The following is a 53,972-nucleotide window of genomic DNA, read 5'->3' on the forward strand; positions in this document are numbered from 1 at the left end:
GCCCGTGCTCTGCGCGGCGATCTGTTGCGAATGGATCGCCGGCGGGGCGCCCAGCTCGATGGCCAGCAGCGCGCAGACCAACGCGGCGGCCACCGCCAGGGCCGGGCGCCAGCGCGGCTTTTTGCGCACCGGCAGCGGCGTTGGTTGGTTCAGTGGTTCGAGTTCGGCCAGCTCGGCCCACAAGCGCTCGAACTCGGCATAGGCCCGGGCATGGGCCGGCTCGCGGGACCAGGCCGCAAAGGCTTCGCGCGTGGCCTGGCTGCGATCGTCGCGATTGTGGGTGAACCAGACGGCCGCCTGGGCGTCGATGCTGTCGATCTCGTCGGTGTCGCTGTGGCGGGTCATTGGGCTTGCTCCTTGCCGTGTTCCTGCTCCAGGCGCTGCTTGCAGTGCAGCAGGGCAAAGGCGACGTGTTTTTCCACCATGCTCAGGGAGATGCCCATGCGTTCGGCGATCTGTGCCTGGCTCAGGCCTTCGAAGCGGTGCAGCATAAGGGCTTCGCGGCGGCGCGGCGAGAGTTCGGCGAGCACGCTCTTCAAGCGCTCCAGGCGTTGCAGGCGCTGGGCCGCGGGCAGAGGCTCGTGGTGTTCATCGGCCAGTGGCTCGGGTTCTGCTGCATGCGGTTCGTGGTGCACCTTGTGCCTGACCTTCTGCCGGCGCCAGTGATCGCGCAGCAGGTTGCGCGCCATCTGGAACAGAAAGGCGCGGGGTTGTTCGACCTTGGCCCGGTCGCGGTAATCGAGCCATTGGGTGAAGACGTCCTGGGTCATGTCCGCCGCATCGCAGGCGTTGTCCGTGCGTTTACGCAGGTAATGCAGGATGTCCGCATAGAACCCGCGGACGGGGTCCGCCGAGGTGGGGTCGGGCTTGAAGCGAGACATGAAAATCCTTCGCAAGTACTGCCGGGCAGAAAGGTCGCGAATGATATCGAGAATTATTACTATTTGTCTGCATGAGTTTCGCGCCATGAACCGGATGCGATTTTTCCTGTCTGATGCTGCGTGCCTCAGCAACACACCCCAAACGCTGGTAAACCGGCAAAGACAAGCTTTAATCCGAAGTGCATTCGCATCTTTGGACACTCAGGAGCAGGACCATGGCTGGATGGTATGAATTGAGCAAAAGCAGTGACGGGCAGTTCCGCTTCGTTCTCAAGGCTGGCAATGCTGAAACCATTTTGACGAGTGAGTTGTATTCCTCCCGCAGCGCCGCCGAAAACGGCATCGCTTCGGTGCAGACCAACAGTCCCAACGAGGCCCGCTACGCCAAGGAAGTCTCCAAGGACGGCAAACCTTATTTCAACCTCAAGGCCGCGAACCACCAGATCATCGGCAATAGCCAGCGCTATTCGTCCGAGGCGGCGCGCGACGCGGGCATTGCCAGCGTGCAGACCAACGGTCCGAGCACGACCATCAAAGACAAGACCGCCTGACGTTTTGCACTGAAACAAAAAAGCCCGACAGGACAACCTGCCGGGCTTTTTGTTGGGCGCTGCTTTTGTAGGCGTCAGACAACGCGTGGTGTCTGATGCGCCGCTATCGCGAGCAAGCTTCGCTCCTACAGAAGCCAGGGCGCGCGGACCTGTAGGAGCCAGGCTTGCCGGCGATGAGGCCCGCAAGCTTGCCCCTACAGCCAGGGCCCGATCAGCGCACTGCGTTCAACATGGCCTGCAACTGATTGCGCCCGGCTTCATTCAGCGGGAACACCGGCAGGCGCGGGTCGCCGACCTGCAGACCGGTCATGTTCAACCCGGCCTTGATGGTGGTCGGCAGGCCGCCCTTGAGGATGAAGTCGAGCACCGGCAACTGGCGGTAGAACAGTTCGCGCGCGCGCTCCAGGTCGTTGTCCAGCACCGCCTGGTACAGGTCCAGGTTGAGCTGCGGGATCAGGTTCGCCGCGGCGGTGCACCAGCCCTTGGCGCCAGCGGCGAAGGCTTCCAGGGCCAGCGGGTTGCAACCGTTGTAGAACGGCACCTGGCCTTCGCCCAGCAGTTGCAGCTTGTGCATGCGCTGGATGTCGCCGGTGCTCTCCTTGACCATGGTCACGTTTTCCACCGCGTGGAAGATCCGCAGGATCAGCTCCACCGACATGTCGGTGCCGCTGGTGGCCGGGTTGTTGTAGAGCATGATCGGCACGCCGACGCTGTCGCCGATGGCGCGGTAGTGGGCGAGGATCTCGGCTTCGCTGAGCTTCCAGTAGGACGTCGGCAGGACCATCACCGCATCGGCGCCCTTGGCCTCGGCAAACCGTGCGCGGCGCACGGCCTTGGCGGTGGTCAGGTCGGAAACGCTGACGATGGTCGGCACGCGCCTGGCGATGTGGCGGATGCTGAACTCGGCGACCTGGTCCCACTCGGCGTCGCTCAGGTAAGCGCCTTCGCCGGTGCTGCCCAGGGGCGCGATGGCCTGCACGCCGCTGTCGATCAGGCGATCGATGGAACGGCCGAGGGTGTCCAGGTCCAGTTGCTCACCGTTGGCGGTGAACGGGGTGATGGTGTAGCCGATGATGCCGTGAATGTTGGCGTTCGACATGGCGACGCTCCTTTAGCGAATGAGGTGGGTTCAGTTCAGGCAATCGGCGTGTTGCTTGAGGTTCTGCCGAGCGTAGTAGTTGAAGGCGGCTGCGTGACGCTTGGGCTTGGAGATCCAGTCATGGGCCTCGCGGCCGAGCTCCGGCTGGATTGGCTTGATGGTGCCGGCGGCCATGGCCAGCAATTGCAGCTTGGCGGCGCGCTCGATCAGTTGGGCGATCACGCAGGCTTCCTCGATGCTGGCGCCGGTGGACAGCTGGCCGTGGTGCGAGAGCAGGATGGCGCGCTTGTCGCCCAGGGCCGCGGAGATGATCTCGCCTTCTTCGTTACCCACCGGCACCCCTGGCCAGGCCTTGAGAAAGGCGCAGTCGTCATACAGCGGGCACAGGTCCATGTGGGAAATTTCCAGCGGCACTTCGATCATCGACAACGCGGCGATGTGGGTCGGGTGGGTGTGGATGATGCAGTTCACGTCGGGGCGGGCGCGGTACACCCAGCTGTGGAAACGGTTGGCCGGGTTGGGCATGCCGTGGCCTTCGAGCACCTCCAGGTCTTCGTTGACCAGCAGCAGGTTGCCCGCGGTGATCTCGTCGAAACCCAGGCCCAGTTGCTGGGTGTAGTAAGTGCCCGGTTGCGGGCCACGGGCGGTGATCTGCCCGGCAAGACCGGAGTCGTGGCCGTTCTCGAACAGGATGCGGCAGGTCAGGGCCAGCTTTTGCCGGTCGGTCCACGTATTATCCGCCAGGGTGTTTTGCATCTGGGTCAGGGCTTGCCTGACCAGTTGCTCTTTGGGTAGTGCTAATGTCTTGGCCATATCGGTGTCCTTTGGTCGTTGCAATGGACGTCGGATTTGCCAGCCCCCGCTGCTCGCAAGGTCGTTGGGTGAAAGCAAATGACACTAAAGAGGCTATATGACACTTTGTGTCATTGGCAAGGACAAATCGTCGCCTCCTTGATGGGTTAACCGTTCTACATGTCTATCCGTTTGAAATTATTGAGAAAAAAACTTGGCGTGACGCTGGAGGCCCTGGCCGAGAAATCCGGCATGACCAAGAGCTACCTGTCGAAAGTCGAGCGCGGCCTGAACACGCCCTCGATCGCCGCGGCGTTGAAACTGGCCAAGGCGTTGAACGTGAACGTCGAGGAGCTGTTCGCCGAAGACAAGGTCAGCCTCGACAGCTACAGCCTGGTGCGCAGCAACGAACGCCAGTCGCTGGCGGCCAACGACCAGGCGCCGGGTTATGCGGTGCTGGCGCATCAGGTCAGCGAGCGCAGCCTGTTGCCATTCATCATCTACCCGCCCAGGGAGTTCACCGACAAGAGCTTCAAGGAACACCTGGGGGAGGAGTTTCTGTTTGTCCACGAAGGGCAGGTGGAAGTGGATTTCATGAACGAGCGGGTGATCCTCAACCGGGGCGACGCGCTGCACTTCAACGCGCAGAAACCCCACCGCCTGCGCTCGGTGGGCGAGGTGCAGGCGCAGTTGCTGGTGGTGGTGCACAGCAGCGAGGAATAAGGGACACGATGTAGCCGCTGCCGAAGGCTGCGATAAGGCCGAAGGCCTTCAGCGATCTCAACACCGTGCGCCCCCTTCGGGGTCGATCGCAGCCTCGCGGGCTCGGCAGCGGCTACAGAGGTGGCGCTCCGCAGACGCCTGCCCGCGATCTTTCAGCGCTCGACCGGCACCGACAGCGCAGGATCGCCCAGCGCATGGCTCTTCGAATCGAAGAAGCGCAGCGTCACTTCCATCCCCGCGAACAGCTTGGCGTAGCGCCGCTTCTGGTTCTGGATGAAGGCCTTGCTGCGCGGCTGGATCGAGATCGCCAGGGTCCGCACTTTGGACTGGCGGATGGCACTCACCAGGTGGCTGTCCTGGGAGCCGAGGTCGTGGCCGAAGATGCACAGCGCGTCGCTGTGATTCAGCAACTGCTGGTAGCAGAACGACAGGTAGTCGCTGCCGCGAATGGTCTTGAGCTTGTCCGCCACCGGGCCCTCGCTGACAAACAGCGGCACATCGTCGAGGGTCTTGAGGGTGTTGTTGATGGCGAAGTTGCCCAGCAGCGTGCCTTCGGTGGAACCCAGCTTGCGCGCGGTGCCGTCCTGGTTGCGCACCAGATGCAGGCCGCCGTGCAGGTACAGCACGCGGGTCCGTTCGCTGGCGGTCTGGCTGATGTCGAAGCTCGGGTCGGCGCCCTGGAACAGGTCGTCGATGCCCTGGGCATCGTGCTGGATCGCCCAGTAGTTGAGCAGGTCGTAGTTGCTGGTGAACACCGTGCGGTAGCGGCGCAGTTCCTGGTTGATCTGCGACAGCGTCGCCGGCTGTACCAGGCGCCACGGAATGTGCACCGCGTGCACGGTATTGATCAGCGCTTCCTTGATTGCGTAGTAGCGATTGCGCGGCGCCGCGGAGCTGACGGCCAGGGCCTTGTTGACCCGGCTGGTGGTCTTCAGCGCGCCCAGCACCTGTTCGAAACTGCGGGTCTGCTGGGCTTCGAACACGCTCAGCTCGGAGGGGCTCAGGGGCTTTTCTTCGACGGTGCGGGCGTTCTCGAACAGCGAATCGTAGGCGAAGTCTTCCCACACCGCGCGGCTGGCGCCGTTGCCGATCAGCAGGCCGGTGATCGGCGTGCTGGCGCGCAAGGCGTTCCAGTCTTCAAGGTCGGCATCAAATTCCTGGAAATCCATCATCGCGGTTCGTCGTCTCAAGGCAGAAGGTGTACAGGGCGCCGACTTTATCACGACCGACCCTTGAGCCAGATCAACAACGCGCGTGACCGATGGGTCGATCCTGTGCGCATTTGCCGGATCGGCACGGCTGATCCAATCCCAGCCTGGAGGACGCGCCATGAGCAGCACTTTTTTCATTCCCGCCGTGAACATCATGGGTATCGACTGTCTCGACGAGGCCATGGTCGCGATTCGCAACTACGGTTTTCGCAAGGCGCTGATCGTCACCGACGCCGGCCTGGCCAAGGCCGGGGTGGCCGGGATGATTGCCGAGAAACTGGCGATGCAGGACATCGATTCGGTGATCTTCGACGGCGCCAAGCCCAACCCGAGCATCGGCAACGTCGAGAAGGGCCTGGCGCAATTGCAGCAGAGCAGCTGCGACTTCGTGGTCTCCCTCGGCGGCGGTTCGCCCCATGACTGCGCCAAGGGCATCGCCCTGTGCGCCACCAATGGCGGGCATATCCGCGACTACGAGGGCGTCGACCGCTCGGCCAAGCCGCAACTGCCGCTGATCGCGATCAACACCACCGCCGGCACCGCCAGTGAAATGACCCGTTTCTGCATCATCACCGACGAGCAGCGCCACGTGAAAATGGCCATCGTCGACCGTAACGTCACGCCGCTGCTGTCGGTCAACGACCCGGCGCTGATGGTCGCCATGCCCAAGGGCCTGACCGCCGCCACTGGCATGGACGCGCTGACCCACGCAATCGAAGCCTATGTGTCCACCGCGGCCAACCCGATTACCGATGCCTGCGCGCTGAAAGCCATGACCATGATCAGCCAGAACCTGCGCCAGGCGGTGCACGACGGCAGCGACCTGGTCGCCCGGGAAAACATGGCCTACGCCCAGTTCCTCGCCGGCATGGCCTTCAACAATGCGTCGCTGGGTTTCGTGCATGCCATGGCGCACCAGCTGGGCGGTTTCTACGATTTGCCCCACGGTGTGTGCAACGCCGTGCTGCTGCCCCATGTGCAGAGTTTCAATGCCATGGTCTGCGCCGGACGCCTGACCGACGTGGCCCACGCCATGGGCGCGGACATTCGTGGCTTCAGCCCGGAGGAGGGCGCGCAGGCAGCCATCAGCGCCATTCGCAGCTTGGCCCGGGATGTCGAGATCCCCAGCGGCTTGCGTGACCTGGGCGCCAAGCTGACGGACATTCCGGTCCTGGCCGCCAACGCCCTGAAAGACGCCTGCGGCCTGACCAACCCACGCACCGCCGACCAGCGTCAGATCGAGGAAATCTTCCGTAGCGCGTTCTGATACCTACAGATGTTCTATCGCGCGCTCGGGCCCTTGCTGTCCTGGGCGCGCCGCCGCTGGCCCCAATGCACGAGCTATTGGCGGTCGTCTTGCCAACCGGCAGGCGGCAAGCGCCGGGTATGGAAAATCCGCAGTATCTGCAGGCGTCCCTGACGTACACGGTAGGGGATCAGGTAAGGACGATTGGGGACCAGGCGAAGTCGCCTGCCTCTGCTTCAGTCAGGGCTTTCTGGATCTCGTCGATTTGCCAGGCTTCGCGGGCCAGATATTCTCTCAGAGCATCCACAGCGAGGAATGACTTGCTGCGGCCTGTCGCCTTGGCCAAGTGAGCCAGGGAACTGGCAACATCATCGGGCAGGCGCAAGGACATGACGGACAGGGTGATCTCGATGTAGTGGTTTGTGATGCAGCACACTACATCGCCACCCGTGGCTCGCCGTCAGAGCCATTCGTCCAGTGCGAGCGCTGCTTTGATTCAAGACGATTCAGGACCTTCCTCTTACAAGGACTTTGCATGCTGACCGGCCTCAACCATCTGACCCTCGCCGTGACCGACCTGAACCGCAGCCTGGGGTTCTACCACGACCTGCTGGGCCTGCACCTGGACGCCAGTTGGGACAGCGGCGCCTATCTGTCGCTGCCGGGCCTGTGGTTGTGCCTGTCGCTGGACCCGTCGCGCCGCTTGGCCGAAGTGCCGGACTACACCCACTATGCCTTCGGCATCGAGGCGGGGCATTTCCTGGCGTTCGTCCAGCGCCTGCGGGCTGCTGGCGTACGGGAGTGGCGCGACAACCGCAGCGAAGGCGCCTCGTTCTATTTCCTCGACCCCGACGGCCACCAGCTGGAAGCCCATGTCGGCGATCTGGCCTCGCGTTTGCGCGCCTGCCGGCAGCAGCCCTATGCCGGGATGACGATCTTTACCGACGAATGACCGCTCGCCGCCGCTTCAAGACGGCTGGCTGTCGTTATGGCGACCATTATGGGGTGGTGTGGGGGCGCGCAAGCCGGCAGAATCCTGCGATCAAAACCGCGCCACCTTCGGCGCTTCGGAGTGTGGCATGACTTCTTCGCTGTTACTGGCCGTTCTCGCCTCGGGCTTTATCTACGGCATTACTCCCGGGCCGGGCGTGCTGGCGGTCTTCGGTATCGGCGCGGCGCGCGGGCGGCGCGCCGGGGCCGGCTTTCTCTGCGGGCATCTGCTGGGTGACGTGATCTGGTGCAGCACCGCGCTGATCGCCATCGTCGGCGCGAAGGAGATCGGCAGCAGCGCCTTCGATGTGCTCGGCGTGCTCAGCGGCCTTTATCTGTTCTGGCTCGGCCTGCGGGCGATCCGCAGCCAGCGCAGCAACGGGCAGGAACCCCAGGGCCCGGCGCGCCAGCCGTTCTGGCACGGCATCCTGTTCGGCCTGACCAACCCCAAGGCGTACCCGGTGGCCGTGGCGACTTTCACCGCGCTGCTGTCCAGTCGTGCCGAGCTGCTCAACTGGTCGATGCTGCCCTGGCTGATCTTCCTCAGTTTCCTCGGCGGCATCGGCGCATACGCTATTCTGATTGGCATCGTCGGTGCGCGGCGGGTGCGGACCCTGTATCAGCGCCACGAACTGGCGATCACCCGGCTTTGCGGCGTGATGTTCATCGGGTTTGCCATCAACGCCTTGCTGCATGCCGTTCCGGGATTGCTGGCGAACAAGGCATAAAGGCTGTCCGCAAGGTTGCGACAGCCACGGACCAGCAGCGGCCCTGCGCCGCTGCCAGAACCAGGGATTGATACTCGGCGCTTTATCTTCACAGGCAGTGTCGTTCCCTGATGGCAACCAACAACTCCGCGCCCCTGGCCAGTTTCATCGACCTTCTGCTGGACGCCGTCTGTGCGGTGGATGTGGAAGGCCGTTTCGTCTTTGTCAGCGCCGCCTGCGAGCGGATTTTCGGTTATACGCCGGACGAACTGGTCGGCCGGCGCATGATCGAGCTGGTGCACCCCGCGGACCGCCTGCGCACGCTGCAGGCCGCCGAGCGGATCATGGCTGGCGAACCCATGCCCAACTTCGAGAACCGTTACCTGCGCAAGGACGGGCAGGTCGCGCATATCCTCTGGTCGGCGCGCTGGTCCGAGGTCGACCAGCTGCGCATCGCCGTGGCCCGCGACATCACCGAGCGCAAGCAGGCCGAGTCGCGGCAGGCGGCGCTGTATGCGATTTCCGAAGCGGCCCATGCCACCGAGGACCTGCTGGCGTTGTTCCGGCGCGTGCACCGGATCATCGGTGAATGGCTGCCGGCGCTGAATTTCTCCGTCGCGCTGTACGACGAGCAATGCCAGGCGCTGAGCTTTCCCTATCACGTCGACGACCGCGAGCGTTGTCCGGAGCAGCCGGGCACGCTGACCGGCAGCCTGTGCACCGAGGTGATCCGCAGTGGCCAGCCGTTGCTGCTGACTCCCGGCAATTATGGGCCGCTGTCCCCGCTGTCGGATGCCGCCGCCACGTACTCGCCCTGCTGGCTCGGTGTGCCACTCAATTCGCAGAAAGGCACCATCGGCGCGCTGATCGTCAAGAGCGCGCCGGGCGACGAACGATACACCGAGCAGGACAAGGAGCTGCTGCAATACGTCTGCGCCCAGCTCGCCACCGCCATCGAGCGCAAGCAGCTGCATGCGCGCCTGCAGTACATGGCCCAGTACGACCAGCTGACCCAGTTGCCCAACCGCGAATTGCTCCGCGAGCGCCTGCGCAGTGCCCTGGCCCGTGCTCGTCGCGAGTCCGGGCGCATGGCCTTGCTCTACGTCGACCTGGACCGGTTCAAGCAGGTCAACGACACACTTGGCCACGCCGTCGGCGACATGTTGTTGCAGGCGGTGGCCAACCGGCTCAAGGCCTGCGTGCGCGAGAGCGACACCGTGGCGCGGATCGGTGGCGATGAGTTCGTGGTGCTGCTCGGCTGTATCCAGCATGCGGAAGATGCCGGCATCGTCGCCGGAAAGATTCGCCGGGCGCTCGACGAGCCGCTGCGCCTGGATGGCCATCAGTTGAGCATTCTGCCGAGCATCGGCATCGGCCTGTTCCCCGAACACGGCCATGACGAAAAGCAGCTGTTCAAGCACGCCGACGAGGCGATGTACGCGGCCAAACGCGCCCAGCGGAGCCCGTCCCGGGCCTGAAAGAAACGGCCGATCAGGGCGTTTTTTTGCCAACCGTTCGTCGTGGCCGATGCAACTTTTTCAAACCTTCGATGGCCTGAAAACTCTCACTCTGTGCAGGCGCCGTGCGCCGTCAACTGATCAAAGGAGGCCGATACCATGAGCTTCATGGCCACCCATCTGTCCCGCACCTGCCTCGCGCTGCTGCTCGGCCTGAGCGCCAGCGCGGCATTCGCCCAGTCCCCCGCGGAGTTTATCGATGACGCCTCGGCCAAGGGCATGGCCGACATCGAGGCCAGTCGCCTGGCCCACCAGAAGACCTCTTCCAAGGCGGTCAAGGACTACACCATCGTGGTCATCAACGACCGCACCACCGCCAACCAGCACCTGGTTAAAATCGCCAGGAAACTCGACCTGCCCGTGGCGCCCCGGGAAGAAGTGATCAACAAGGCCAAGGCGCTGATCCCCGAGGTTCCGGAAGGCGAAGCCTTCGATGCCGCCTATGCCGAGAGCCAGGTCAAGGCCACCGAAGAAGCCATCGAACAGATCCAGCAACAGGCCGAAATCACCGAGGTCCCCGAACTCAAGGCCTTCGCCGAAGAGACCCTGCCGAAACTGCGCAATCACCTGCAAATGGCCAAGGCCCTCAAGGCTGGCCGGGCCCTGGATCAGTTGGATGGTTGAGCGGCGGTGTGCCGCCTCAGGTATTGACCAGCCAGCGAGCCTGGCGACTGCCGCGCCAGTTGAAGCTGCTCAGTGCCAGCAAGAGTAAGAGTATCGAGTAGATGGCGTAGGTTCCGAGCCTGTCGTAGGCCCAGCCTGCCAACAGAATGCCCACGAGCCCGGCAAAGCGGCTGATGAAGTCTATCGAGCCATACCAGCTACCAATGATTTCCCTGGGCACGGTGAGCTGGATGGCACTGGCAGTGGTACGGAAATACAGTGTGGTACCGAACTGGAATACGAACATGCCGGTGCCCGCGAGCCAGATATTGCCGCGCAGGCATAACGTGATGCAGACCCCCGAGATCATGATCAGGTGCGACAGCAATATCGTGCCCGGCACCCGGGAGGCCTGGCCACTGGCGCGCAAGGCGAGTCCGCCGGCTATGGCACCTGCCGCTCCAACGGAGAACAGGTAGCCGGTCTGCACTTCGGAAAACCCATGAAAGCCCCGCAGCAGGGGGACCCACAGGAGCGCCAGCACGCTGACCACCAGCAGGCAGGTGGCATAAGAGGCGAGGAAATAGCGCCAACGTGGAGCGCGCAATAGATCGATGGTGGCTCTCGAAGCGCCGGTGACACTTTCCTGGAAGCGTTGGGCAAACGAGGTGCTGGCAATATCGAGGGGCGAGGTTTGCCCATTCAAGGCACTCAGGCTGATCGTCAAGGCGAGCGCGGCCAGCATGAAGGCAATGGAGGCCAGTAGTGAGATCGACAAGCCGACGTTGAAAATGACCAGGGCCCCGATGACCGGCCCCAGGGTCCTGGCGACGCCATTGAAGGTGGCGAGCAGGCCGTTGATTCTGGGGATGTCGCCAGCAGTGAAAAGGAACGGGATCAAGGCAAACAGGATCAGCCGTGAGTACTGATGGATCAGGTCGACGAAGAAGGCAAAAAACCACACCCACTCCACGGAGCTGTCGTAGATCCTGAGGACAGGAATGGCCAGGGCAAACACCGCGATGTTTACCAGTTGCGTGGCAATGAACAGTTTCCATTTGTTGAAACGATCGATAAAACCCGCGCCTAGCAAGGTCACGAGTATTTCAGCGCTATAGCCGATGGCGTAGGTGGTGGTAACGGCCAGCGTTGTTCCGCTGATGGAGTAGGCAAGGTTGGCGAATACCAGGTCGTAGATGGCTTCGGAAAGTATGAGTAATACCCCCAAGGCCACAAAGGACCAGACTGATCGCGCCGTTGAATTGAAAGAGGTGTGCACAGAAATTTAATCCGTTAAATTTTTATATGCCCGGTATCACGCAGCCAGGGCTTTGATATTGGCAGGCAAGAACGATTGGAGCTCTTCTATGCTGTTGAACTCCTTTTTGGCCGTAAGGCTATCCAGCGCAACAATTTCCATGGCTTGTATCTTGCCCAGGAGTGTACGCAGTGCTCCAGGTTCTTGCAGGTAAGGAGACAGGGCTTTCTCGAACGCGGCGAGAGCCAGAGACTCTTCTGCGTTTTGAGCCGAGCCAACCAGGTCAGCCAGCTCTTCTTTCCAGGATACTGCTTCTTGAGTTGCTTTCATGTGAATCTCCATGATGTCAGTAAGTTTGCAACTTGGGTGCACACCCCAAAAACTAAGTTACTTTCAGTGTCTGCTGCTCGAACTTGGCCATCTTGTACAGCAGGATGTCCGGGCAACGCATATCAGGTAGTTTGATATTTGGATAAGGCTGGTCGACAGCGAATGGAATCAAATCCTGGCCGAACATGGGAATGTCCGAGCGCGGCTCGTTCTGACTGACGAAGACTTCATGTTCACAACGAACCAATGTCGGTTTACTGCAATGGAACGTGTAGGCAATACCTTGCTCAATATGAATGCTGGTGCGTGGGTCACAAATGATCTGGAGAGACTTGTGCTGGCCGTAAGTGGCGGAGTCATGCCTGAGATCAATTAGGCTCAAGTCAATTTGCAGTTCCTGATTATTGAGGAAGGTATAGGTCTTTTTCGTTCTGGCGTGCCAGTAATACTGGTGAGGAGTGCCCGGAACGGACGCTGGAAGCACCAGGACGTCGGCCACGCAGGAGGCGGTATTGGGCACCAGCGTATAGGACCTGGCGCCAGTCAGGGCATAGCGGTTGCGTTTTATCCGTACGCCGCAGAACTCCTCGTCCGTAAGCCGTTCAGCGACGCTGTGGGCATCGTCCGACCAGGTCTTGGGCTCGAACATCACATACTGTTCGGTACCGCGGATGGTTACCGGATATCGAGCCAGATAGGACTTGGGGTTCTCCAGCAAAGACTGGGAAATCTTCGAAAGAAAACGATGGGCTTCATCGGGCAAGCGATATCGGTTGGCCTTGATCATTGGAAACTTTGCAAGTTCCGTAGTGCGCGGAACTGAAACAAGATCGTTGTCCAGGTTCCATGCTGTATTGTCTTGATCCGAGTGCCAGATTGGTTCGTCCCGGGTGACAATGTATTCCAGGTTATCGAAGGTATGAGCCACGCCTCGTGGAATGACCAAGTGTCGATACAGGCTTGGCGAGAATCTGAGTTGGACAATTTGATGGAAGCTAGGGCTGCCTTCTCGGCAATCGACAAAATAACCTTCTATTTTCTTGCCGTTGTCCCCCATGAATGTCAGGCGATCGTCCTGGCCGACATGTATGCCATAGGTGGAATAACTGAAGTCTGGTTCATGAGTGACGAAGTCCGATATGAGCGGCCCCTTGCTGGACATTAGTTTTCGACTGAACCAGCCATTTCCAGCATAGGTATTACTGACGGAGTTCTTTTCGAACCTGAGGCCTGGAATTAAAAAGTCGGCCTGATGAGTATCGTTGCCAATTTCCTCGAACATAGATCCCTCTTTCGACAGAAAAAACGTATCTGCACCAGCGTCTGTCCTGACGTCTTCGGTGTTGTTTATGTGAACGGCTGTGGTGCTGAGAAAGTGCTTGTCTGATGAAGGCTTGTCAATAAATTTCTTTGTGAGGTTTATGAGTTTTCTGATCGCCATCTTATGGTGCGCAGCGGCACAAAAATAGTGCGAATCATAAAAATCATATGGAACATTAAGTTATAGATCTGAATGTTTAAGATCTAGTATATGTTCTTTTGTTAAGTGCTTAGATCGAACCAAAGTGGGTCGCTCAAGAGAATGGACAGATGAAGGAAACAAACTTCTTTTCCTCAGACAATATCCGGTTTCCATCCCAGCATATTCCTTCATCCGATAAGACTTCAGCCCGCGGGCTGTCCAGGTCAGTGCGCGGCGTTCTGCCGGAACTGCCGTGGGCTGACGCCGGTCAGCGCCTTGAACTGGCGGCCTGCAGGTCGAGGGAGATGCCCTGGCGCAGCACGCGCCGGTCCTGCGCGGTAAGTCCTTGATCCCCGAGTTTCCGAAAGGCGAAGCCTTCGATGCCGCCTATGCCGAGAGCCAGGTCAAGACCACCGAAGAAGCCATCGAACAGATCCAGCAACAGGCCGAAATCACCGAGGTCCCCGAACTCAAGGCCTTCGCCGAAGAGACCCTGCCGAAACTGCGCAATCACCTGCAAATGGCCAAGGTCCTCAAGGCTGGCCGGCCTCTGGATCAGTTGGACGGCTGAGTACCGTCCTGCCGCCGATGCTGCAGGCGCACCGTCTTCCCCAGGCGTTTTTCAAGATCGATTCAACTTGGCTTCTGCTCTTGCTCGAGAGGACCGCTGATTTCGCGCTGGAACGCCGCTTGTGCCCGGGCGCAGGTGAGGATGCGGTAGCGCGTGCTGCGTGAGACGGTTTGGTCTCGAAAGCGCCGGTACACCGGCTGGAAGACGGTGCGATCCAGGTTGGGGTGCTCCGCGTTCAGGTACGCCTCGCAAAGTCGGTCGTAATCCTGCTGCGCGATGAAGCGCCGGAACCAGAAGCGGTAGAAGTAACCCAGCAGGAAACCCAGGCTGAAGTCGCGGTGGAGTACCGAGTGGGCGCAGCACTCGAAGTCGATCAGGCGCAGGTGGCCATCGGCGGCGAGCAGAATGTTTTTCGGGTGGGGGTCCATGTGCACGAAGTCGTCGTCGAGCATCTGGCCGAACAGCCGGAAGATCGCCGACAACAGGGTTTCAGCCTGCTCGGGATGGGCCAGCAGGCGGTCGTCGACGCTGCAATGATCCGCCCAGAAACCCACCAGCAAGTACTCTTCGCGCAGGAACGGAAAACGCCCCTTGTAGCCAAACGCCGAGACCTGGGGCGAGAGGGCGGATTTGCCCGATACCACCGACAGGTTGATGAATTCATTGGTCAGGTCGTGCAGGCCGAAGCTGCGCTTGAGGCCGAGGAAGTTCTGCAGCTGCTTTTTCCAGTGAGTCAGGCGGTTGCGCTTGAGCACCCATTGGCGTTCGCCTTCGAGCAGGAACACGCCCCGGGTGTCTTCCGGAATATCCAGCGTGGGATATTGCTCGGGCTTGGCCAGAAAACGCCGTATCAGCGGGTCCAGTTCGTGCCGATGGGATGGCTCGAAATGGAAGGTCACGCCATCGATCTGCTGTCGATGCAGCGTTCGGGTGAAGCTCCTGAGGTGAAGCATGTAGGGTTCCTGACCTGGGATTACGAACGAGGGGGCGCTGTGAGCCTGCGCTGAAACGCGAGCCGAAAGGGCGCGCATCATAATTCATCACAAGTCCTGGCGTTCACGAAATTCATCCGGGTGCCTTCTGTGCCCTTGCGAGGGAAAAGGACCTCTGGCCGGCCACAGCCTGTTTTGGCCGGGGTTGGACCGAGTAGGCCGGTAGACGGGGTCAATGCGCGGCACTCTGCCTGCCGCAGGCCAGGATTTCGGACGACCCGTGTTAGTTGTCCACTTTCTGACAGCTGGGCACCCAAGGGTTGCTGGGGTTGGGAACCGCCATTCAGGCGGTGGCCTTGCGTGGAGTGGGGGGCCGTTGCCCTGGCCACTGATGAACCTGTAGAACACCACCGCGGTTTCGAAGTTCTGCGACAGGCTGGTTTCGCGCCAGCGGATCAGGTTGCTCTATCGACGAACACACACCTTCACACTCTAAAACAGAATTTTTCTGGAGGGCCCAGGTGCTCGGGGTTACCGTGGATTGAAGAGCGCGACACAGGGGGCGCGAGCAGATTAGGAGTGAACACGATGTCCAGCGTTACGCAGTCCCGTACGGTCGCTCTCTATCATCAGGCAGAGGACCTTTTTTTCTCGGCCATTTCACAAAAAAACTGGCATTTTAACGATAGTCTTGCGGCGTACTGCACGGGTGTCGTCGCCAGCAGTCTGAACCTGCTGTTCGTCAAGCGAACAGGGCCGGACCTGGCCGTGGGGGTGCTTGCAGGCATCGGATTTCTTGAACGCGCGGGGCTGCCTTTTTGTGTGGTTGTGCACGATAACCTGGTGGCGCAGGTCCGTGACCTGCTGCTGGAGCAGCACTTGTTGGAAGGCGATAGAACCACGTCGATGTGGGTCGATCTGAGCGTCCATGAATTGCCACCGGATGTGGCGGTGAGCTTCGACATTCGCCGTACCGACGAGCAGCTCGAGGATTGGGCCGATCCTGTGGAAAGTGCCTTCGAGTCGGGTGATGCGGGAGCGGGGCAATACCTGGCCCGGCATCGGGTGGCGCTGCAAAACGGCCAGCCGTTGAGGCATTTCACCCTATATGAGCAGTCGCTGCCCGTCAGTTCGCTGACCCTGTCGTTGGGGCAGGCGGTGGCGCGTCTGGATGATATCGGCACCCGGCCCGAATACCAGGGCCGGGGCTATGCCAGCGCACTGATTCGACAAGCGCTGGCGTATGCGAAAAAACAGGGGGTGAGCCTGTGTGTGCTGGAGGCCTCCCAGGAGGGGCTGTCGATCTACCGGAAGGCGGGGTTCGACACTTTGTTCGGGTACACGACCTTTTACCGCGAATGAGCAGGTGGTGGGCAAACACTCCGCTCAATGCGCAGCGTTCTGCCGGAACTGCCGTGGGCTGACGCCGGTCAGCGCCTTGAACTGGCGGCTGAAGGCGCTGTGGTCGGTGTAGCCGCATTGCAGGGCGACGTCGGTGATCGGCAGTTCGCCGAGCAGCAGGCGCGAGGCGTGTTCCAGGCGCACCTTGTGGATCATCTGCCGTGGGGTGAGGTGGAAGATGCGTTTGCAGTAGCGCTCCAGCTGGGCGATGGACAGGTCGGCGATATGGGTCAGGTCGTCGAGGCGGATGGCTTCGTTGTAGTGCTCGCGGATATGCCGGTCCACCGCGGCCAGGCGTTGGTAGGCCGGGTGCGCGTCGCGGGCGGCCTGCAGGTCGAGGGAGATGCCGGCCATGCCGATGATCCGCCCGTCGCGCCCGTGCAGCGGCAGCTTGTGGGTCAGGCACCAGCCGGGTTCGCGGCTGCCGTACAAGTGCAGTTCCAGCTGGCCCTTGATGGTGACGCCCTGGCGCAGCACGCGCTGGTCCTGCTCGGTATAGACCGGGCCGAGCACGGCGGGAAACACCTCGGCCGAGGTCTTGCCCAGCAGTGGCGCGACGTTCTTGAAGCCGCAGCGCTGGGCCAGGGTCAGGTTGGCGGTGAGGTAGCGGGCCTGCAGGTCCTTGATGAAAAACACCGCGTTGGGCAGGGTGTCGAGCAGCGGGATCACCAGGGCCATGCTGGCCAGAAGGCTGTGAATATCCTCGGGCGCCTGGCTGGCGATGGCTTCGGGCAGGCGGTGCAGCTGAGCGGTATCGATCATCAAGGGCTGCTCTTGTTATGGGGTGGGGCGCGCCCCGCGACTTTGGGTCTACTGGCTCATCCTTGAATTGCGCGGCGCCGTTGGCGGGCGGCCCACGGCAACGGTCTGCGCCTCACTTCACGCCGGGCGTCGACGATTCCATCAGCAGCGTTTCGATCCGCGCCGGCACCAGGGGCGCTCGTGGCGTCGGCGCGGCCCAGCCGAACAGGGCCTGTGCCGCCGTGGCGCAGACTCGCCCCTGGCAGGCGCCCATGCCGCAGCGACTGTGCAGTTTGGCCTCGGCCCAGCTCACTTCGCCAGCTACCTCGGCGTAGGGCACATCCTCGCAGCGGCACAGCAGCGTATCAGGTCGCGACAGGCGCAGAAGCCCGGGTCGCAGGGCGAAGGTTTCCCGCACTCGCTCGGCGAAAACCTGCCAATGGGCCCGACGCTGGATCAGTGCGATGGCCTCCCGGGTCTGCCCGCTGGCGGCCAGCCCGGCGATCTCGCCTTCGACCCTAGCCAGTTCGCTGCCGCCGACCCCGGTGCATTCGCCGGCCGCGTAGACCTGGGCCAGGCTGGTGGCCTGGTAGCGATCCACGGCAATGGCATTGGCCTGCAGCTGGCAGCCGAGGTGGCTGGCCAGGGTGGTGTTGGGCACCAGCCCGAAACCGCAGGCGAGACGTTCGCAGGGTATTTCCCGAACCTGCTCGCCCTGCTGGATACGCACCGCTTGCAGGCGATCTTCGCCCAGGGCTTCGAGCACATGGGCGTTGTAGCGATAGGCCGTGGTGGCCAGCCCGGCGGCCTGGCCGAGTTTGGCTGGCCAGCGCCAGAGCCCGGCGGCGAATGTCGCCAGTGCGGCCAGCGGGGCCTGCTCCAGGACCGCCTGCACCCGGGCGCCGGCCTGGCGGGCGGTGGCGGCGCTGGCCAGCAGCAACGGCCCGCTGCCGGCGATGACCACGCGCTCGCCGGCCAGCGTCAGGCCGTTTTTCAGCAGCGCTTGCAAGGCTCCCGCGCCCGTCACTCCGGGCAAGGTCCAGCCGGGGAAGGGCAGCAGCAGTTCGCGGGCGCCGCAGCACAGGATCAGGCTCTGATAGCGGACCAGCAAAGCCTGCTCGGCATTTTCCAGCAGCAGGGCATTGGCGCCGGCGCCGGCCACTACCCGGGTGCCCGGCAGGTAACGCAACCGAGGATGCTCCAGCACCTGCAAGGCGTCGCGGGCGATGCCGGCGAGCGTGACGCCGGGCCCGTTGCGCCAGATCTGGCCGCCGGGGCGCGGGTTGTCATCGAGCAGGATGATCGAGAGATCGCCGCGGCTCGCTGCCCGGGCCGCAGCGAGGCCAGCCGGGCCACTGCCGACGATAAGGATGTCGCAGCTCAGGCGCTGTTGACTCATGGCGTGCGCTCCACGTACATGCCTTCGCGGCACAGGGTCTGGCAGGCCAGTTGGCGCCGGCCGTCGATGGTCATGCGGCATTCCTGGCAGATGCCCATGCCGCAGAAGGGCGCCCGGGGCTGGCCGGTGCAGGAGGTTCGGGTACGTGGGTCGCCGCTGGCGGCGACGGCGGCGGCGACGCTCAGGCCATCGCCCACGGTCAGCGCCTGACGGTCCAGATAAATGATCATGGGGCAGTTCCAGTCAGGGAGGCGGTCAGCTCGGCGAAGCGTTCGGGGCGATAGGCCTGGGCGTCGATATCCGGCCGTTCGCCGAGCAGCAATTGGGTCAGCAGCCGGCCGCTGCCGGGGGCGGTGGTGACGCCCAGGCCTTCATGCCCGACCGCCAGCCACAGGCCTGTGTGGCGTGGATGTTGGCCAAGGATCGGCAGGCCGTCCGGGGTGGCGGCGCGAAAGCCGGTCCAGGCGCGGATGCCGTTCAGTTGCGCCAGCCCCGGCAGATAGGCCACGGCCCGTTGCAGCATTGGGGTCAGTACTTCGGGCTCGATGGCCGGGTCGAGGCTGTCGAACTGCCGGGACGAGCCGATCAGCAATTGCCCGGTCGGCCGTGGCTGCACATTGAACGCCACCGAGGTGCCGTTGCTGGCGTGGGCGCTGGCGGCGTAGCCCAGTTCCACCAGTTGGTGGGACACCTGCCGGGGGTAACGATCGGTGATCAGCAGATGGCCTTTCTTCGACCGCAGCGGCAACTCCGGCAGCAGGTTCTTCGCCGCCAGACCGTTGGCCAGCACCACGTACTCGGCACGCAGCACGCGGCCGTCATCCAGCGCCACGCGGTGGTCGGCGATGGCGCTGACCGTGGCCCGCTCGCAGCTGATCCCTGGCGTGTTGTGCAACAGCCAGTGGGCGGTGGCCGGGGCGTAGAGAATGCCGTCGCCGGGGATCTTCAGGGCGCCGCCAAGCCCTTTGCGCAACAGAGGTTCGAGTGCAGCCAGGGTCGCGCTGTCGAGCAATTCGCCCGCCACTCCGTGCTGGGCCAGGTTGATTTGCTTGGCCCGGGCCAGGTCCATTTCCGCAGCGTCCGCGGCCAGCCACAGGGTGCCGCAATTGCGGTAGGCGCAGGTGGCCGGCAGCTGCGCGCGCAGCTGGTTCCACAGCCCGATGGAGTAGTGACTCAGCGCCAGTTCGGCACGGTTGTCGTCCATCGCCACCAGGTGGCCCATGCCCGCGCCGGTGGCGCCACCGCTGGCGTTGTCGAGCACCCGTACCCGCAGGCCGCGGCGGGCCATTTCATGGGCGCAGGCGGCCCCGACTATGCCGCCGCCAATCACCAGGACGTCGGCTTCGGCCGGCTGGCTCACGAGACGATGCCCCAGCCGAAAGGATCGCTGTCTTCGATCAGCAAGGTGGCTTCGGCGCTGATGTGGGCGGTGCCGCGGATGGTCGGGATGACCTGCTCGCCTGCCGGCTCGTAGCTGGCGCTGAACTGGCTGCCGATCACGCTGGCCTGACGCCAAATCGCCCCGGGCGCGAGTTTGCCGTCGGCGGCCAGGCAGGCCAGCTTGGCGCTGGTGCCGGTGCCGCAGGGGGAGCGGTCGTAGGCCTTGCCGGGGCACAGCACGAAGTTGCGGCTGTCGGCCTGCGGGTCGTCGGCGAACAGCTCGATATGGTCGATCACACCATCGTCGGCGCCGCTGATGCCGGCGGCCTCCAAGGCTTCGCGCACGGCCCAGGTGTAGTGGGTCAGGGCTTCGACGTTATCCAGGGCGATGCGCTGGCCATGCTCGCTGATCAGGAAGAACCAGTTGCCGCCCCAGGCGATATCACCACGGACTTTGCCGTGGCCGGGCAGTTGCAGTTCGACACCGCTGCGGTATCGGTAGGCCGGCACGTTGCGCACGCTGACCGAGAGGTCGTCGTGCAGGGTGGCGCTGACGGTGCCCACCGGGGTTTCGATGCGGTGCACGCCCGGTTCGATGCGCCCCAGGTGATACAGCGAACGCACCAGGCCGATGGTGCCGTGGCCGCACATGCCCAGGTAGCCGCTGTTGTTGAAGAAGATCACCCCGGCACAGGCATCCGCCGCCTGGGGGGCGCACAGCAGGGCCCCCACCAGCACGTCGCTGCCCCGCGGTTCCAGCACGCAAGCCGTGCGCCAGCGATCGTGGCGTTCTTGCAGGATCGCCAGCCGTTCGGCCATCGAGCCGTTGCCCAGGTCGGGAAAGCCGTCGACAACCAGGCGAGTCGGCTCGCCCCCCGTATGTGAATCGATGACGGTTATTTTTTTCATGGCAGCACCTGACGGAAAAGGCCTACAGAGTGGCTCGGGAAAGGGCCGCATCGCTTGTGGGTTTTCTCTGCGGCGGATGACGAAATCGGCACAGGTGTGCGGTGCGGCTGCTGGTGCAGGAGATTTCAGGCAGGTCGAAGGAGGCGCAATGGACGGAAAAGGTCTGTGGGCGATTGGGCAAATGTGCCGATTTCGTCTTGCTTGAGCGGGAAAAACCTCAAGCTCCAGGGCGGTGAAAGGCGGAATCTGTTTTTCGTTTCCAACGCCTGTCGGCCCCGACCGACTCAACCCATAAGGACAAGACCATGAGCCGTAAAGCCATCCACTGGAGCGGTGTGTTCCCTGCCGTCAGCACCCAGTTCAAACCCGACTTTTCCCTGGACCTGGACGCCACCCACAGCGTCATGCGCAACCTGGTGGCCGACGGTGTGTCGGGCCTGGTGGTGTGCGGCACCGTGGGCGAAAACACCTCGCTGAGCACCGCGGAAAAACTCTCGGTGATCGAGGTCGCCAAGGACGCCGCCGGCGGCCGCGTACCGGTGATCGCCGGGATCGCCGAGTTCACCACCGAGTTCGCCCGCAACACCGTGCGCGAAGCGGCCAAGGTCGGGGTCGACGGGGTGATGGTCATGCCGGCCCTGGTGTATTCGGCCAAGTCCCATGAAACCGCCGCGCACTTTCGCGCCATTGCCACCGGCACCGACCTGCCGGTGATGGTCTACAACAACCCGCCGATCTACAAAAACGACGTCACCCCGGACGTGCTGATCGCCCTGCAGGACTGCGAAAACATCGTCTGCTTCAAGGACTCCTCCGGCGACACCCGGCGCTTCATCGACTTGCGCAATGCCGTGGGCGACCGCTTCGTGCTGTTTGCCGGCCTGGACGATGTGGTGGTGGAAAGCATCGCTGTCGGCGCCGAAGGCTGGGTCTCCGGGATGTCCAACGCCTTCCCGAAAGAGGGCGAAACCCTGTTCCGCCTGGCCAGGGAAAAACGCTTCGAGGAAGCCCTGGCGCTGTACCGCTGGTTCATGCCGCTGCTGCACCTGGATGCGCGTCCGGACCTGGTGCAGTGCATCAAGCTCTGCGAGGAACTGGTCGGTCGCGGTTCCTCGATCACCCGCCCGCCGCGCCTGGCCCTGCAGGGCGAGACCCTGGCCGAGGTCAAGGCGATAGTCGACAAGGCCCTGGCCGAGCGTCCGCAGTTGCCGGACGTCGGTTTGTAAGCCAGCCGACAGGCCGCCCCGCGCAGTGGCTCGCGGGGCGGCCTGGTCCACGAGAAGAACCATCAGGCACTCGCGCAGTGCCGTGTTTCACCCCGTCGGCAGCCTGCTCGCAGGAGGCCGGCGCGACATTCGATCTGCCTACTCCAATAACTCAATAAGAAGGCGCGCCTATGTCAGGCCAAGGCAAATTCAAGAAACAGCTCTCTCTGGTTGACCTCACCTTCATCGGCCTGGGGGCGATCTTCGGTTCCGGCTGGTTGTTCGCCGCCAGCCATGTCTCGGCCATCGCCGGGCCGGCGGGGATCTTCTCCTGGCTGCTCGGCGGTTTCGCCGTCCTGCTGCTGGGCATCGTCTATTGCGAACTGGGCGCGGCCCTGCCGCGAGCGGGCGGGGTGGTGCGTTATCCGGTGTTCTCCCATGGGCCGCTGCTGGGCTACCTGATGGGCTTCATCACGTTGATCGCGTTTTCCAGCCTGGTGGCCATTGAAGTGGTGGCGGCGCGGCAATACGCAGCGGCCTGGTTTCCGGGGCTGACCCATGCCGGCAACAGCAACCCGACCCTGCTCGGCTGGCTGGTGCAGTTCGCCCTGTTGTGCCTGTTCTTCTGGCTCAACTACTCCAGCGTCAAGACCTTCGCCAAGTCCAACAACCTCATCAGCCTGTTCAAGTTCGTCGTGCCGCTGCTGGTCATCGGCGTGCTGTTCACCTTCTTCAAAGCGGAGAATTTCCACGTCCAGGGCTTTGCTCCCTTCGGGCTGTCCGGCATCGAAATGGCGGTCTCCGCCGGCGGCATCATCTTCGCCTACCTGGGTCTGACGCCGATCATTTCGGTGGCCAGCGAAGTGCGCAATCCACAGCGCACCATTCCCATCGCGCTGATCCTTTCGGTCCTGCTCTCGACCCTGATCTACGGCCTGCTGCAACTGGCGTTCCTCGGCAGCATTCCCACCGACATGCTGGCCAACGGCTGGAGCAGCATCAGCAAGCAATTCTCCCTGCCGTACCGCGACATCGCCCTGACCCTGGGCGTCGGCTGGCTGGCCTACCTGGTGGTGGCCGACGCGGTGATTTCCCCCAGCGGCTGCGGCAACATCTACATGAACGCCACGCCACGGGTGGTGTACGGCTGGGCGAAGACCGGGACCTTCTTCAAGATCTTCACTCGCATCGACGAGCAGTCCGGCATCCCGCGCCCGGCGCTGTGGCTGACCTTCGGCCTGTCGGTGTTCTGGACCTTGCCGTTCCCGTCCTGGGAAGCGCTGATCAATGTGGTGTCGGCGGCCCTGGTGCTGAGTTACGCGATTGCCCCGATCAGCGTGGCGGCGCTGCGCAAGAGTGCGCCGGACCTGCCGCGGCCGTTCCGGGTCAGTGGCTTCGGCCTGTTGGGGCCGGTGTCCTTCGTCATCGCCGCGCTGATCGTCTACTGGTCCGGCTGGAGCACGGTGTCCTGGCTGCTGGGCCTGCAGATCCTGATGTTCGTCATCTACCTGGGCTGCAGGCGCCTGGTGCCCACCGACCACCTGAGCCTGACCGAACAGGTGCGCTCGTCCCTGTGGCTGATCGCCTTTTACGCCCTGACCATGGTCATTTCCTACCTGGGCAGCTTCGGCGGGATCGGCGTGCTCACTCACCCCTACGACACCCTGGTCGTCACCCTCATGGCCCTGTGCATCTACTACTGGGGCGCCAACACCGGGGTGCCAGGCAGCAAGCTGCTGTTGGAAGGGGCAGACGAATGAGCACGGACCAGGCATCCATTCAGCTCACGCCATTTATTCAGAGAGGTAACCCATGCCTGTAACAGGACAACTGCTGATCGGCCAAACCCGCGTGCGGGGTGGCCACGGCGAAGTGCATGCACTGGCTGCCGCCACCGGCGAGATCCTGGCGCCGGGTTTTGGCGGTGCCGGCCCGAACGACCTGGAACGCGCCTGTGCCCTGGCCGAGGCGGCATTCGACCGCTACCGGGAAACCAGCCTGGAACAACGGGCGGCTTTTTTGGAGAGCATCGCCGGCAACATCCTCGCCCTCGGTGATGAGCTGATCGAGCGCTGCATGAGCGAGACCGGCCTGCCCCGTGCCCGCCTGGAAGGCGAGCGCGGGCGCACCGTAGGCCAGCTGCGTTTGTTCGCGGCGGTGGTGCGCGATGGCAGCTTTCTGGAGGCGCGCATCGACCCGGCCCAGCCGGAGCGCCAGCCCTTGCCCAAGGTGGACCTGCGCCTGCGCCAGATCGCCATCGGGCCGGTGGCGGTGTTCGGTGCCTCGAACTTTCCCCTGGCGTTTTCCGTGGCCGGCGGCGACACCGCCTCGGCGCTGGCCGCCGGTTGCCCGGTGGTGGTCAAGGCGCATTCGGCGCACCCCGGTACTTCGGAACTGGTAGGGCAGGCGATCCAGCAGGCGGTGCACAGCCACGGGCTGCCGGAAGGGGTGTTCTCGCTGCTGTTCGATGCCGGCCGCAGCATTGGCCAGGGGCTGGTGGCGGACAGTCGGATCAAGGCCGTGGGCTTTACCGGTTCGCGCAACGGCGGCGTGGCGTTGATGAAGATCGCCGCGGCCCGCGAGGAACCGATCCCGGTCTATGCCGAGATGAGTTCGATCAACCCGGTGCTGCTGTTGGCCAATGTACTGGCGGAGCGCGGTGAAGCCATCGCCCAGGCCTTTGTCGGCTCCCTGACCCTGGGCGCCGGGCAGTTCTGCACCAACCCGGGTTTGCTCCTCGCGGTCGACAGCCCGGCGTTGCGCGCATTCGAAGCCGCGGCGGCAGCCGCGCTCAAGCTGGCGCCGGCGCAGACCATGTTGACGCCAGGTATTCATGGCAGCTACTGCCAGGGCGTCGAGCGGCTGCTGCGGCATGCCGAGGTGGAGCCCTTGGGGCAGGGCGCCGATGGCCAGCGATATCAGGCCCGTGCCGCGCTGTTCGCCACATCGGCCGAGGCCTTTATGGCCCGCGCTGCACTGCGCGAGGAGGTCTTCGGCCCGGCCTCGTTGATCGTGCGCTGTACCGATGCGGCCCAGATGAGAGCGCTGTTGGCGAGCCTGGAAGGTCAGCTGACCATCGCCCTGCACCTGAGTGACGACGACCATCCGCAAGCCCGGGAACTGTTGCCGTTGCTGGAGCGCAAGGCCGGCCGCCTGCTGGTCAACGGTTTTGGCACCGGTGTCGAAGTTGGCCATGCCATGGTCCATGGCGGGCCGTTCCCCGCCACCTCGGATACGCGCACCACCTCGGTGGGCAGCCTGGCGATCCAGCGTTTCCTGCGCCCGGTGTCGTACCAGGACTTGCCGCCAGCACTGCTGCCGCAGGCTTTGCGCAACGACAACCCCTGGCAGGTTCCGCAGCGCCTCAACGGCGAGCGGCTGACTTGAGTCGTTGCTTGTAGCCGCTGCCGCAGGCTGCGATCAGGCCGCAGGCCTGCGGCGTTCTCACCTTCAACCCCATAGGGCCGGGTTTCCCGGCCCCCACGGTTTTTATCGGAGCACAAGCCCCATGTCCGATCTCGTCACTCTTTCCCTCGCCGAAGTCCATGACCTGTCCCTCAAGGTGCTGACCCGCCACGGCCTGTCCAATGCCCATGCCCGGGCCATTGCCGAGGTCATCACCCAGGGCCAGCGCGACGAGTGCCATTCCCACGGCGTGTACCGCCTGCTGGGGTGTGTGCGCTCCGTGCGCGAGGGCAAGGTCGACCCGCTGGCTGAGCCGAGCCTGCGGCCTATTTCCGCGGGCGTGCTGGAGGTGGATGCGCACTACGGTTATTCCCTGCTGGCGTTCCAGACCGGCTTGCCATTGCTGGCGGAAAAGGCCCGTAGCCAGGGGCTGGCGGCCATGGCGATCAAGCGGTGCTTCCACTTCTCCGCTCTGTGGCCGGAGGTCGAGGCCATCGCCGCCGAGGGGCTGGTGGGCATCGCCATGAACCCCAGCCACAGCTGGGTGGCGCCGGCCGGCGGCAGCAAGCCGGTGTTTGGCACCAACCCCCTGGCGTTCGCCTGGCCACGGCCGGCGGGCCAGCCGTTCGTGTTCGACTTCGCCACCAGCGCCATCGCCCGCGGCGATATCGAACTGCACGCGCGCCAAGGCAAGGCCATCCCCGAACACTGGGCCATCGACGCCCAGGGCCAACCGACCACAGATGCCAGGGCGGCCCTGCAAGGCGCCATGCAAACCTTCGGCGGGCACAAGGGGTCAGCCCTGGCGGCGATGATCGAACTGCTGGCCGGCGCCCTGATCGGCGACCTCACCAGCGCCGAGTCCATGGCCTTCGACGCCGGCGTCGGCGCCGCGCCTTGCCATGGCGAGCTGATCCTGGCGTTCGATCCGCAGGTGTTTCTGGGGCAGGACTACGAGAAGGGTTTGGAACGCGCCGAAGGACTGTTCGCAGCCATCACGGGGCAGGGCGCGCGGCTGCCGTCGCAGCGGCGTTTCGAAGCCAGGGCCCGCAGCGCGCAACACGGCGTAAAGATCCCCCGCGCGCTGTTCAACGATATCCAGGCGCTGTTGGCGCAGTAACCGCGATTCTTGTAGCGAGCAAGCTCATCTACAGAGGGGCCGTAATCGTTCAACAAGTGATCGTTTCAGTTCCGGGCTATGAATGAACGTCTTCTTGAATCGGCATACCGATGCAGCGCTCGAATATCTGATTCAGATGGTGATCATTGCCGTGGAATGAACTGATGTTGGCTGCAACCCATTCCTGTTGGTCAACCGCCCACCAATCGATTTCATAGCCGGCGTTGACGATGATCCATTCGAAAAGGATGCGTTGGGTTCGCCCGTTGCCTTCCCTGAAGGGATGCAGGACGTTGATCGTTCCGTAAGACTCGGCGCAGGCAACTACCAGCTGTTCACGTGAATAACCGTCAAACCAGCCTGCAGCCTTGAGCCGGCTGAATTCTTTGGTCGCTTCCGGTTCGATGCGCTCGGGGATACAGAACTGATTGCCACCCTTGCTGATCTTCACTGTTCTCAGTTCGCCTGCCCAACTGTAGATCCGCGAAAACAGCGTGTGATGGATGTCTTTCAAGGTTGCCAGACTGTAGGGCGGTTCCTGGAATTCGAACTGCGTTGCGCACTTCTCGGTGAGATAGCGTTCTGCCTCGTTGAGGTCTCGCTCATCACGCAAATCCAGGAGGTTTTTCAGGACATCGGTTCCCGGGTAGCAATCCGGGTCATGGCCAACGCCGTACTTGTCGGTATTCACACTTTGAGTTGTTGAACGGCTTTGAGTGCTGCTTTGCGGGAGGGCAGTTTGCATTCCTCATCGTTGAGCGATGTGGCGAAACCTTCAAGGCGCAGACTGGCGCTGAAGTTGGATTTACGATGCTTGGCGAAGTAGGCTTTTTTAGCTTGAAAACTCAGCTTTTCCATATCCGGCCCCTCTGTGCGAGTGATGGGAAATTATAGCTGATAGCAGGGGGGACTTTGTTATCGTTCATCGCTCGTTTCAATCTTCCTGAATACGGATATCCAGTTGATGAACCTTCACTTCGAAACCCCCAACCTGTTGCTGCGCCCGCGTACCCTCGAACACTTCGAGGCGTGCATCGCCATGGACCTCGATCCGCACGTCACCCGTTACCTTCCTGGCCCCTGGGACGGTGGCGAGGAGCACCGCGATTTCGTGCGTTCGCGTATGGAGCGCGATTTTGGTGAGCACTGCGGCTATTGGGCGATCTTTGCCAAGTCCGCGCCGGAGGAGTTTCTCGGCTGGGTGTCGTTCATTCCCTACGAGGCTGTCGGCCCGGAACTGGAAATGGGCTGGCGCCTGGTGCGCCGGGCGTGGGGCAGGGGTGTTGCGTCCGAGGCGGCGGGGCGCATCGTCGAGCACGCTTTTCTCGGGACGGGGGTCGAGCGCATCGTCGCCGATGCCCATGCCTTGAACGAGGCCTCGTTGGGGGTGGCGCGCAAGCTGGGTTTTCGTTTTGTGCGCGATGGCGAGTTCGAGGGACTGCCGAGCAAGTTTTTCGAGATGACCCGGGCGGATTTCGACGCCCGAGGACGTTGATCTGCCGCCGCTGACTGGCCGTTTGTCGCCACCTTGCTGCCGCTATCTGCCTGCTGCTATCAAGTTCAGCTAGCAGACAGTTTCGAGCTGTTAAAACACGTCTTACGCCTGGCAGGAGCCGGGTGGTTGCAGGGGGCGTTGTCAGCAGTTCAAGCGTCGGCGTCAAGCGCCGGGGAGGCAGCATGTTGTTACGTTACACGGCTCTGGTGGCGGTGGTCGTAGTGGCCTCCGGGTGTGTGCAGGAACGGGTGGTGCATGAGCGGCGGGTGGTCGAACGCGCGGCGCCGGTGGAATACGCCGAGGTGGTTGCGCCGCAGCCACCGCCGGTGCGGGTCATCGAAGTCGAGCCCATGCATCGCCCGGGTTATGTCTGGTCCAGGGCTTACTGGCACTGGGATGGCCGGCAGTATGTGGCGGTCCATGGTCACTGGGAGCCGTTGCGTCCCGGGTACCATTATGTGCACCCGTTCTGGGAGCGTCGCGGCGATGGCTGGCACCTGCATGCGGGTGGCTGGGCCAGTTGAGCGAAGGCGAACCGGCACACAGGCAAACCTATGAAAACGACCCGAACGGGTCGTTTTTTTTGCGCTCGCAGAACGCTGCATGCCTTGGCGTCAGGAGCGCCACGAACCTTCGGGCAGTTCGACTTCTCGTTGCGCCTGTGCCAGGGCCGCGCGCAGCCCCGGTTTATCCAGCGGGATGCAGTAGGCCGGTTTGGCCCGTTCGAAACGCCAGCTGTCCGCCAGGCCGCCGCCATCGACCGTGTCGAAACCCAGCTCGTCGAGCAATTGCACGACCTGCGCCTTGGCCTGCGGATCGTCGCCGGCAATCGGCAGGGCGCGGCGATCAGGGGCGCCACTGGAGCGGGCGTCGGTCAGCAGGTCCTGGGCGAGGATGGCATTGAACACCTTCACCACCCTGGCGCCTTCGAGGTGTTCGGCGAGCAATTGGCTGGTGGTGGTTTCGAAGCGGTCCAGGGCTTCGATATGGCCGTCGCGGTTTGGGTAATAGTTATTGGCGTCCAGCACCGTCTTGCCGGCCAGCAGGGCCGCGGGGAGGCTACGGTAATGGGCCAGCGGGATGGCCACCAGCACCAGCTCGCCGAACTGTACGGCGTCTTCGACGCTGCCGATGCGGCTGCCGCGAATGCCGCTGGCCACGCTGCTCATGGTCTGCGGGCCGCGGGAGTTGCTGAGCATCGCCTCATGCCCCGCCGCCAGGGCCAGTTGCGCCACGGCGCGCCCGATAAAACCTGCTCCGATAATGCCGATACGCATGTCCATGCTCCGTTGAAAGGGTCGAGCGGCTATGATGATTCGCCACCAGATGGCGATAAATAAGCGCCTGGTACTTGGTCTCGTTACTGGGAGTGTTGAATGATGGATCGTCTGACCAGCATGGAGGCCTTTGTCGCGGCCGCCGAAAGCGGTTCCTACGCTCGTGCGGCGACCCGCCTGGGACTGTCGCCGCAGATGGTCGCCAAGCATGTGGCGGCGCTGGAGCAGCGGCTGGGCGCGCGCCTGCTCAACCGCACCACGCGCCGGCAGAGCCTGACCGAGCTGGGCAGTGCCTACCTCGAGCGCTGCAAGCACATCCTCGGCGAAGCCCAGGCTGCCGATTCCCTGGCGCAGATCATGAACACCACGCCCCGGGGCAAGTTGCGCATCAGTGCGCCGGTGACCTTCGGTTCTTACAGCCTCATGCCGTTCGTGACGGCGTTTCTGCGCGAGCATCCGCAGGTGGAAATCGACCTGCACCTCACCGATCGCTACATCGACCTGGTGGAGGAGGGCTACGAGGCGGCCTTTCGTATCGGCCCGCTGGCCGACTCCAGCCTGACCGCCAGGCCGCTGGCGCCCTATCGCCTGATCGCCTGCGCGGCACCTGCCTACCTCGCCGCCCGGGGCACGCCACGGGTGCCGGCCGATCTCGAACAGCATGAGTGCCTGGGGTACGCCTACTGGTCGCGGCCGGCGGACAACCAATGGCAGTTCCGCCGCGACGGCCAGGTACATGAGGTTCAGGTGCGCAGCCGCTTGCAGGTCAACGAGAGCAAGGCCCTGCTGTCGGCGGCCGTGGATGGCTTCGGCATCATCCTGGGGCCGGCGGATTTTCTCGAACCGGCGCGGGCCGCGGGGGAGTTGGTGCAGTTGCTACCCGGCTATGAGGCGCCGAGTCGCGCGATGCATCTGCTGTACCGGCCGGACCGGCAGATGACCGCCAAGCTGCGGCACTTCGTCGATGCGGCGATCGCTCGTTTCGGCGCCTGAGAGCAACGTCGTCAACCCTCGAAGCGCTCTAGACCGAAGCTCTTGAGAACCAAGCTTTTTTGTAACCAATACCGTTCGTCCGACGGATGGGTTTGGCAAGCGCCTGCCCGTCAGTCATTCTGGTGGCCGGGATGTCCTAATGCCACTATCGCTTTCATCCCCGTCGCTCCCCCTCCAGCCTCCCTGCGAATAGGTTGTTTATTGTGATGATCGCGTTGTCCCGGCCCGAGGTCGTGTATGCCCGATAAGGCGATTGCCGAGGAGCGGCGCCTGGCCGCCCTGCATGCCCTGGAGTTGCTGGACACCGCCAGTTGCGAGAATTTCGACCGGATCTGCCGCATGGCGGCCGAGTACTTCAAGGTGCCTACCGCCTTGATCAGCCTGGTGGACCGTGATCGTCAGTGGTTCAAGTCGCGGGTGGGTTTCGATGAGCCGCAGACCCCCATTAGCCAGTCGTTCTGCGCCTTCACGGTGCAAGGCCGCGAAGTGCTGGAGGTGCGCAACGCGGCGCTCGATCCGCGCTTCCAGGACAACCCGCTGGTGACCCGAGGCCAGGGCATCCGCTTTTACGCCGGGGCGCCGCTGTTGACCGCGTCCGGTTATGCCATCGGCAGCCTGTGCATCATCGACAAGGTCGAGCAGCAGTTGAGCATCGTCGAACGCCAGCAGTTGCGGGACATGGCGGCGATGGTCATGGAGCAGGTCGAGCAGCGCCAGCGCCAGCGTCGTCGCGACCCGGTCAGCGGCCTGGCCAATCGCGAGCAGTTCCAGAGCGACCTGCGTGAGCTGGTCGAGCACCACATCGGCGAACAGCGCGTGCTGGTGCTGATCGATGCCCTGGACATGAAGGTGGCCCACGAACTGACCCTGGCCCTGGGGCTGGCGCCTTTCGAGACCATCATCCGTTTTCTCGCGCTGCGTTTGCAGGAGTACCTGGGGCGGCATGTGCGGGTCTATCACGTGTCGGTCAAGCGCTTCGGCTTCCTGCTGCCGGCGCCGGCCGAGGGGCTCGATAGACTGCTCGATGCTCTGGTCAGTCGCCTGCGTCGCCAGCCGCCCGGGCTGGGGTTTCCCATGATTCCCACGGTCTGCGCCGGAACCGTGGAGTTCGAGATCGATACCCAGTCGGTGGACGATGCCTTGCGCAAGGCCATGTTCGCCCTGGAGCTGGCCATGGCCGGGCGCAGTTTCTGGGCGCATTACGATGCCGGGCGCGATCACGCCCAGCGCCGCGCGTTCAACCTGGCGTCGGACCTCAACGACGCCTTGCGCAGTGGCCAGATCTACCTGATGTTCCAGCCACGCTTCGCCCTGCCCGACGGAGCCCAGGTCAGTGCCGAAGCCTTGCTGCGCTGGGAACATCCGTGGCTGGGGCCGATCTCGCCCGCCGAGTTCATTCCGGTGATGGAGCGCAACGGCCTGATTCATCAGGTGACCCGCTGGGTCATCGATACGGTGTTGAGCAAGTTGCGCACCTGGGGTCTGCCCGAGAGCTGCAAGCTGTCGATCAATCTGTCGCCCAAGGATTTCGAGGACCAGGATATCGCCGAGCTGATCCGCCGCGCCTGTGAGCTGCATGGCATCGACCCACGGCGGCTCGAAGTGGAGATCACCGAGGGCGAGTGGCTGCGTTCCAACCCGAATGTCCTGGCGCAATTGACGCGCATTCGCGAGCTGGGCATGGACGTGGCCATCGATGATTTCGGCACTGGCTACAGCAACTTTGCCTACCTGCACCAGATCCCGGCCAACGTGGTGAAACTCGACAAATCGATGATCACCGACCTTGAGCGCAACACCCAGCACCAGAAGATCACCCGCTCGATCATCAGCCTGGCCCGCGAGCTGGGTTATCGCACCGTGGCCGAGGGCATCGAGAGTTTCAAATGTTTGCAGATGCTCTACACGTTCGGTTGCGATGAAGCCCAGGGTTATTTCCTCGCCAGGCCGATGCTGCAGGAACGCTTCCTGGCCTGGAGCGGGGCGAACCGGTTCCCGTTGCAGCTTTGCGTCTAGGGCAGGCCTGCTGCTCGCCGGCGAGGCTGTGCCTTAGCGGGCCTGGCCGAGGGTCTTGGCCATGGCTTCGCCCGCCAGGGCATGGACTTTGCGGGTCGGGTGCCATTCATCCCAATAGAAATATTCGTCTGGATGGGCGCACGCCGGCTTCACCTCGGGATAGGTCGGCTGGCACGGTCGGTCGAGCTGGGCCAGGCCATGCTCGGCAGGCCGGCGGCGCAGTTGATCGCTGAAGGCGATGTGGTCGAAGTAGGTGATTTTTACATTGAGCTTTTTGCTCTCGGCCACCAGCAGCGACGGCAGTTGCCGTTCAAGTATCCGTTGATAGCGCAGCGCCTGTTCGCTCTGCCCGCTGGCCACCACCGCCGGGGCATGGCGCAGGTCGGTGCTGCCGACCACCAGGAAATGCCTGGCGCCGGCCTTGGCCAGACGACTGACGGCATTCTGGATATGGTCGATGCTGCTGGTGGCCAGTTCGTCGATCGGCTCCTTGTGGCCGAAGTCGGCATGCTCGAAAAAATCGTTGGCGCTGATGAAGATGAAGTACAGCGCGCGAGGGTCGGCCTGGCCTTTGGTGTTGGCCAGGTAGTCGTCGATCTGCCCGCTCACTCCTGTGTCGCGGTACGCAGTCATCCAGGCGTAGTAATTGTTCTGCCCGCTTTTCGCGCCGCCAACGGCGTGGTCGGTGAGGGGCAACCGCAGGCTTTTGGCAAGCACTTCCACGGCGGTCGGGCCGTTGCTCCAGCGGCCTTGCCAATACAGCTCGCCGGGCAGCTGCTGGGCGTCCTTGAACTGCTGGGCGAGCATGTCCCGGGTCAAGCGGTCGCTGGCGCCGTTGTCGGAGTAACTGTCGCCGAAGGCGTAGAGACGATCGAACGACGGGCCCGCCAGGCAACTGCCGGCGGCCAACGAAAGTGCGAGCAAGGGAGCGAGCAGGATCAGGCGCATGGGCGGTCTCTACGGTGAAAGGCGAGGGTTCATCGTAGAAGTTTCGAGCGTTGCCGATGCGTCGAATGCGACCTGGGCTTAGCCGTACTCGTCCGCGCGTGCCTGTGGGCGACCTGTACGACTAAAGTTTCATCGCGGCGAACGGGCGAGCAGGGCCTCGACCTTTTGCCGGAACGCCTCCAGCGCGGCCTGTTCCTCGGCGCTGTATTGCCTGGCGCTTTCATCCAGCGCGCAGACGGTGCCGAACACCTCGCCATCGGCATCGCGCACCGGGTAACCCAGGTAGTTGCTCAGGCCGAATTCGACCTCGTCCTCGTTGCCTGCCCACTCGGCTTCCAGGCGCGAATCCTTGACGTACAGCGGCTGGCCGCTGTCCACCACGCGCTCGCAATACAGCGCCTGGCCGTTGTGCGCGAGGCTGCTTTTCTGGCCCTGGGCACCAATCGGATAAGTATCCTCATGCCGCCCGCCCGAGGCTTCGACCTGCATGTGCTGGGGCAGCGAACGCATGATCAGGATCGAGCTGACGCCCAGTTGCCTGGCCAGGGCGTCGATATCGGCCTGCAGCGAGTCGAACAACGGAGAAGACTTGGCCACCTGGGCCTCCTGTCTGTTTAACCTGGGGAGGGCCGACTATAACGGGGCGGGTGGGGCGACTTTAAATACCGAATGGGTCCTTGCTTATATTCGTTTGCAGTTCGTTGCCGAGGTAGCGCAGGGGGACAAAAGAATCGGCCACGCCGGGCCGATTCTTCTTTTGCGCGAGCGCTAGCCGGTCCAGCGTTGAGCGGCCACCAACAGCCTTATTGGCCGCTCACGTTCTTCGGTCAGGGCGGCGTGTTCAGTCTTGCTGCAATACCTTCAGTGCAGCTGAGGCGAGAAACCCCGAGCGGCTCTTGGCTTCCGGGTGATGCAGCACGTATTCGTCGATGCGGTTCAGCAAGTAGCCGGGCAGGGTGATGTTGAGCTTCTGCGCCTTGCCCAGGTACTTGGTGACATCGATGTCGATCAGCGCCCAGGTGCAGCCTGCGTACTGAGGGTTGGCTGCGTGCAGGGTGACCTTGTTGGCGTGCGGGATGGGGGCACCGTCTTCGGCGAGAATCTCAAAGTGCCCTTCGATGGCTTCGCGGGCCATGGCCATGGCGTCGTCGAGGTCGTCACCGGCCGAGAAACAGCCAGGAATATCGGGGACTTCCACCCCCCAGGCGTGTTCGTCATCGCCCATTGAAATTGCAATCGGGTAAAGCATGTGCGGAACCTCCAGGGCGCGGTGAATCACCTTCACATAAGCAGCGCCTGTTTCAGAATGCTGATGGCGGTTTTTCTCAGCAGGTCCTTTTTGGGATGTGGCACTGTCACCAGCCCCGGTTTACTGGGATGCCTGAAATGATGGTGACTGCCTCTGACCCTGACCAGATACCAACCGTCTGCGACGATTTGGCCGATCAAATACCGACTGTTCACATCACCTCCTTGTGATGCTGGTGGTTACTATACCTACCAAAAAAATGTGTTCAATACCTGGCCCGCCCGACGGTCGTTGGCAGGGGAACTCCGCAGGCTGAAGTGTAGAAAGAGCGAGTTTGGAACGCGGCGGATAAAAGCGCTGGCTGTGTTGCAGGATCCTTCTCGAACCGCGATATCTGCCGAAGTACTGGCCAAGCTGATTGCGTTGAGGACCGACAGGAGTACTCGATGGTCATCTTTGAAGATGAGCGAACCCGGCCGAGGCGTTGGAGGACAGCACGGGGCTATTCAGGGCTATTGCCATTTCCGCGCTCGTTTATCGTGGCCGCAGCTTAATAAAGCGCCCATAAAAAAACCGGTCACTCGAGGACCGGTTTTTTTGTTTCTGCATCCCGCGTCGGCAGGGCCTGACGCTGGACTCGAATGAAGTGGAGCGGGTGAAGGGAATCGAACCCTCGTTATCAGCTTGGGAAGCTGGAGTAATGCCATTATACGACACCCGCTCGGAGCGGCTGACTTTGTACCAGAAGTGCGCGCGGATTTGAAGTTTTTCTTTGCCGGGCCTGTGTTTGCGAAGCGGCGGGAAATGCACGCAGGCACGCTTCTACGCCGTCATTGCGGCGACGGGACGAAGACCGGCTTGCGGTCTATCGCGGGCAAGCTCGCTCCAGGGGCAGGGGACGAGTTGCTCGCGATGACGCCACTTCAGATAGCCAGGGCATGGTGGTCCTGCAGGTAGTGATAGCGCGGACGACTGGTGTGCTGGGTCGGTTTGAGGAACCCCATCAGCGCGTTACGGCTGTCCCGGCAGGCGGCCTTGTGTTCCATGTCGAGGAAGTGCCCGGCGGCCTGGATGGTGCTGAACGTCGAGTGTCGGACATGGTTGCCGAACAGCCGGGCGTCATTGGCGGCGGTGTATTCGTCCCATTCACCGTTCATGAACAGCACCGGTACCTCGATGTTCTTCGCCGCTTTCAAGTAGCACTGGCGGTCGCTGTTGAGGACATGGCTGATGTGAAAGTGCATCTGCCCGTATTCATGCTCGGCCAGGGTGCTGACGTGACGATAGTTGAAACGCTTGAACAGCGACGGCAGGTGCTTGCCGATGGTCTCGTTGACCAGGTGTCCGACACGGTCTCGGTCCAGGCTACCGAGGTAATCGACACCGCGTTCGAGGTAGTCGCGCATCGGCTCGTTGATCACTGGCGAGAACGAGCTGATCACCGCCTTTTCAATGCGCCGCGGGCGTTGTGCCAGGGCGAGCAGCGTCGGCGCGCCACCCCAGGAGAACGACATCACGTGCTCGGCGGCGAAGTGGTCGATCAGCTCCAGCAGGATCAGCCCCTCGACTTCCTTGGTGAGCATTTTCTCGTGCCTGTTGTGGGCTTTCGAACGACCGGCATAGGGCTGGTCGTAGAGCACCACATTGAATTGCGGATGCAGGTTCTTCACGGTCTGCGCAAAAGACGCGGTGGTGGCCATTGAGCCGTTGACCAGAATGATGGTCTTTTCTGCGGCATCTGCGCGATAGAACTCCGTGTAAACCCGATACTGACCTTGTATATCCAGCACAGCGATTTCTGGCCTCATGTCATAAGACTCCTGGCAAGCGGGTATGCGCGCAACCGAGGGTGCACGAGATTTGTGACAGGTAGGCATACGCCTGGAATTCTTTAGCCCATGTCGATCCGCACAGATGGTCGACGGGTGTTGTTATAGGCGGGCAATTTGCCGGACAACAGGAATGAGCACAGGCGGCTCGGACGGCAAAGGATTTCTTAGAAGTATGTTCGTGACTCATCGGTCACATTTCGGCCGACGGACTGATTCAAGCAGGGAGAACGCCGTCTCGCAAGTGCCGTTGGTAAATTGTTCGACAACTTCGGCTGAATGGTCATGGCATCGTCGATGGCTTACAGCGGCTACGGAAATTGTAGGCGCTCAGACCAGGCGGATTTCTTCATCGGTCAGCAGCCGGTACTCGCCGGGCGCCAGGTTTTCGTCGAGGGCCAGCGGCCCCATGCGCTCGCGGTGCAGGCGCAAGACCTTGTTGTCGAAATGGCCGAACATGCGTTTGACCTGGTGGTAGCGGCCTTCGACGATGCTCAGCCGCGCACATCGGGGGCCGAGGATCTGCAGCTCGGCGGGCAGGGTGGTGAGGTCCTCGAAAGCGAAGTACAGGCCCCGGGCGAAGGTCTCGGCGTACTCCGGGCCTATGTCCTGTTCGGTCTCGACGTAGTAGCGCTTCGGCAGTTTGGTCTGCGGCTGGGTCAGGCGCCGCGACCAGCTGCCATCGTTGGTGAGGATCAGCAAACCGGTGGTGTTGTAGTCCAGGCGACCGGCGATGTGCAGCTCGTGCTTGTCCGGTTCGTCCAGCAGGTCGAGCACGGTGCGGTGTTCGGGATCGCGGGTGGCGCTGACGCAGCCCATGGGTTTGTGCAGCATGAAATAGCGCGGCGGCTTGCCGGCCTGCAGCACTTCGTCGTCGAGCTCGACCCGGCTGAACTCGCGCACCTCGGCATGGGGATCGCTGACCACCTGGCCGTCGATACGGATGCGCTTTGCCACCAGCAGCAGGCGCACCTGCTGGCGGTTGAAGCGGGGCAGGTTACTGAGGAAACGGTCAACGCGCATGGCTATCGGCAGGCTGGCAAAAGGCTGCGCATCTTACGGGATCGGCCGGGCGGCCGCTTGCAGTTGCGCATCGACCCGGGCACAGCGCGGGCATAGGCAGGCGCGATCGCGCAGCTCCGGCGGCAGGGCTTCGAGCACCGCCGGGTCGATGCTCACGCTGTAGCACCAGCAGGCCTGGTCGGCGGTACGCGGGTCGGCCAGGCTGCAGTCGTTGCGGGCGCCGCAGGCCGGGCAGAGGCTGGGGTTGTTCAGGGTCGGTTCATTCATAACGGGAGTGAGGCATTTCCACGCAGGTTCGGTTACGGCCGGTCTGCTTGGCACGGTACATCGCATGGTCGGCGCGCGATAGCAGGCTGTGCAGGGTATCGTCCGCCTGCAGCGAGGTCACGCCGATGCTGACGGTCAGCCGCATATTCTTGCCCTCGTAGGCGTAGCGCTGTTGCTCGATCAGCAGGCGGATTTTCTCGGCGATCTTCAGCGCCGTGGCGCTGTCGGTGTCCTTGAGCAGCACGATGAACTCTTCGCCGCCCCAACGGCAAACGATATCGGACTGGCGCAGGCAGCTTGCCAGGTGCCGGGCGAAGCCGCTCAACACCTGGTCGCCGGCGAGGTGGCCGTAAGTGTCGTTGAGGCGTTTGAAGTGGTCCAGGTCGAGCAGCAGGGCGGCCAGCGGCTTGGGCTCACGCTGGGCTTCGAGCATGGCCTGGGCGGCCAGCAAGTCGAAGCCGCGGCGGTTGGGCAGGCCGGTGAGGCTGTCGAGGGTGGCCTGGGTTTCGATCTTGCGCTGGAAACGTCTGACCACGCGGTTGAGCAGGGTCAGCACGATCAGGGTGATCGCCAGGCAGATCAGCAGGTTGAGGTACAGCGAGCGGCGGATATCGCCCAGGGCGCTGTCCTCGCGCTTGTCGACGAACAGGTACCAGTTCAGCTCGGGAATGAAACGCACATTGAGGAAGTGCCGCTGGTCTGGGGCGCTGTACTCGTAGTTGCCGCTGTGGGGCTTGGGCAGCCTGGCCTGCAGGTCGCGCAGGTTTTCCAGTTCGAACAGCAACTGTCCGGCCCGAGCGCCCTGCGGGCCGCCTTCGGCCCCGGTGAGGACGATCCGGCCCTGGGTATCGACGAAATACACGCTGCGCTGATAACGCTGCTGGTAGCGGTCGATCAGCTTGATCACTGCATCGACCTTGAGGCCGACACCGGCGGCGCCGATGAAGTTGTCCTGGTAGTCGTAGACCTTGTAGTTGATGAAAAACGTCAGGTTGTTCTGGTTGGCCTGGTCCGGATCGACGTTGATTTCATACGGGGTGGCCATGTCGCGGACCCGGAAATACCAGGCGTCGCGGGGGGTATCAGGAGCGATTTTCTTCAGCACGCCCTTGGCGTGGTAGTAGGTCAGGCTGCTGTTGGAGACGAAGAAGGCGGTGTAGGTGCCGTAGTGGGTCATCACCTCATTGAGGTAGCGGGTCATCTGCTCGGGATCGCGTTCGCCAGCCATCACCCAGTCGCGCATGAAGGTGTCGCGGGACATCATCGAAGAAATCAGGATCGGTCGTACCAGGTCTTTCTGGATCTCCGAATACACGGTGTCGGAGGTCAGCGGCAGCTCGGTGTTGACGATGTTGTCGCGGATCGAGGTTCGCGAGGCGTAATAGCTGAGCAAGGACGTGGCCATAAAACCGCCGCCCAGCAGCGCGATGAGCGTGATGATCAGCCAGCGTTGCGAATACAGCGGGGAGCTAAGCGGCATGGGCGACTCCGTGGCAGTGACCCGATGCAAGCATTCTAGTGGCCGCGCCGACGGGTAGCTGCGCCATTTGATCGCTCGCCAGCAATGGCACGCAGCCCGCGAAAACCGGGCGTTTTCGGATCCAAAATCCTTGTCTGGCGACTTGTATCAAGGTGTAACCGAAATTGCACCAGACCCGGTTTTCGCGGTCAGATATTCCGTCAGCCAGAACATCCTTGGCTGCCGCCGGCCAGCGTCGCTGGCATGGCCCATCAGCGGTCCAGGAGGCCGCCATGTATCGTCGAATTCTTCTCACTGCGTTCCTGGGTTTGGCTCTTTCTGCCTGCGTTCCCTATTACGACTACGACGGAGGTTCCACTTACTACCGCTCTGAGGTCTATACGACGCCGGCGCCGGTCTACTACGGCGGTTCCTATTATTCTTCCGGCCGCGGCTATTACGCGCCGCGTTATTACCAACCAGCGCCACGGTACTACCAGCCCCGGTATTACCAACCGGCACCGCGTTACTACCAGTCGGCGCCGCGGGCCGTTTATCGCGCCTACCCGAACCGTGGCTGGGATGGCCACCGCCAGGGCTGGAACAACGACTATCGGCGCCATGACGGCCGCCGTGACTTTGACGGCCGGCGGGGTGGTCGAGACTGGAGCGATCGTGGTCGCGACGATCACCGTCGTGACCGCCATCACAACCGCTGATCTGCCTATAACAAACAAGCGGCGCCTGGAGCGCCGCTTTTTCATGGCTGGTTTTCAGAAGTCCGACAGATCCGCCAAGGGGTGACGGCCTTCCCAGGCCTTGTGGAAATGCGCCTCGACCACGGCGTCGGGAATGCTGTTGATGTCCGGCCAGTGCCAGCGGGGCTTGTGGTCCTTGTCGATCAGGCGCGCCCGCACCCCTTCGCTGAATTCGGGATGCCGGCAGCAGTTCAGGCTCAGGGTGTATTCCATCTGGAACACCTGGGCCAGGGACAGGTGCCGGGCCTGCTGGATCTGCTCCCAGACCAGGCAGGCGGTCAGCGGGCAGCCTTCGCTGAGGGTTTTCGCCGCCCGCGCCAGCAGGGCATCGGAGTGATTGTGCAACTGGCTGATGGCTCGCCAGGCACAGCGTACGTCGCTGACGTCCAGCCACTCGTCGATCTGCTGGCGCTGTGGTAGCCACTGGGCAGCGGGCATTTGTTCGACGGCCTCCTGTTGCAGGGCCTTGAGCAGACTGTTGAGCTGCATCGGCGTCTGTTCCTGCCAGTTGAGCTGCAGCAGCCCGTCGATCAGCGCTTCTTGCTGGTCGTCTCGCAGGAAGCGGTCGGCCAGGTCCAGGTCGATGGCGTCGCGGCCGTTGATGTGCGCGCCGGTCAGGCCGAGGAACAGCCCGAGCTTGCCTGGCAGGCGCGAGAGGAACCAACTGGCGCCGACATCCGGGTATAGGCCGATGCTGATTTCCGGCATCGCCAGGCGGCTGCTCGGTGTGACGATACGAATGCTGGCGCCTTGCAGCAGGCCCATGCCGCCACCGAGCACATAGCCGTGGCCCCAGCAGATCAGCGGTTTCGGGTAGGTGTGCAGACGGTAGTCGAGACGGTATTCCGCGGCGAAGAACTGCGCGGCCAGCGGCGGTACTTCGCCGGGGTGGGCCAGGCAGGCCTGGACCAGGCTGCGCACTTCGCCGCCGGCGCAAAAGGCCTTGGCGCCGTTGCCGCGCAACAGCACACAGACCACTTGCGGGTCCTTGGCCCAGGTTTCCAGGCGGTCGCTCAACAGATGGATCATTGGCAGGGACAAGGCGTTGAGGGAGTGTTCGGCATCCAGGCTGGCAATTGCGATGCGCGCGCCGTCGGTGCCGGTGAGTTCTTCGAAGTGCAGATTCATCGTGACCTCGATCGGGAATTTGAGCGTTCAGTATGATCGCTATAGGCGAAAGTGGCGGTTCTGCGTCAGATCAATTGACAAGCGTGGTGGGCTTTCCTAGGGTGCGCCCATTGATTTTACCGGGTGCAACCATGACCGATGACGACCGTATCAAACTCGAACCCAGCTGGAAGCAGGCGCTGCGTGCCGAATTCGACCAGCCTTATATGGCGGAGTTGCGCGAGTTCCTGCGTCAGGAACATGCCGCTGGCAAGGAGATCTACCCGCCGGGCCCGCTGATTTTCAATGCGCTGAATTCGACCCCGCTGGACAAGGTCAAGGTGGTGATCCTCGGCCAGGATCCTTACCACGGCCCGGGCCAGGCCCACGGCCTGTGCTTCTCGGTGCAGCCGGGCGTACCGGCGCCGCCGTCCCTGGTGAATATCTATAAAGAGCTCAAGCGCGACCTGAACATCGACATGCCCAACCACGGCTACCTGCAGAGCTGGGCCGACCAGGGCGTGCTGATGCTCAACACCACCATGACCGTGCAACGGGCCAACGCCGCTTCTCACGCGGGCAGGGGCTGGCAGCACTTCACCGACCGGATCATCGAAGTGGTGAGCGAGCACCAGCCGCACCTGGTGTTCCTGCTGTGGGGGGCCCATGCCCAGAGCAAGCAGAAGCTGATCGATGCCACCAAGCACCTGGTGCTGACCTCGGTGCACCCGTCGCCCCTGTCGGCCTACCGCGGCTTTATCGGTTGCGGGCATTTCAGCCGGACCAACAAGTACCTCGAGCAGAATGGCGAGACGCCGATCGAATGGCGGTTGCCGGCGGTTTGATGGGGGGGTGAAGGCCGTCATCGCGGGCAAGCCTCGCTCCTACAGAATCAACGCAAAACCCTGTAGCCGCTGCCGCAGGCTGCGATAGGTCCGAAGGACCTCGGCGACGCTGAACATCGCGCCCCCTTCGGGGTCGATCGCAGCCTGCGGCAGCGGCTACAGGGGACCGGCTTCAGTCCGGTTTCTTGTCCCAATGCCGGAACAGCGGCTCGGCCAGAAACAGCACGAACAGCAAGCGCATCACCTGCATCGCCGTCACCAGCGGCACCGACAGTTGCAGGGTCTCGGCCGTCAGGCTCATTTCCGCGATGCCGCCGGGCATCATGCCCAACGTCAGCGAACGCAAGTCCAGATGAGTCAAGGCGCTCAGGGCCACGGCCGCGAGGCTGGCGATCAGCATGGTCAGCGCCGTGCCGATCAGGGTGCGGCCCATGAATGAGGGCGCGCGACGGAAGAACTGGCGATTGAAGTGACAACCCAGGCCGCTGCCGATCAGCCACTGGCCGATCTGGCTGCCGCCGTCCGGCAGGCCGATATGCAGGTCCCAGCCGATACTGACCGCGGCGCTGACCAGCAGCGGCCCGAACAGCCAGGGGTTGGGCTGGCGCAGGCGTTGCCAGAGCCAGGCGAGCAGGGCGCCCGCCGGAAACAATACGGCCAGCCAGCGCCAATCGACGCTGGCCGGATGCAGTTGGGGCACACCTTCACCGAGCAGGTACTTGAAGGCCGCTGGTACACACAAGACCACCACCAGCACCCGCAGGCTCTGCCCGGCCGCCACGCGGCTGAGCACCGCGCCGTTGCGCGCGCCGAGGTTGACCATCTCGCCGGAGCCGCCCGGCATGCTGGAGAAGAACGCGGTGGCCCGGTCCTCACCAGTGCGCCGCAGCAGCCAGACCCCGACCACGCTGGACAGGCTGGTGACCAGGGCACCGAAGAAGATCAGGCCGAAGTGGCTCATGACCTGCTCCATCACCACCGGGGTGAAGTGCAGGCCGATGCCGATCCCCACCACCCATTGCCCGCATTTGCGGCCGCCGGGGATTTCCCCCAGTTGCCAGGGCGTCAGGCAGCGCACCAGGATGATCGCCAGCAACGAGCCGACCATCCACGGCAGCGGCCAGCCGATCTGGCTGGCGAGGTAACCGCCGACCAGACCGACCAGGGGCGTACCCCACCACTGTTTGAAGCTGACCTCAGACATCGGCCACGGCGCGTTGCAGGGCCGAGCGCTTGCGCCAGATGCGGATCATCGGCATCAGCAGCATGATCACGGTCAGCACCCAGACGCCGACGGTGATCGGGCTGGACCAGAGGATTTCCATCGCGCCGTTGGAGATCGACAGTGCGCGACGCAGGTTCTGTTCCATCAACCCGCCGAGGATAAAGCCCAGCAACACTGGCGACAGCGGGAAATCCAGCTTGCGCAGGATGTAGCCGAAGATGCCGATGCCGACCATCAGGAACAGGTCGAAGGTGGTGGCGTGCACCGCGTAGACGCCGATCCCGGTGATGATTGCGATCACCGGCACCAAGGCCCAGTTCGGCACGGCAAGGATGCGGGTGAAGACGCGGATCATCGGAATGTTGAGGATCACCAGCATGATGTTGGCGATGAACAACGAGGCGATCAGGCCCCAGACGATGTCCGGCTGCTGCTGGAACAGCAGCGGACCCGGGGTGATGTTGTACAGCGACAGGGCGCCGATCATCACCGCGGTGGTGCCCGAACCCGGGACGCCGAGGGTCAGCATCGGTACCAGGGCGCCGCAGGCCGAGGCGCCGATCGCGGTTTCCGGTGCCGCCAGGCCGCGCTTGTCGCCCTGGCCGAACTTGCCGCTGGCGCCGGCGATGCGTTTTTCGGTCATGTAGGCCACGGCGCTGGCCAGGGTCGCGCCGGCACCCGGCAAGACGCCCATGATGAAGCCCAGCAGGCCGCAACGGATGTTCACCACGAACACCGACGCCGCTTCCTTGAAGTTGAACATCATGCGCCCGGTGGCTTTCACCGCTTCCTGGCCGCGATGGGTTTTTTCCAGCAGCAACAGGATTTCGCTGATGGAGAACAGGCCCAGTACCAGCACCACGAACTGGATACCGTCGGTGAGGTGGATGTTATCGCCGGTGAAACGGTACACGCCGCTGTTGGCGTCGATGCCGACCGACGACAGGAACAGCCCGATCAGCGCGGCGATAAAGGTCTTGATCGGACGATCGCCGGCCATGCCGCCGAGGCAGACTATGGCGAACACCATCAGCACGAAGTACTCCGCCGGGCCGAAGGCGATCGCCCATTTCGCCAGCAGCGGGGCGAACATCACCATGCCGCAGGTGGCGATGAAGGCGCCGATGAACGAGCTCCAGGCCGACAGCGACAGAGCCACCCCGGCCAGGCCCTGGCGCGCCATCGGGTAGCCGTCGAGGGTGGTCATCACGGTGGAGGCTTCGCCCGGGATGTTCAGCAGGATCGAACTGATCCGGCCACCGTATTCGCAACCCAGGTAAACCGCCGCCAGCAGGATCAGCGCCGACTCCGGTGGCAGGCCGAGGGCGAAGGCGATCGGGATCAGCAGTGCCACGCCGTTGATCGGGCCCAGGCCCGGGAGCAGGCCGACCACGGTGCCGATCAGGGTGCCGGTCAGGGCGGTGACCAGGTTGTAGGGGCTCAGCGCGACGCCGAAACCCTGGCCCAAATAGCCAAGCGTATCCATATCAGTTCTCCAGAACGTCGAGCAGGCCCAGGGGCAGTGGCACGTCCATCACCCGGTCGAAGAGCACGTACAGACCAATGGCCATCAGCGTGGTGACCACGGCGCTGGGCACCCAGCGACCGCCGTACAGGCGCGCCATCGGAATGCCGATCAGGATGCTGCTGAGAATGAAACCCAGGGGTTCGAACAGGCCGGCGAAGATCAGCAGCAGGAGCACACAGATGCTGATTTTGGTCAGGGTTTCACGGTCCAGTGGCGGCTCGTCTTCGCTGTGCTTGATCGGCGCCGGGCGAAACACCATGTACAGCAGCGCCAGGCCCATCAGGCCGAGCATCAGCAGGGGAAAGGCGCGCGGGCCGACCGGTTCGTAGGAAAAGGCGGCCTGGTAAGGCCAGGCCATCAGTGCCAGGCCCAGGCAGACCAGGAGCAGCAGCGAGGCGAAAAGGCGTTGTAAGAGCATGGGAAACTCCTGGGCCCCGCCCCCGCGAAAGGGGCAGGACCGCTAGACAGGGGCGATTACTGGATCAGGCCGAACTCTTTGGCCAGGGTCTTGTAGTCGGCCACCTGTTTCTTCACGTAGGCGTCCAGTTCCGGCCCGGTCATGGCGAACGGGAAGAGCTCGCGCTGGTCGCGCAGCTTGGCGAACTCTTCGGAAGCCAGCAGCTTGTCGAAGGCGTCTTTCCACCAGGCGTAGTCTTCGTCGCTGACCTTCGGCCCGAGGTAGAAACCGCGCACCACTGGCCAGACGATGTCGTAGCCCTGCTCCTTGGCGGTCGGGATGTCCTTCATTTCCGGCTCGTCCAGGCGCTTGTCGGAGAACACCGCGAGCAGGCGCATGTCGCCGCTCTGGATGTGCGGCATGGAGTCGGAAATGTCAGTACTGCCGACCTGGATGTGCCCGCCCAGCAGCGCAGTGGCGATTTCGCCGCCGCCTTCCAGGGCCACGTAGCGCAGGTCGCGCGGGTTGATCCCGGCGGCCTTGGCGATCAGCGCGGTCTGCATCCAGTCCTGGCTGCCGACGGTGCCGCCGGAGCCGATCACCACCGAACTCGGGTCTTTCTTCAGCGCCTTGACCAGGTCGTCGAGGGTCTTGTACGGCGAGTCGCTCTTCACCGCGATGGCGCCATAGCTGGTGCCGACCGCGGCCAGCCAGCGCACCGCGCTTTCATCGAAGCGGCCGAACTTGCCCTGGGCCAGGTTCAGCAGCGAACCGCTGGACCAGGCCACCAGCGTGCCAGCGTCAGCAGGGCGCTGGGCCACCACCGCGTTGTAGGCCACCGCGCCGACACCGCCGGGCATGTAGGTCACGCGCATCGGCTTGGTCAGCAGCTTTTCGTTGACCAGCGCGCTCTGCGCCAGTTTGCAGGTCAGGTCGAAACCGCCGCCGGGGGAGGCCGGGGCGATGCATTCCGGGCGCTTGGGTTCGGCGCTGGCGGCGGCGAGCAGTTGACCGGCGAACAGCATACAGCCGGCGGCGAGGGCCAATTTACGCAGTGATGGGTTCATGCTTGTCTCCACAGGAGTTGTTGTTGTGTGTTGCATGCCAGGGGCCTTGGCAGGCGTGGCGCCTGCTCAAGGTCGGTCGATTACCAGAGCGCCAGGCTGTAGCTCACCAGCAGGCGCACTTCATCCGCATCGCGGGCTGAATAGTTGGAGCGGTAGGTGGCGTTGCGCAGGCGCACCGCGACGTCCTTGAAGGTGCCGCTTTGCACCACGTACTTGATCTCGGTGTTGCGTTCCCATTCCTTGCCGGTATCGCCGTTTTTCAGGGCGATGTTGTCACCGCTCAGGTAGCGGGTCATGAAGGTCAGGCCGGGGATGCCGAGCTTGCCGAAGTCGTAGTCGTAGCGGGCTTGCCAGGAGCGTTCTTCGGCGCCGGCGAAGTCATTGATCTGCACGAAGTTGACCAGGTACGGGTCGGCCCCGTCGAGGTAGGGGAAGGCGCTGTCGCCGGACATGTGCTGGTAGCCGGCGCTGAGTTTATGCCCCTTCAGGGCGTAGCTCACCAGGCCGTTGAGGGATTTGTTGTCGATCTTGCCGCCGCGGGCCTGGCCCTGGTCGTCACTGACGGCGAAGCGCAGGTCCGTGGCGAAGGTGCCCGGGCCCATCGGCTGCGAGGCGAGCAGGCCGAAGAAGTGCTGGTTGTAGACCTCGGCGAGCTGGGCAAAGTGGTAGCTGCCGGTGATCTTGTCGGTGAACTTGTAGTCCAGGCCGCCGAAGTCGAAGTGCTTGCCGGCGACGGTGCCGGCGAAGCGGCTGTTCTTGTTGTTGAGGGCGATGTCTTCGAAGTCGGTGCTGTCGCGATCCTTGGCTTTCTCCAGGCGGCCGCCGGTGAAGGTCAGGTTCTTGATTTCCCTGGAGGTCAGCAGGCCGCCCTCGAAGGTCTGCGGCAGGATGCGCCCGTCGTTGGGCTTGATGGTCGGCAGTTCCGGGATCAGGCTGCCGATCTTCAGTTCGGTGGCGGAGATTTTCACTTTGCCGGTCAGGCCGACTTTGGAGTACTCGTCGGCGGCGCGCCCGTCGTCGTGGGTCGGCAGCAGGCCGGTGCCGGTGCGGTCGGGGCTGGAGTCGAGCTTGATGCCGAGCATGCCCAGCGCGTCGACGCCAAAGCCCACGGTGCCGTCGGTGTAGCCCGATTGCAGGTTGAGCATGAAGCCCTGGGCCCATTCGTCGCGCTTGGATTGCTGGGCACTGGTACCGCTGCGGAAATCGCGGTTGAAGTACATGTTGCGGGTTTCGAGGGTGGCGCTGCTGTCTTCGAAGAAGGCGGCCTGGCTGATCGGTGAGAAACCGGCAAGGGCGGCGGCGCTGGCGAGGGCGGTGTGGCTGAGACGGGAAAAACGAACAGGCTGGCAAGCCTGAGGCTGTATGGACAGCATCGTGTTGTACTCCGTTATTGTTCTTATTGGCGAAAACGCTTCGAGGCGTTTTTCGGGATGCCACCGGGGGTAGCCACGGAAGTCGAAACAATCCGTGACAGGACTCTAAAGGGCCAACCTTTCGCTAACCTTTCAGCAGGCTTTCACGGTTTTCGGGCTTCACAGCAGCGGTCCCGGCTGTAAACTCCGCGGCAATAAAAAATGCCGTCGATCCCCTGAACGAGGTAGGAAATCCATGCGCGTGCTTCTCGTCGAAGACCACCTGCAGCTGGCTGAAAGTGTCGCCCAGGCGCTCAAGAGCACGGGTTTGACCGTGGATGTGCTGCACGACGGAGTCGCCGCGGACCTGGCCCTGGGCAGCGAGGATTACGCCATGGCGATCCTTGATGTGGGCCTGCCGCGCATGGATGGTTTCGAAGTGCTGGCGCGCCTGCGGGCCCGGGGCAAGAACCTGCCAGTGCTGATGCTGACCGCGCGCAGCGATGTCAAGGACCGGGTCCACGGCCTCAACCTGGGGGCGGACGACTACCTGGCCAAGCCCTTCGAACTGACCGAGCTGGAAGCACGGGTCAAGGCCCTGCTGCGGCGCAGCGTGCTCGGCGGTGAGCGGGTGCAGCGCTGCGGGGTGCTGGCCTACGACCTCGATACCCGGCGCTTTACCCTGGGTGAAGAGCTGCTGACCCTGACCTCCCGCGAGCAGGCGGTACTCGAGGCGCTGATCGCCCGGCCGGGGCGGGTCATGAGCAAGGAGCAACTGGCGTCCCAGGTGTTCGGCCTGGATGAAGAGGCCAGCCCGGACGCCATCGAAATCTATGTCCATCGCTTGCGCAAGAAACTCGACGGCCAGCCGGTGGCCATCGTCACCTTCCGCGGGCTTGGCTACCTGCTGGAAAGCCGCGATGCATAGGCCCAGCAGCCTGCGCTGGCGCCTGCTGTGGAACCTGGCGCTGCTGCTGGTGGTGCTGATGCTGGCCAGCGGCCTGAGTGCCTACTGGAACGGCCGCGAGGCGGCGGACACGGCTTACGATCGGACTTTGCTGGCCTCGGCCCGGACCATCGCTGCCGGTTTGTCCCAGCGCGACGGCGGCCTGAGCGCCAATGTGCCCTATGTCGCCCTCGATACCTTCGCCTATGACAGTGCCGGGCGGATCTATTACCAGGTCAACGATATCCATCAGAAGCTGATTTCCGGTTACGAAAACCTGCCCGGTCCGCCGCCGGGCACGCCGCGCACCGACGATTATCCGGCGCTGGCGCGGTTCTACGATGCTACTTATCAAGGGCAGAACGTCCGAGTGGTGAGCCTGCTCAAGGCGGTCAGCGAGCCGAACATGAACGGCATGGCGGAGATTCGCGTGGCGGAGACCGACGAGGCGCGGGTCCGCATGGCGCGCAGTCTGATGGCCGATACCCTGTTGCGCCTGGGCATGCTGGCCATCGGTGCGTTGTTGCTGGTGTGGTTCGCGGTCAGCGCCGCGTTGCGTCCGCTGGAGCGTTTGCGCAGCGCGGTGGAGGAGCGCCAGCCCGACGACTTGCGGCCTTTGCCGCTGGTCGAGGTGCAACGCGAGTTGTGGCCCTTGGTGCGGGCGCTCAATCACTTCACCGAGCGACTGCGTGGCCAGTTCGAGCGTCAGGCGCAGTTCATCGCTGACGCCGCCCATGAATTGCGCACCCCCCTGGCGGCGCTGAAGGCGCGCCTGGAATTGGGGCTGCGGGCCTCGGAGCCCGAGACCTGGCGCAATACCCTGGAAAGCGCCGCCCAGGGCACCGATCGTCTGACCCATCTGGCCAATCAACTGTTGTCCCTGGCGCGGATTGAAAACGGCGCCCGGGCGATTGCCGAGGGCGGCGCGCAATTGCTTGATCTCAGCCAGTTGGCCCGCGAGTTGGGCATGGCCATGGCGCCCTTGGCCCACGCCCGGGGTATCGCCCTGGCCCTGGAAGCCGATGAGCCGGTGTGGCTGCGCGGCGAACCAACCCTCTTGAACGAACTGCTGAGCAACCTGGTGGACAATGCCCTGGCCCACACCAAGCCGGGCGGAAACGTGATCCTGCGGGTCAGCGCGCCGGCGGTGCTGGAGGTGGAGGACGACGGCCCGGGGATTCCCCTGGAAGACCGCGACCGGGTATTCGAGCGCTTCTACCGACGCAACCCCCATGTCGCCGGTTCCGGCCTGGGCCTGGCGATCGTCGGTGAAATCTGTCGTGCCCATCTGGCGCAGATCAGCCTGCACGATGGCGCGCAGGCGGGTCTGAAGGTGCGGGTGAGTTTTAACGCGGGCTAGAGGCTTGTGGCACAGGTTCAGTAGAGCATTGATTCAATAGAACATTGACTGCGACTCGGCCAGATCGCTGCACATTGCCTTGTTCTCGGGGTCGATCCCGAGTTTTTTGAAGGCTGGCACGCTGAGGATATCGATCTTCGCCAGTGGGTGGTCGGTGTCCTTGTGGCAATACAGGCTGGCGATCTGCACCAGGTCGACATAGTCCAGGCGCGCGGACTGGCGCTGGAAGTCCAGGTACTGCCCCGGCAATTTGGCCAGCTGTTCCGGAAACTCCCAGACTTGCAGCAGCTTGTCGCCCAGCAATGGGTGGATGTGCTCGATCACGTGGTTGAGGCTGACCGGGTCGGACAGCAGCTCATAGTGATCTTCCGCATAGGTCAGGATCGGCAGCACGCCGATCTGGTGCACCAGCCCGCCGAGGGCGGCCTGGTCGGGCTTCAACTGGGTATGGCTGCGGCACAGGGCATAACTGACTCCGGCCACTTCCAGGCTTTTGCGCCAGACGTCATGCATCTTTTGCGCGATCACCTCCGAGCGGGCATGGAAAATCTGTTCCATGACCAGGCCGATGGCCAGGTTGCTGCTGTAGTTGACCCCCAGCCGGGTAATCGCGGTGTGCAGGTCGGTGACTTCCTGGGTGGCGCGCAGCAGGGGGCTGTTGACCACTTTGATCAGGCGCGCCGACAGCGCCGTATCACGGCCAATCACTTTGCTCAGGGTGCTGACGCTGATTTCCGGATCTTCAGCAGCCCGGCGAATCTGCAGGGCCACTTCCGGTAGCGTTGGCAGAACCAGGTCATCGTTGTCGATGGCCTCAACCAAATCCTGTTGGACCTTTTCCGCCAGCTCACTCATTTCTGTTCTCTAGGGGTATTGCAGGAAGTTGCGGCGATCAGCGCTGGATTTCTCGATCGCGATCCAGCTGGTAAGGCAGGTCCAGCAGGTGCAGCCCGGGACCTTCGAGCGCGCCAAGATGGAGATTGCCATCCTCTGCAGCTTCGGCTTGCAGTACGGCCAGGAGTTCAATGTTTTGTTCGGCACGCGCGGCGATCACTACCTCACCGATGGCGCTGCCGTGGGTCGGGGAGAACAGCGGGGTGCCGGGTTCCGGCAATTCTTCGGCGTTCAAGGCCAGGCGGTAGAGGCGGCGCTTGAGTTTGCCCAGGTACTGCATGCGCGCGACGATTTCCTGGCCGGTATAGCAGCCTTTCTTGAAACTGACGCCGCCGATGGCCTGCAGATTGAGCATCTGCGGGATAAACAGCTCACGAGTGGCCGGCATGACCTGGCCAATGCCGGCGCGGATCTGGCCCAGCAACCATTGATTGAGGTCGCCTTCGGGCAGTTGCGCGGCCAGCTGTTCGCGCAGGACCTCAGCTTTATCTGCGGGGGCCCAGAGCTCGGTCCGGTCCGCTGAAACACGAATGGCGATCAGGCCGTCGTTGCGGGCGACCGCGCCGTCCTCCGGCGGCAGTTCCAGCCCGAGACCGGCCAGCAGGGTATCGGCGTTGCCCAGGCCGAAGCGCGCCCACAGGGCACTTTCATCGCTGAGCTTGGCCTTGGAAAACACGGCGTATTTTTTCAGGTCCGCCAGTTGCGGCTCCAGCAACTCGGTGGCCATGGCCAGCAGGCAGCCATCGCCTTCGAGCAGGATGCGAAAGCTCGATTGCATGCGGCCTTTCTGGGTGCAACGGGCGCCCAGGCTGGATTGGCTATCACTGAGGTAATTGAGATTGCAGGTCAGCTGGCCCTGAAGGAACTTGCTGGCATCGGGGCCGCGGACGGCGAGAACGCCCTCGTGGGACAGGGAGCAGAAAAAAGCGGAATCAGCCATGGGTCATCGCAGGGTAAAAAGTCTGGCGAACATCATAAGGGGGCGCCCTTGAAATGGGTAGTTCACAAAGGATGGGTGGTGACCGACCAAAGCCGACTGTTCTGGTGTCCGTCGGGCTGTATACTTGCGCTCTATTTGAGGAGCGCTCCATGGTCGAAGATGTTGAATTGAACCGCCTCTACTGGCACAGCCGCCGCGGCATGCTGGAACTGGACGTGTTGCTGGTGCCGTTCGTGAAAGAAGTCTATCCGCATCTGAACGATGTTGATCGTGCCTGCTACGTCAGGCTGCTCGAATGCGAAGATCAGGACATGTTCGGCTGGTTCATGGAGCGCTCCGAATCCGAAGATCCCGAGCTGCAACGCATGGTCCGCATGATCCTGGATCGTGTCCAACCCAAGTAACGCCTTCGAATGCCGCTGGCAGCCTTCCAGGCAATTGCTGGCGGCCTATCTCTTGGCCCAGCTGTTCGCGCTGGGCGCCTTGCTGATGCTCGATATTCCACTCTGGGCCCGTCTGCTCGGGGTTCTGCTGTGCCTGGGCCACGGAGTCTGGGCGTTGCCGCGGCGGATTTTGCTGAATCATCCCTCGGCTTTCAGCGGTCTGCGTCGTAATGCTGATGGCTGGCAGTTGTGGTGCGCCGGGCAGGGCTGGCGGCCGGTGCAACTGCGGCCTGACAGCCTGGCGCTGCCGCTGCTGGTGGTGTTGCGTTTTCGCCTGCCGGGCGAGCGCTGGGTGAGGTCGGTCTGTGTGCCACGGGACGCGCAGGCGGCCGATGTGCATCGGCGCCTGCGCGTGCGGCTCAAGTTCAGTCGCCGTAGGTGGGCGGCACCAGAATAGTGTCCAGTGCTTCGGGCAGCAGGTTCGGGTAGTCGAGGGTGTAGTGCAGGCCCCGGCTTTCCTTGCGCTCCATGGCTGAACGAATCATCAGCTCGGCGACCTGGGCCAGGTTGCGCAACTCGATCAGGTCGCGGCTGACCTTGTAGTTGCTGTAGAACTCATCGATTTCGTCCAGCAGCAGGCGGACCCGGTGCTGAGCCCGTTGCAGGCGCTTGTTGGTGCGTACGATGCCGACATAGTCCCACATGAATCGCCGCAATTCGTCCCAGTTGTGCGCAATGATCACGTCTTCGTCGGAATCGGTGACCTGGCTGGCGTCCCAGACGGGCAGGGCGATCGGAATGGCGATCTGCGGCAGTTGTTCGAGAATGTCAGCTGCCGCGGAACGGGCATAGACGAAGCATTCCAGCAGCGAGTTGCTGGCCATGCGGTTGGCACCGTGCAGGCCGGTAAAGCTGGTTTCGCCAATGGCATACAGGCCCGGAACGTCGGTGCGGCCCTGCTGGTCGACCATCACCCCGCCGCAGGTGTAATGCGCGGCCGGTACCACCGGGATCGGCTGTTTGGTGATATCGATGGAGAATTCCAGGCAGCGCTCGTACACGGTCGGGAAGTGGCTTTTGATAAAGGCTTCCGGTTTGTGGCTGATGTCCAGGTACACGCAATCGATACCCAGGCGCTTCATTTCATGGTCGATGGCCCGGGCGACGATATCCCGTGGTGCCAGTTCGGCACGCGGGTCGAAACGCGGCATGAAGCGTTCGCCGTTGGGCAGCTTCAGGTGCGCGCCCTCGCCGCGCAGGGCTTCGGTGATCAGGAAACTCTTGGCCTGCGGATGGTAGAGGCAGGTCGGGTGGAACTGGTTGAACTCCAGGTTGGCCACCCGGCAGCCCGAACGCCAGGCCATGGCGATGCCATCGCCACAGGCCCCATCGGGGTTGCTGGTATAGAGGTAGACCTTGGCGGCACCGCCGGAAGCGAGGATGACAAAACGCGCACCGTAGGTATCGACCTCGCCAGTGGCGCGGTTGAGTACGTAAGCGCCGAGGCAGCGATCGCCTTCCAGTCCCAGGCGCTTTTCGGTAATCAGATCGACGGCGACCCGCTGTTCCAGCAGTTCGATATTCGGGCGTTGCCGGGCCTGCTCCAGCAATGTAGTGAAGATGGCCGCGCCGGTGGCATCGGCGGCATGGATGATGCGGCGATGGCTGTGGCCGCCTTCGCGGGTCAGGTGAAATTCGAAACCGCCGTCTTCATTGCCCGATTGCTCGTCACGGGTGAAGGGCACGCCCTGATCGATCAGCCACTGGATCGCCTCGCGGCTGTGTTCGACGGTAAACCGCACGGCGTCTTCATGGCACAGGCCGCCGCCGGCATTGAGGGTGTCGTCGACGTGGGATTCGACGGTATCGGTGTCGTCCAGCACTGCCGCGACGCCACCCTGAGCCCAATAGGTCGAGCCATTGGCGAGATTGCCCTTGCTCAATACGGCAATACGCAGATGACCAGGCAAGGTCAGTGCAAGGCTCAAACCGGCAGCGCCGCTGCCTATCACGAGAACATCGTGTTGAAACTGTTGGCTCATTGGAAGATTCCGCTCAAAAGCGACCCGGGTCGGGGTTGGCGCAAGACGCCTGGATCGGCGAGTCAAAGCAGCCATGCAGCCCACTAGTATATAGAGGGGGGGATCGGCACAATAGCGGTGCCTTCGTGGCATTATGAAA

Annotated in this window: 57 protein-coding genes, 1 tRNA gene and 2 pseudogenes (1 of these 60 running past the window's edge); 23 read left to right on the top strand and 37 right to left on the bottom strand. The window is 63.1% G+C overall.

The window, feature by feature from the left end:
• Together AC07PQ_RS11665 and AC07PQ_RS11670 are read right to left on the bottom strand one after the other, a co-directional pair.
• Window positions 1-345 carry the 5' end (the start) of a FecR family protein gene (locus AC07PQ_RS11665; RefSeq protein WP_493185529.1) on the bottom strand. The gene continues 612 nt to the left of window position 1, outside the view, so the window shows 345 of its 957 coding nt (coding positions 1-345); its start codon is at window positions 343-345; the stop codon falls past the left edge of the window.
• Entirely contained in the window at window positions 342-881 is a 540-nt protein-coding gene (locus AC07PQ_RS11670; protein ID WP_493185530.1) for an RNA polymerase sigma factor, read from the bottom strand. The genes AC07PQ_RS11665 and AC07PQ_RS11670 overlap by 4 nt, the downstream gene beginning before the upstream one ends.
• A 215-nt stretch (window positions 882-1,096) precedes the next feature.
• Between AC07PQ_RS11670 and AC07PQ_RS11675 the strand changes: the two genes are divergently transcribed.
• The gene (locus AC07PQ_RS11675) at window positions 1,097-1,432 is read left to right on the top strand and encodes a YegP family protein (RefSeq protein ID WP_007922249.1); all 336 of its coding nucleotides are present in this window, start codon (window positions 1,097-1,099) and stop codon (window positions 1,430-1,432) included.
• Between the two features lie 211 nt (window positions 1,433-1,643).
• Here the strand turns inward: AC07PQ_RS11675 and AC07PQ_RS11680 are convergent, their stop codons facing one another.
• Both AC07PQ_RS11680 and AC07PQ_RS11685 read right to left on the bottom strand, forming a co-directional pair.
• Window positions 1,644-2,531, bottom strand: coding sequence for a dihydrodipicolinate synthase family protein (locus AC07PQ_RS11680; protein WP_085530035.1), 888 nt, complete (start codon window positions 2,529-2,531; stop codon window positions 1,644-1,646).
• A 30-nt stretch (window positions 2,532-2,561) separates the two neighbouring features.
• Window positions 2,562-3,344, bottom strand: a complete 783-nt coding sequence (locus AC07PQ_RS11685) for an aldolase (protein ID WP_277588048.1) — start codon at window positions 3,342-3,344, stop codon at window positions 2,562-2,564.
• A 159-nt stretch (window positions 3,345-3,503) separates the two neighbouring features.
• Between AC07PQ_RS11685 and AC07PQ_RS11690 the strand changes: the two genes are divergently transcribed.
• The gene (locus tag AC07PQ_RS11690; protein ID WP_493185531.1) at window positions 3,504-4,046 is read left to right on the top strand and encodes a helix-turn-helix domain-containing protein; all 543 of its coding nucleotides are present in this window, start codon (window positions 3,504-3,506) and stop codon (window positions 4,044-4,046) included.
• 152 nt (window positions 4,047-4,198) lie between these two features.
• Here AC07PQ_RS11690 and AC07PQ_RS11695 read toward each other — a convergent pair whose 3' ends face one another.
• A complete protein-coding gene (locus AC07PQ_RS11695) occupies window positions 4,199-5,218 on the bottom strand; it encodes a DUF4917 family protein (RefSeq protein ID WP_007922235.1) in 1,020 nt (339 codons plus the stop codon).
• Window positions 5,219-5,375: 157 nt separating this feature from the next.
• Between AC07PQ_RS11695 and yiaY the strand changes: the two genes are divergently transcribed.
• Entirely contained in the window at window positions 5,376-6,524 is a 1,149-nt protein-coding gene (yiaY, locus tag AC07PQ_RS11700; RefSeq protein WP_493185532.1) for an L-threonine dehydrogenase, read from the top strand.
• Between the two features lie 169 nt (window positions 6,525-6,693).
• Here the strand turns inward: yiaY and AC07PQ_RS11705 are convergent, their stop codons facing one another.
• Window positions 6,694-6,903: a CopG family ribbon-helix-helix protein gene (locus tag AC07PQ_RS11705; protein WP_037033910.1), complete on the bottom strand. Its 210-nt coding sequence runs from the start codon at window positions 6,901-6,903 to the stop codon at window positions 6,694-6,696.
• A gap of 135 nt (window positions 6,904-7,038) precedes the next feature.
• On the opposite strand from AC07PQ_RS11705, the gene fos reads away from it, so the two are divergent.
• The 4 genes from fos (at window position 7,039) to AC07PQ_RS11725 (ending at window position 10,341) form a co-directional block, all read left to right on the top strand.
• Complete coding sequence (fos, locus tag AC07PQ_RS11710; RefSeq protein WP_150049411.1) at window positions 7,039-7,455, top strand: fosfomycin resistance glutathione transferase; 417 nt, start codon at window positions 7,039-7,041, stop codon at window positions 7,453-7,455.
• Between the two features lie 127 nt (window positions 7,456-7,582).
• On the top strand, window positions 7,583-8,221 hold the full coding sequence (locus AC07PQ_RS11715) for a LysE family translocator (protein ID WP_007922230.1): 639 nt from the start codon (window positions 7,583-7,585) through the stop codon (window positions 8,219-8,221).
• A gap of 110 nt (window positions 8,222-8,331) precedes the next feature.
• Window positions 8,332-9,678: a diguanylate cyclase domain-containing protein gene (locus AC07PQ_RS11720; RefSeq protein WP_493185533.1), complete on the top strand. Its 1,347-nt coding sequence runs from the start codon at window positions 8,332-8,334 to the stop codon at window positions 9,676-9,678.
• A gap of 138 nt (window positions 9,679-9,816) precedes the next feature.
• A complete protein-coding gene (locus AC07PQ_RS11725) occupies window positions 9,817-10,341 on the top strand; it encodes a DUF4142 domain-containing protein (RefSeq protein ID WP_493185534.1) in 525 nt (174 codons plus the stop codon).
• A 16-nt stretch (window positions 10,342-10,357) separates the two neighbouring features.
• Here the strand turns inward: AC07PQ_RS11725 and AC07PQ_RS11730 are convergent, their stop codons facing one another.
• From AC07PQ_RS11730 to AC07PQ_RS11740, 3 genes are read right to left on the bottom strand one after another with little or no spacing between them, the layout of a single operon-like run.
• Window positions 10,358-11,599, bottom strand: a complete 1,242-nt coding sequence (locus tag AC07PQ_RS11730) for an MFS transporter (RefSeq protein ID WP_493185535.1) — start codon at window positions 11,597-11,599, stop codon at window positions 10,358-10,360.
• Between the two features lie 36 nt (window positions 11,600-11,635).
• The gene (locus tag AC07PQ_RS11735; RefSeq protein ID WP_007923785.1) at window positions 11,636-11,908 is read right to left on the bottom strand and encodes a hypothetical protein; all 273 of its coding nucleotides are present in this window, start codon (window positions 11,906-11,908) and stop codon (window positions 11,636-11,638) included.
• Window positions 11,909-11,960: 52 nt separating this feature from the next.
• Window positions 11,961-13,190, bottom strand: coding sequence for a dTDP-4-dehydrorhamnose 3,5-epimerase family protein (locus tag AC07PQ_RS11740; RefSeq protein ID WP_007923783.1), 1,230 nt, complete (start codon window positions 13,188-13,190; stop codon window positions 11,961-11,963).
• Between the two features lie 514 nt (window positions 13,191-13,704).
• Here AC07PQ_RS11740 and AC07PQ_RS11745 point away from each other — a divergent pair.
• Window positions 13,705-13,941: pseudogene (locus tag AC07PQ_RS11745) on the top strand (DUF4142 domain-containing protein); the annotation flags it as partial.
• A gap of 62 nt (window positions 13,942-14,003) precedes the next feature.
• On the opposite strand, the gene AC07PQ_RS11750 reads toward AC07PQ_RS11745, so the two are convergent.
• The gene (locus AC07PQ_RS11750; RefSeq protein ID WP_493185536.1) at window positions 14,004-14,894 is read right to left on the bottom strand and encodes a phosphotransferase; all 891 of its coding nucleotides are present in this window, start codon (window positions 14,892-14,894) and stop codon (window positions 14,004-14,006) included.
• A gap of 265 nt (window positions 14,895-15,159) precedes the next feature.
• Window positions 15,160-15,335 (bottom strand): annotated as a pseudogene (locus AC07PQ_RS11755) (AidA/PixA family protein); the annotation flags it as partial.
• A 126-nt stretch (window positions 15,336-15,461) separates the two neighbouring features.
• Between AC07PQ_RS11755 and AC07PQ_RS11760 the strand changes: the two are divergent.
• Window positions 15,462-16,235, top strand: coding sequence for a GNAT family N-acetyltransferase (locus tag AC07PQ_RS11760; protein ID WP_493185537.1), 774 nt, complete (start codon window positions 15,462-15,464; stop codon window positions 16,233-16,235).
• A gap of 24 nt (window positions 16,236-16,259) precedes the next feature.
• Here AC07PQ_RS11760 and AC07PQ_RS11765 read toward each other — a convergent pair whose 3' ends face one another.
• The 5 genes from AC07PQ_RS11765 to AC07PQ_RS11785 form a co-directional block, all read right to left on the bottom strand.
• Complete coding sequence (locus AC07PQ_RS11765) at window positions 16,260-17,036, bottom strand: helix-turn-helix domain-containing protein (protein ID WP_493185538.1); 777 nt, start codon at window positions 17,034-17,036, stop codon at window positions 16,260-16,262.
• 112 nt (window positions 17,037-17,148) lie between these two features.
• Entirely contained in the window at window positions 17,149-18,414 is a 1,266-nt protein-coding gene (locus AC07PQ_RS11770; protein WP_493185539.1) for an FAD-dependent oxidoreductase, read from the bottom strand.
• Window positions 18,411-18,644, bottom strand: coding sequence for a 2Fe-2S iron-sulfur cluster-binding protein (locus tag AC07PQ_RS11775; protein WP_493185540.1), 234 nt, complete (start codon window positions 18,642-18,644; stop codon window positions 18,411-18,413). The genes AC07PQ_RS11770 and AC07PQ_RS11775 overlap by 4 nt, the downstream gene beginning before the upstream one ends.
• Window positions 18,641-19,774: an NAD(P)/FAD-dependent oxidoreductase gene (locus tag AC07PQ_RS11780; RefSeq protein ID WP_493185541.1), complete on the bottom strand. Its 1,134-nt coding sequence runs from the start codon at window positions 19,772-19,774 to the stop codon at window positions 18,641-18,643. Before AC07PQ_RS11780 ends, AC07PQ_RS11775 begins: the two co-directional genes overlap by 4 nt.
• Complete coding sequence (locus tag AC07PQ_RS11785) at window positions 19,771-20,703, bottom strand: 4-hydroxyproline epimerase (protein WP_493185542.1); 933 nt, start codon at window positions 20,701-20,703, stop codon at window positions 19,771-19,773. Before AC07PQ_RS11785 ends, AC07PQ_RS11780 begins: the two co-directional genes overlap by 4 nt.
• A gap of 305 nt (window positions 20,704-21,008) precedes the next feature.
• Here AC07PQ_RS11785 and AC07PQ_RS11790 point away from each other — a divergent pair, with 305 nt between their 5' ends.
• From AC07PQ_RS11790 to AC07PQ_RS11805, 4 genes are all read left to right on the top strand, one after another.
• Window positions 21,009-21,929 (top strand): dihydrodipicolinate synthase family protein, encoded by a 921-nt coding sequence (locus AC07PQ_RS11790; RefSeq protein ID WP_493185543.1) that lies wholly within the window; start codon window positions 21,009-21,011, stop codon window positions 21,927-21,929.
• A gap of 170 nt (window positions 21,930-22,099) precedes the next feature.
• Window positions 22,100-23,668 carry an APC family permease gene (locus AC07PQ_RS11795; protein WP_007922737.1) on the top strand — a complete coding sequence of 523 codons (1,569 nt, stop codon included), beginning with the start codon at window positions 22,100-22,102 and terminating at the stop codon, window positions 23,666-23,668.
• Between the two features lie 52 nt (window positions 23,669-23,720).
• Window positions 23,721-25,295, top strand: coding sequence for an aldehyde dehydrogenase (NADP(+)) (locus AC07PQ_RS11800; protein ID WP_493185544.1), 1,575 nt, complete (start codon window positions 23,721-23,723; stop codon window positions 25,293-25,295).
• Between the two features lie 121 nt (window positions 25,296-25,416).
• Window positions 25,417-26,433 carry an Ldh family oxidoreductase gene (locus AC07PQ_RS11805; RefSeq protein WP_493185545.1) on the top strand — a complete coding sequence of 339 codons (1,017 nt, stop codon included), beginning with the start codon at window positions 25,417-25,419 and terminating at the stop codon, window positions 26,431-26,433.
• A 76-nt stretch (window positions 26,434-26,509) separates the two neighbouring features.
• Here AC07PQ_RS11805 and AC07PQ_RS11810 read toward each other — a convergent pair whose 3' ends face one another.
• Complete coding sequence (locus AC07PQ_RS11810) at window positions 26,510-27,124, bottom strand: Fic/DOC family protein (RefSeq protein WP_007929427.1); 615 nt, start codon at window positions 27,122-27,124, stop codon at window positions 26,510-26,512.
• Window positions 27,121-27,291: a YhfG family protein gene (locus AC07PQ_RS11815; protein ID WP_007929425.1), complete on the bottom strand. Its 171-nt coding sequence runs from the start codon at window positions 27,289-27,291 to the stop codon at window positions 27,121-27,123. The genes AC07PQ_RS11810 and AC07PQ_RS11815 overlap by 4 nt, the downstream gene beginning before the upstream one ends.
• Before the next feature lie 106 nt (window positions 27,292-27,397).
• On the opposite strand from AC07PQ_RS11815, the gene AC07PQ_RS11820 reads away from it, so the two are divergent.
• Both AC07PQ_RS11820 and AC07PQ_RS11825 read left to right on the top strand, forming a co-directional pair.
• The gene (locus AC07PQ_RS11820) at window positions 27,398-27,928 is read left to right on the top strand and encodes a GNAT family N-acetyltransferase (RefSeq protein WP_493185546.1); all 531 of its coding nucleotides are present in this window, start codon (window positions 27,398-27,400) and stop codon (window positions 27,926-27,928) included.
• A gap of 182 nt (window positions 27,929-28,110) precedes the next feature.
• Complete coding sequence (locus AC07PQ_RS11825; RefSeq protein ID WP_087089123.1) at window positions 28,111-28,452, top strand: YXWGXW repeat-containing protein; 342 nt, start codon at window positions 28,111-28,113, stop codon at window positions 28,450-28,452.
• A 90-nt stretch (window positions 28,453-28,542) separates the two neighbouring features.
• On the opposite strand, the gene AC07PQ_RS11830 is transcribed toward AC07PQ_RS11825, so the two are convergent.
• Window positions 28,543-29,205, bottom strand: coding sequence for an NADPH-dependent F420 reductase (locus AC07PQ_RS11830; RefSeq protein WP_007929422.1), 663 nt, complete (start codon window positions 29,203-29,205; stop codon window positions 28,543-28,545).
• Window positions 29,206-29,307: 102 nt separating this feature from the next.
• Here AC07PQ_RS11830 and AC07PQ_RS11835 point away from each other — a divergent pair, with 102 nt between their 5' ends.
• On the top strand, window positions 29,308-30,198 hold the full coding sequence (locus AC07PQ_RS11835) for a LysR family transcriptional regulator (protein WP_493185565.1): 891 nt from the start codon (window positions 29,308-29,310) through the stop codon (window positions 30,196-30,198).
• Window positions 30,199-30,435: 237 nt separating this feature from the next.
• A complete protein-coding gene (locus AC07PQ_RS11840) occupies window positions 30,436-32,214 on the top strand; it encodes a sensor domain-containing phosphodiesterase (RefSeq protein ID WP_493185547.1) in 1,779 nt (592 codons plus the stop codon).
• A gap of 33 nt (window positions 32,215-32,247) precedes the next feature.
• Here the strand turns inward: AC07PQ_RS11840 and AC07PQ_RS11845 are convergent, their stop codons facing one another.
• The 9 genes from AC07PQ_RS11845 to AC07PQ_RS11885 all read right to left on the bottom strand — a co-directional run bounded on the left by AC07PQ_RS11845 (window position 32,248) and on the right by AC07PQ_RS11885 (window position 39,010).
• Window positions 32,248-33,162, bottom strand: coding sequence for an SGNH/GDSL hydrolase family protein (locus AC07PQ_RS11845; RefSeq protein ID WP_493185548.1), 915 nt, complete (start codon window positions 33,160-33,162; stop codon window positions 32,248-32,250).
• Window positions 33,163-33,291: 129 nt separating this feature from the next.
• Window positions 33,292-33,759: a GAF domain-containing protein gene (locus AC07PQ_RS11850; RefSeq protein ID WP_007929417.1), complete on the bottom strand. Its 468-nt coding sequence runs from the start codon at window positions 33,757-33,759 to the stop codon at window positions 33,292-33,294.
• A 244-nt stretch (window positions 33,760-34,003) separates the two neighbouring features.
• A complete protein-coding gene (locus AC07PQ_RS11855; RefSeq protein ID WP_007929416.1) occupies window positions 34,004-34,411 on the bottom strand; it encodes a type II toxin-antitoxin system HicB family antitoxin in 408 nt (135 codons plus the stop codon).
• 32 nt (window positions 34,412-34,443) lie between these two features.
• Window positions 34,444-34,626, bottom strand: a complete 183-nt coding sequence (locus AC07PQ_RS11860; RefSeq protein WP_007929414.1) for a type II toxin-antitoxin system HicA family toxin — start codon at window positions 34,624-34,626, stop codon at window positions 34,444-34,446.
• Between the two features lie 432 nt (window positions 34,627-35,058).
• Window positions 35,059-35,132 (bottom strand) — tRNA-Gly (locus AC07PQ_RS11865).
• Between the two features lie 202 nt (window positions 35,133-35,334).
• Window positions 35,335-36,219, bottom strand: coding sequence for an alpha/beta fold hydrolase (locus AC07PQ_RS11870; protein ID WP_007929412.1), 885 nt, complete (start codon window positions 36,217-36,219; stop codon window positions 35,335-35,337).
• A 351-nt stretch (window positions 36,220-36,570) separates the two neighbouring features.
• Window positions 36,571-37,263, bottom strand: coding sequence for a pseudouridine synthase (locus tag AC07PQ_RS11875; RefSeq protein ID WP_274305793.1), 693 nt, complete (start codon window positions 37,261-37,263; stop codon window positions 36,571-36,573).
• 33 nt (window positions 37,264-37,296) lie between these two features.
• Window positions 37,297-37,515 carry a cysteine-rich CWC family protein gene (locus tag AC07PQ_RS11880; RefSeq protein ID WP_274306756.1) on the bottom strand — a complete coding sequence of 73 codons (219 nt, stop codon included), beginning with the start codon at window positions 37,513-37,515 and terminating at the stop codon, window positions 37,297-37,299.
• A 7-nt stretch (window positions 37,516-37,522) separates the two neighbouring features.
• Window positions 37,523-39,010 (bottom strand): sensor domain-containing diguanylate cyclase, encoded by a 1,488-nt coding sequence (locus AC07PQ_RS11885; protein ID WP_493185549.1) that lies wholly within the window; start codon window positions 39,008-39,010, stop codon window positions 37,523-37,525.
• Between the two features lie 272 nt (window positions 39,011-39,282).
• On the opposite strand from AC07PQ_RS11885, the gene AC07PQ_RS11890 reads away from it, so the two are divergent.
• Window positions 39,283-39,708, top strand: a complete 426-nt coding sequence (locus AC07PQ_RS11890; protein WP_007929400.1) for a hypothetical protein — start codon at window positions 39,283-39,285, stop codon at window positions 39,706-39,708.
• A gap of 54 nt (window positions 39,709-39,762) precedes the next feature.
• On the opposite strand, the gene dspII is transcribed toward AC07PQ_RS11890, so the two are convergent.
• Window positions 39,763-40,875: an enoyl-CoA hydratase/isomerase DspII gene (dspII, locus tag AC07PQ_RS11895; protein WP_493185550.1), complete on the bottom strand. Its 1,113-nt coding sequence runs from the start codon at window positions 40,873-40,875 to the stop codon at window positions 39,763-39,765.
• Between the two features lie 131 nt (window positions 40,876-41,006).
• Between dspII and ung the strand changes: the two genes are divergently transcribed.
• The gene (ung, locus tag AC07PQ_RS11900; RefSeq protein WP_007929398.1) at window positions 41,007-41,699 is read left to right on the top strand and encodes a uracil-DNA glycosylase; all 693 of its coding nucleotides are present in this window, start codon (window positions 41,007-41,009) and stop codon (window positions 41,697-41,699) included.
• Window positions 41,700-41,871: 172 nt separating this feature from the next.
• On the opposite strand, the gene AC07PQ_RS11905 is transcribed toward ung, so the two are convergent.
• The 5 genes from AC07PQ_RS11905 to AC07PQ_RS11925 all read right to left on the bottom strand — a co-directional run bounded on the left by AC07PQ_RS11905 (window position 41,872) and on the right by AC07PQ_RS11925 (window position 47,289).
• Complete coding sequence (locus AC07PQ_RS11905) at window positions 41,872-42,903, bottom strand: AbrB family transcriptional regulator (protein WP_397443712.1); 1,032 nt, start codon at window positions 42,901-42,903, stop codon at window positions 41,872-41,874.
• On the bottom strand, window positions 42,896-44,410 hold the full coding sequence (locus AC07PQ_RS11910) for a tripartite tricarboxylate transporter permease (protein WP_007930213.1): 1,515 nt from the start codon (window positions 44,408-44,410) through the stop codon (window positions 42,896-42,898). The genes AC07PQ_RS11905 and AC07PQ_RS11910 overlap by 8 nt, the downstream gene beginning before the upstream one ends.
• Window position 44,411: 1 nt before the next feature.
• Window positions 44,412-44,870 carry a tripartite tricarboxylate transporter TctB family protein gene (locus tag AC07PQ_RS11915; protein WP_007930215.1) on the bottom strand — a complete coding sequence of 153 codons (459 nt, stop codon included), beginning with the start codon at window positions 44,868-44,870 and terminating at the stop codon, window positions 44,412-44,414.
• Between the two features lie 56 nt (window positions 44,871-44,926).
• The gene (locus AC07PQ_RS11920; protein WP_023968150.1) at window positions 44,927-45,916 is read right to left on the bottom strand and encodes a Bug family tripartite tricarboxylate transporter substrate binding protein; all 990 of its coding nucleotides are present in this window, start codon (window positions 45,914-45,916) and stop codon (window positions 44,927-44,929) included.
• A gap of 80 nt (window positions 45,917-45,996) precedes the next feature.
• Window positions 45,997-47,289 carry an OprD family porin gene (locus AC07PQ_RS11925; RefSeq protein ID WP_493185551.1) on the bottom strand — a complete coding sequence of 431 codons (1,293 nt, stop codon included), beginning with the start codon at window positions 47,287-47,289 and terminating at the stop codon, window positions 45,997-45,999.
• A 235-nt stretch (window positions 47,290-47,524) separates the two neighbouring features.
• Between AC07PQ_RS11925 and AC07PQ_RS11930 the strand changes: the two genes are divergently transcribed.
• On the top strand, window positions 47,525-48,196 hold the full coding sequence (locus AC07PQ_RS11930) for a response regulator (RefSeq protein WP_007930220.1): 672 nt from the start codon (window positions 47,525-47,527) through the stop codon (window positions 48,194-48,196).
• A complete protein-coding gene (locus tag AC07PQ_RS11935; protein WP_007930222.1) occupies window positions 48,189-49,574 on the top strand; it encodes a sensor histidine kinase in 1,386 nt (461 codons plus the stop codon). Before AC07PQ_RS11930 ends, AC07PQ_RS11935 begins: the two co-directional genes overlap by 8 nt.
• 33 nt (window positions 49,575-49,607) lie before the next feature.
• Here AC07PQ_RS11935 and AC07PQ_RS11940 read toward each other — a convergent pair whose 3' ends face one another.
• Together AC07PQ_RS11940 and ygfZ are read right to left on the bottom strand one after the other, a co-directional pair.
• A complete protein-coding gene (locus tag AC07PQ_RS11940; RefSeq protein WP_007930224.1) occupies window positions 49,608-50,429 on the bottom strand; it encodes an HDOD domain-containing protein in 822 nt (273 codons plus the stop codon).
• Window positions 50,430-50,466: 37 nt separating this feature from the next.
• Window positions 50,467-51,408, bottom strand: a complete 942-nt coding sequence (gene ygfZ / locus AC07PQ_RS11945; protein ID WP_007930226.1) for a CAF17-like 4Fe-4S cluster assembly/insertion protein YgfZ — start codon at window positions 51,406-51,408, stop codon at window positions 50,467-50,469.
• Window positions 51,409-51,557: 149 nt separating this feature from the next.
• Here ygfZ and AC07PQ_RS11950 point away from each other — a divergent pair, with 149 nt between their 5' ends.
• Window positions 51,558-51,812, top strand: coding sequence for an FAD assembly factor SdhE (locus AC07PQ_RS11950; protein ID WP_007930227.1), 255 nt, complete (start codon window positions 51,558-51,560; stop codon window positions 51,810-51,812).
• Window positions 51,796-52,248 carry a protein YgfX gene (locus AC07PQ_RS11955; protein WP_085530065.1) on the top strand — a complete coding sequence of 151 codons (453 nt, stop codon included), beginning with the start codon at window positions 51,796-51,798 and terminating at the stop codon, window positions 52,246-52,248. The genes AC07PQ_RS11950 and AC07PQ_RS11955 overlap by 17 nt, the downstream gene beginning before the upstream one ends.
• Here the strand turns inward: AC07PQ_RS11955 and nadB are convergent.
• A complete protein-coding gene (gene nadB / locus AC07PQ_RS11960; protein ID WP_493185552.1) occupies window positions 52,217-53,833 on the bottom strand; it encodes an L-aspartate oxidase in 1,617 nt (538 codons plus the stop codon). The genes AC07PQ_RS11955 and nadB overlap by 32 nt on opposite strands.
• Between the last annotated feature and the right edge of the window lie 139 nt (window positions 53,834-53,972).

It is taken from the genome of Pseudomonas sp. GW821-FHT09E12 (assembly GCF_059416085.1).

Coding starts and splice junctions, on each gene's coding strand:
- AC07PQ_RS11670 (WP_493185530.1), bottom strand. CDS start 881: ATGTCTCGCTTCAAGCCCGACCCCACCTCGGCGGACCCCGTCCGCGGG.
- AC07PQ_RS11675 (WP_007922249.1), top strand. CDS start 1,097: ATGGCTGGATGGTATGAATTGAGCAAAAGCAGTGACGGGCAGTTCCGC.
- AC07PQ_RS11680 (WP_085530035.1), bottom strand. CDS start 2,531: ATGTCGAACGCCAACATTCACGGCATCATCGGCTACACCATCACCCCG.
- AC07PQ_RS11685 (WP_277588048.1), bottom strand. CDS start 3,344: ATGGCCAAGACATTAGCACTACCCAAAGAGCAACTGGTCAGGCAAGCC.
- AC07PQ_RS11690 (WP_493185531.1), top strand. CDS start 3,504: ATGTCTATCCGTTTGAAATTATTGAGAAAAAAACTTGGCGTGACGCTG.
- AC07PQ_RS11695 (WP_007922235.1), bottom strand. CDS start 5,218: ATGATGGATTTCCAGGAATTTGATGCCGACCTTGAAGACTGGAACGCC.
- yiaY (WP_493185532.1), top strand. CDS start 5,376: ATGAGCAGCACTTTTTTCATTCCCGCCGTGAACATCATGGGTATCGAC.
- fos (WP_150049411.1), top strand. CDS start 7,039: ATGCTGACCGGCCTCAACCATCTGACCCTCGCCGTGACCGACCTGAAC.
- AC07PQ_RS11715 (WP_007922230.1), top strand. CDS start 7,583: ATGACTTCTTCGCTGTTACTGGCCGTTCTCGCCTCGGGCTTTATCTAC.
- AC07PQ_RS11720 (WP_493185533.1), top strand. CDS start 8,332: ATGGCAACCAACAACTCCGCGCCCCTGGCCAGTTTCATCGACCTTCTG.
- AC07PQ_RS11725 (WP_493185534.1), top strand. CDS start 9,817: ATGAGCTTCATGGCCACCCATCTGTCCCGCACCTGCCTCGCGCTGCTG.
- AC07PQ_RS11735 (WP_007923785.1), bottom strand. CDS start 11,908: ATGAAAGCAACTCAAGAAGCAGTATCCTGGAAAGAAGAGCTGGCTGAC.
- AC07PQ_RS11740 (WP_007923783.1), bottom strand. CDS start 13,190: ATGTTCGAGGAAATTGGCAACGATACTCATCAGGCCGACTTTTTAATT.
- AC07PQ_RS11750 (WP_493185536.1), bottom strand. CDS start 14,894: ATGCTTCACCTCAGGAGCTTCACCCGAACGCTGCATCGACAGCAGATC.
- AC07PQ_RS11760 (WP_493185537.1), top strand. CDS start 15,462: ATGTCCAGCGTTACGCAGTCCCGTACGGTCGCTCTCTATCATCAGGCA.
- AC07PQ_RS11765 (WP_493185538.1), bottom strand. CDS start 17,036: ATGATCGATACCGCTCAGCTGCACCGCCTGCCCGAAGCCATCGCCAGC.
- AC07PQ_RS11770 (WP_493185539.1), bottom strand. CDS start 18,414: ATGAGTCAACAGCGCCTGAGCTGCGACATCCTTATCGTCGGCAGTGGC.
- AC07PQ_RS11775 (WP_493185540.1), bottom strand. CDS start 18,644: ATGATCATTTATCTGGACCGTCAGGCGCTGACCGTGGGCGATGGCCTG.
- AC07PQ_RS11785 (WP_493185542.1), bottom strand. CDS start 20,703: ATGAAAAAAATAACCGTCATCGATTCACATACGGGGGGCGAGCCGACT.
- AC07PQ_RS11790 (WP_493185543.1), top strand. CDS start 21,009: ATGAGCCGTAAAGCCATCCACTGGAGCGGTGTGTTCCCTGCCGTCAGC.
- AC07PQ_RS11795 (WP_007922737.1), top strand. CDS start 22,100: ATGTCAGGCCAAGGCAAATTCAAGAAACAGCTCTCTCTGGTTGACCTC.
- AC07PQ_RS11800 (WP_493185544.1), top strand. CDS start 23,721: ATGCCTGTAACAGGACAACTGCTGATCGGCCAAACCCGCGTGCGGGGT.
- AC07PQ_RS11805 (WP_493185545.1), top strand. CDS start 25,417: ATGTCCGATCTCGTCACTCTTTCCCTCGCCGAAGTCCATGACCTGTCC.
- AC07PQ_RS11815 (WP_007929425.1), bottom strand. CDS start 27,291: ATGGAAAAGCTGAGTTTTCAAGCTAAAAAAGCCTACTTCGCCAAGCAT.
- AC07PQ_RS11820 (WP_493185546.1), top strand. CDS start 27,398: ATGAACCTTCACTTCGAAACCCCCAACCTGTTGCTGCGCCCGCGTACC.
- AC07PQ_RS11825 (WP_087089123.1), top strand. CDS start 28,111: ATGTTGTTACGTTACACGGCTCTGGTGGCGGTGGTCGTAGTGGCCTCC.
- AC07PQ_RS11830 (WP_007929422.1), bottom strand. CDS start 29,205: ATGCGTATCGGCATTATCGGAGCAGGTTTTATCGGGCGCGCCGTGGCG.
- AC07PQ_RS11835 (WP_493185565.1), top strand. CDS start 29,308: ATGGATCGTCTGACCAGCATGGAGGCCTTTGTCGCGGCCGCCGAAAGC.
- AC07PQ_RS11840 (WP_493185547.1), top strand. CDS start 30,436: ATGCCCGATAAGGCGATTGCCGAGGAGCGGCGCCTGGCCGCCCTGCAT.
- AC07PQ_RS11845 (WP_493185548.1), bottom strand. CDS start 33,162: ATGCGCCTGATCCTGCTCGCTCCCTTGCTCGCACTTTCGTTGGCCGCC.
- AC07PQ_RS11855 (WP_007929416.1), bottom strand. CDS start 34,411: ATGCTTTACCCGATTGCAATTTCAATGGGCGATGACGAACACGCCTGG.
- AC07PQ_RS11870 (WP_007929412.1), bottom strand. CDS start 36,219: ATGAGGCCAGAAATCGCTGTGCTGGATATACAAGGTCAGTATCGGGTT.
- AC07PQ_RS11875 (WP_274305793.1), bottom strand. CDS start 37,263: ATGCGCGTTGACCGTTTCCTCAGTAACCTGCCCCGCTTCAACCGCCAG.
- AC07PQ_RS11885 (WP_493185549.1), bottom strand. CDS start 39,010: ATGCCGCTTAGCTCCCCGCTGTATTCGCAACGCTGGCTGATCATCACG.
- AC07PQ_RS11890 (WP_007929400.1), top strand. CDS start 39,283: ATGTATCGTCGAATTCTTCTCACTGCGTTCCTGGGTTTGGCTCTTTCT.
- dspII (WP_493185550.1), bottom strand. CDS start 40,875: ATGAATCTGCACTTCGAAGAACTCACCGGCACCGACGGCGCGCGCATC.
- ung (WP_007929398.1), top strand. CDS start 41,007: ATGACCGATGACGACCGTATCAAACTCGAACCCAGCTGGAAGCAGGCG.
- AC07PQ_RS11905 (WP_397443712.1), bottom strand. CDS start 42,903: ATGTCTGAGGTCAGCTTCAAACAGTGGTGGGGTACGCCCCTGGTCGGT.
- AC07PQ_RS11910 (WP_007930213.1), bottom strand. CDS start 44,410: ATGGATACGCTTGGCTATTTGGGCCAGGGTTTCGGCGTCGCGCTGAGC.
- AC07PQ_RS11915 (WP_007930215.1), bottom strand. CDS start 44,870: ATGCTCTTACAACGCCTTTTCGCCTCGCTGCTGCTCCTGGTCTGCCTG.
- AC07PQ_RS11920 (WP_023968150.1), bottom strand. CDS start 45,916: ATGAACCCATCACTGCGTAAATTGGCCCTCGCCGCCGGCTGTATGCTG.
- AC07PQ_RS11925 (WP_493185551.1), bottom strand. CDS start 47,289: ATGCTGTCCATACAGCCTCAGGCTTGCCAGCCTGTTCGTTTTTCCCGT.
- AC07PQ_RS11930 (WP_007930220.1), top strand. CDS start 47,525: ATGCGCGTGCTTCTCGTCGAAGACCACCTGCAGCTGGCTGAAAGTGTC.
- AC07PQ_RS11935 (WP_007930222.1), top strand. CDS start 48,189: ATGCATAGGCCCAGCAGCCTGCGCTGGCGCCTGCTGTGGAACCTGGCG.
- AC07PQ_RS11940 (WP_007930224.1), bottom strand. CDS start 50,429: ATGAGTGAGCTGGCGGAAAAGGTCCAACAGGATTTGGTTGAGGCCATC.
- ygfZ (WP_007930226.1), bottom strand. CDS start 51,408: ATGGCTGATTCCGCTTTTTTCTGCTCCCTGTCCCACGAGGGCGTTCTC.
- AC07PQ_RS11950 (WP_007930227.1), top strand. CDS start 51,558: ATGGTCGAAGATGTTGAATTGAACCGCCTCTACTGGCACAGCCGCCGC.
- nadB (WP_493185552.1), bottom strand. CDS start 53,833: ATGAGCCAACAGTTTCAACACGATGTTCTCGTGATAGGCAGCGGCGCT.